General features: G+C 30.9%; 54 protein-coding genes, 2 tRNA genes and 1 pseudogene (2 of these 57 cut by a window edge). 35 read left to right on the forward strand and 22 right to left on the reverse strand.

Going from position 1 to position 57671, the window contains the following annotated elements:
* The 11 genes and pseudogenes from KAR88_RS00275 to KAR88_RS08985 form a co-directional block, all read left to right on the forward strand.
* Window positions 1-376: the final stretch of an ABC transporter substrate-binding protein gene (locus tag KAR88_RS00275; protein WP_002783301.1), read on the forward strand. It extends 740 nt beyond the left edge of the window; 376 of the gene's 1116 nt are visible here — the last part of the coding sequence; its start codon lies off the left edge, out of view; the stop codon is at window positions 374-376.
* A 9-nt stretch (window positions 377-385) separates the two neighbouring features.
* Window positions 386-1495, forward strand: a complete 1110-nt coding sequence (locus KAR88_RS00280; protein WP_002779043.1) for an ABC transporter substrate-binding protein — start codon at window positions 386-388, stop codon at window positions 1493-1495.
* Between the two features lie 7 nt (window positions 1496-1502).
* Window positions 1503-2462 carry a branched-chain amino acid ABC transporter permease gene (locus KAR88_RS00285; RefSeq protein WP_002779036.1) on the forward strand — a complete coding sequence of 320 codons (960 nt, stop codon included), beginning with the start codon at window positions 1503-1505 and terminating at the stop codon, window positions 2460-2462.
* A gap of 2 nt (window positions 2463-2464) precedes the next feature.
* Window positions 2465-3505, forward strand: coding sequence for a branched-chain amino acid ABC transporter permease (locus KAR88_RS00290; RefSeq protein ID WP_002782148.1), 1041 nt, complete (start codon window positions 2465-2467; stop codon window positions 3503-3505).
* A complete protein-coding gene (locus KAR88_RS00295; RefSeq protein WP_002790197.1) occupies window positions 3505-4275 on the forward strand; it encodes an ABC transporter ATP-binding protein in 771 nt (256 codons plus the stop codon). The genes KAR88_RS00290 and KAR88_RS00295 overlap by 1 nt, the downstream gene beginning before the upstream one ends.
* Window positions 4262-4957 (forward strand): ABC transporter ATP-binding protein, encoded by a 696-nt coding sequence (locus tag KAR88_RS00300; protein ID WP_002782151.1) that lies wholly within the window; start codon window positions 4262-4264, stop codon window positions 4955-4957. The genes KAR88_RS00295 and KAR88_RS00300 overlap by 14 nt, the downstream gene beginning before the upstream one ends.
* A 15-nt stretch (window positions 4958-4972) precedes the next feature.
* Window positions 4973-8233, forward strand: coding sequence for a c-type cytochrome biogenesis protein CcsB (gene ccsB / locus KAR88_RS00305; RefSeq protein ID WP_002834567.1), 3261 nt, complete (start codon window positions 4973-4975; stop codon window positions 8231-8233).
* Window positions 8233-8688 carry a hypothetical protein gene (locus KAR88_RS00310; protein ID WP_002827297.1) on the forward strand — a complete coding sequence of 152 codons (456 nt, stop codon included), beginning with the start codon at window positions 8233-8235 and terminating at the stop codon, window positions 8686-8688. The genes ccsB and KAR88_RS00310 overlap by 1 nt, the downstream gene beginning before the upstream one ends.
* Window positions 8689-8853: 165 nt before the next feature.
* On the forward strand, window positions 8854-8994 hold the full coding sequence (locus tag KAR88_RS00315) for a hypothetical protein (protein ID WP_002779018.1): 141 nt from the start codon (window positions 8854-8856) through the stop codon (window positions 8992-8994).
* 69 nt (window positions 8995-9063) lie between these two features.
* Window positions 9064-9207, forward strand: coding sequence for a hypothetical protein (locus tag KAR88_RS00320; RefSeq protein ID WP_002779017.1), 144 nt, complete (start codon window positions 9064-9066; stop codon window positions 9205-9207).
* Window positions 9208-9645: 438 nt separating this feature from the next.
* Window positions 9646-12336 (forward strand): annotated as a pseudogene (locus KAR88_RS08985) (autotransporter outer membrane beta-barrel domain-containing protein).
* Window positions 12337-12850: 514 nt separating this feature from the next.
* Here the strand turns inward: KAR88_RS08985 and KAR88_RS00335 are convergent.
* The 3 genes from KAR88_RS00335 to tgt all read right to left on the reverse strand — a co-directional run bounded on the left by KAR88_RS00335 (window position 12851) and on the right by tgt (window position 14872).
* Window positions 12851-12927: transfer RNA gene (locus KAR88_RS00335), tRNA-Arg, on the reverse strand.
* Between the two features lie 54 nt (window positions 12928-12981).
* Window positions 12982-13752, reverse strand: a complete 771-nt coding sequence (locus KAR88_RS00340) for a CorA family divalent cation transporter (protein ID WP_057037227.1) — start codon at window positions 13750-13752, stop codon at window positions 12982-12984.
* Window positions 13739-14872, reverse strand: a complete 1134-nt coding sequence (tgt, locus tag KAR88_RS00345; protein ID WP_192801220.1) for a tRNA guanosine(34) transglycosylase Tgt — start codon at window positions 14870-14872, stop codon at window positions 13739-13741. Before tgt ends, KAR88_RS00340 begins: the two co-directional genes overlap by 14 nt.
* 29 nt (window positions 14873-14901) lie before the next feature.
* Here tgt and KAR88_RS00350 point away from each other — a divergent pair, with 29 nt between their 5' ends.
* From KAR88_RS00350 to KAR88_RS00370, 5 genes are all read left to right on the forward strand, one after another.
* A complete protein-coding gene (locus KAR88_RS00350) occupies window positions 14902-16302 on the forward strand; it encodes a TrkA C-terminal domain-containing protein (protein WP_002779007.1) in 1401 nt (466 codons plus the stop codon).
* Between the two features lie 167 nt (window positions 16303-16469).
* Entirely contained in the window at window positions 16470-17525 is a 1056-nt protein-coding gene (gene aroB, locus KAR88_RS00355) for a 3-dehydroquinate synthase (RefSeq protein WP_002779005.1), read from the forward strand.
* A complete protein-coding gene (locus KAR88_RS00360; RefSeq protein WP_002779003.1) occupies window positions 17522-19093 on the forward strand; it encodes a mechanosensitive ion channel domain-containing protein in 1572 nt (523 codons plus the stop codon). Before aroB ends, KAR88_RS00360 begins: the two co-directional genes overlap by 4 nt.
* On the forward strand, window positions 19090-20346 hold the full coding sequence (gene mtaB, locus KAR88_RS00365; RefSeq protein ID WP_002779001.1) for a tRNA (N(6)-L-threonylcarbamoyladenosine(37)-C(2))-methylthiotransferase MtaB: 1257 nt from the start codon (window positions 19090-19092) through the stop codon (window positions 20344-20346). Before KAR88_RS00360 ends, mtaB begins: the two co-directional genes overlap by 4 nt.
* A complete protein-coding gene (locus KAR88_RS00370; RefSeq protein WP_002778998.1) occupies window positions 20343-21947 on the forward strand; it encodes an ATP-dependent metallopeptidase FtsH/Yme1/Tma family protein in 1605 nt (534 codons plus the stop codon). The genes mtaB and KAR88_RS00370 overlap by 4 nt, the downstream gene beginning before the upstream one ends.
* 54 nt (window positions 21948-22001) lie before the next feature.
* On the opposite strand, the gene KAR88_RS00375 is transcribed toward KAR88_RS00370, so the two are convergent.
* The gene (locus KAR88_RS00375; RefSeq protein WP_002778997.1) at window positions 22002-22418 is read right to left on the reverse strand and encodes a PepSY-like domain-containing protein; all 417 of its coding nucleotides are present in this window, start codon (window positions 22416-22418) and stop codon (window positions 22002-22004) included.
* Window positions 22419-22517: 99 nt separating this feature from the next.
* Here KAR88_RS00375 and KAR88_RS00380 point away from each other — a divergent pair, with 99 nt between their 5' ends.
* Both KAR88_RS00380 and KAR88_RS00385 read left to right on the forward strand, forming a co-directional pair.
* Window positions 22518-23036: a rhomboid family intramembrane serine protease gene (locus KAR88_RS00380; protein ID WP_002778996.1), complete on the forward strand. Its 519-nt coding sequence runs from the start codon at window positions 22518-22520 to the stop codon at window positions 23034-23036.
* Window positions 23033-23542 carry a histidine phosphatase family protein gene (locus tag KAR88_RS00385; RefSeq protein WP_002781790.1) on the forward strand — a complete coding sequence of 170 codons (510 nt, stop codon included), beginning with the start codon at window positions 23033-23035 and terminating at the stop codon, window positions 23540-23542. The genes KAR88_RS00380 and KAR88_RS00385 overlap by 4 nt, the downstream gene beginning before the upstream one ends.
* Here the strand turns inward: KAR88_RS00385 and rpoD are convergent, their stop codons facing one another.
* A complete protein-coding gene (rpoD, locus tag KAR88_RS00390; RefSeq protein WP_002778994.1) occupies window positions 23543-25408 on the reverse strand; it encodes an RNA polymerase sigma factor RpoD in 1866 nt (621 codons plus the stop codon).
* 74 nt (window positions 25409-25482) lie between these two features.
* Window positions 25483-26364, reverse strand: a complete 882-nt coding sequence (locus tag KAR88_RS00395; RefSeq protein ID WP_002778993.1) for a LysR substrate-binding domain-containing protein — start codon at window positions 26362-26364, stop codon at window positions 25483-25485.
* A 143-nt stretch (window positions 26365-26507) separates the two neighbouring features.
* Here KAR88_RS00395 and KAR88_RS00400 point away from each other — a divergent pair, with 143 nt between their 5' ends.
* Window positions 26508-27602 (forward strand): YeiH family protein, encoded by a 1095-nt coding sequence (locus tag KAR88_RS00400; RefSeq protein WP_002781930.1) that lies wholly within the window; start codon window positions 26508-26510, stop codon window positions 27600-27602.
* 91 nt (window positions 27603-27693) lie between these two features.
* Window positions 27694-28266: a hypothetical protein gene (locus KAR88_RS00405; protein WP_002830012.1), complete on the forward strand. Its 573-nt coding sequence runs from the start codon at window positions 27694-27696 to the stop codon at window positions 28264-28266.
* Here the strand turns inward: KAR88_RS00405 and rsmG are convergent, their stop codons facing one another.
* Window positions 28267-28866: a 16S rRNA (guanine(527)-N(7))-methyltransferase RsmG gene (rsmG, locus tag KAR88_RS00410; protein WP_002781929.1), complete on the reverse strand. Its 600-nt coding sequence runs from the start codon at window positions 28864-28866 to the stop codon at window positions 28267-28269.
* Entirely contained in the window at window positions 28863-29423 is a 561-nt protein-coding gene (gene ribA / locus KAR88_RS00415; RefSeq protein WP_002778984.1) for a GTP cyclohydrolase II, read from the reverse strand. The genes rsmG and ribA overlap by 4 nt, the downstream gene beginning before the upstream one ends.
* 56 nt (window positions 29424-29479) lie before the next feature.
* Between ribA and hemB the strand changes: the two genes are divergently transcribed.
* Genes hemB through KAR88_RS00445 form a run of 6 tightly spaced genes read left to right on the forward strand, consistent with a single transcriptional unit; the run spans window position 29480 to window position 35264 of the window.
* Window positions 29480-30463, forward strand: a complete 984-nt coding sequence (gene hemB, locus KAR88_RS00420; RefSeq protein WP_002778983.1) for a porphobilinogen synthase — start codon at window positions 29480-29482, stop codon at window positions 30461-30463.
* On the forward strand, window positions 30460-31398 hold the full coding sequence (gene argF, locus KAR88_RS00425) for an ornithine carbamoyltransferase (protein ID WP_002830010.1): 939 nt from the start codon (window positions 30460-30462) through the stop codon (window positions 31396-31398). Before hemB ends, argF begins: the two co-directional genes overlap by 4 nt.
* 15 nt (window positions 31399-31413) lie before the next feature.
* A complete protein-coding gene (locus KAR88_RS00430; protein WP_002778979.1) occupies window positions 31414-31905 on the forward strand; it encodes a DUF2603 domain-containing protein in 492 nt (163 codons plus the stop codon).
* Window positions 31892-33247 (forward strand): oxygen-independent coproporphyrinogen III oxidase, encoded by a 1356-nt coding sequence (gene hemN / locus KAR88_RS00435; protein ID WP_002778977.1) that lies wholly within the window; start codon window positions 31892-31894, stop codon window positions 33245-33247. The genes KAR88_RS00430 and hemN overlap by 14 nt, the downstream gene beginning before the upstream one ends.
* Window positions 33248-33257: 10 nt before the next feature.
* Window positions 33258-34523: a (Fe-S)-binding protein gene (locus tag KAR88_RS00440; protein ID WP_002778975.1), complete on the forward strand. Its 1266-nt coding sequence runs from the start codon at window positions 33258-33260 to the stop codon at window positions 34521-34523.
* Window positions 34524-35264 carry a DUF5416 family protein gene (locus KAR88_RS00445; protein WP_002778973.1) on the forward strand — a complete coding sequence of 247 codons (741 nt, stop codon included), beginning with the start codon at window positions 34524-34526 and terminating at the stop codon, window positions 35262-35264.
* Window positions 35265-35266: 2 nt separating this feature from the next.
* On the opposite strand, the gene KAR88_RS00450 is transcribed toward KAR88_RS00445, so the two are convergent.
* The 3 genes from KAR88_RS00450 to KAR88_RS00460 all read right to left on the reverse strand — a co-directional run bounded on the left by KAR88_RS00450 (window position 35267) and on the right by KAR88_RS00460 (window position 37622).
* Window positions 35267-35470 (reverse strand): hypothetical protein, encoded by a 204-nt coding sequence (locus KAR88_RS00450; protein WP_002778970.1) that lies wholly within the window; start codon window positions 35468-35470, stop codon window positions 35267-35269.
* Window positions 35471-35668: 198 nt separating this feature from the next.
* A complete protein-coding gene (gene yaaA, locus KAR88_RS00455) occupies window positions 35669-36409 on the reverse strand; it encodes a peroxide stress protein YaaA (RefSeq protein WP_002778968.1) in 741 nt (246 codons plus the stop codon).
* A gap of 109 nt (window positions 36410-36518) precedes the next feature.
* Complete coding sequence (locus KAR88_RS00460) at window positions 36519-37622, reverse strand: JlpA family lipoprotein adhesin (protein WP_002778967.1); 1104 nt, start codon at window positions 37620-37622, stop codon at window positions 36519-36521.
* 197 nt (window positions 37623-37819) lie between these two features.
* On the opposite strand from KAR88_RS00460, the gene KAR88_RS00465 reads away from it, so the two are divergent.
* Window positions 37820-38659 carry a cysteine ABC transporter substrate-binding protein gene (locus tag KAR88_RS00465; RefSeq protein ID WP_002790666.1) on the forward strand — a complete coding sequence of 280 codons (840 nt, stop codon included), beginning with the start codon at window positions 37820-37822 and terminating at the stop codon, window positions 38657-38659.
* Between the two features lie 41 nt (window positions 38660-38700).
* Window positions 38701-39948 carry an MFS transporter gene (locus KAR88_RS00470; RefSeq protein ID WP_002806349.1) on the forward strand — a complete coding sequence of 416 codons (1248 nt, stop codon included), beginning with the start codon at window positions 38701-38703 and terminating at the stop codon, window positions 39946-39948.
* Here KAR88_RS00470 and KAR88_RS00475 read toward each other — a convergent pair.
* The gene (locus KAR88_RS00475; RefSeq protein WP_002834537.1) at window positions 39931-41199 is read right to left on the reverse strand and encodes a M20/M25/M40 family metallo-hydrolase; all 1269 of its coding nucleotides are present in this window, start codon (window positions 41197-41199) and stop codon (window positions 39931-39933) included. The two genes, KAR88_RS00470 and KAR88_RS00475, sit on opposite strands and share 18 nt — an antisense overlap.
* A 55-nt stretch (window positions 41200-41254) precedes the next feature.
* On the opposite strand from KAR88_RS00475, the gene KAR88_RS00480 reads away from it, so the two are divergent.
* Window positions 41255-41782 carry a thermonuclease family protein gene (locus KAR88_RS00480; RefSeq protein WP_002778962.1) on the forward strand — a complete coding sequence of 176 codons (528 nt, stop codon included), beginning with the start codon at window positions 41255-41257 and terminating at the stop codon, window positions 41780-41782.
* Window positions 41783-41791: 9 nt separating this feature from the next.
* On the forward strand, window positions 41792-41965 hold the full coding sequence (locus tag KAR88_RS00485) for a hypothetical protein (protein WP_002778960.1): 174 nt from the start codon (window positions 41792-41794) through the stop codon (window positions 41963-41965).
* A 4-nt stretch (window positions 41966-41969) separates the two neighbouring features.
* Here KAR88_RS00485 and KAR88_RS00490 read toward each other — a convergent pair whose 3' ends face one another.
* The 6 genes from KAR88_RS00490 to KAR88_RS00515 form a co-directional block, all read right to left on the reverse strand.
* Window positions 41970-42545 (reverse strand): PaaI family thioesterase, encoded by a 576-nt coding sequence (locus tag KAR88_RS00490; RefSeq protein ID WP_002778957.1) that lies wholly within the window; start codon window positions 42543-42545, stop codon window positions 41970-41972.
* Between the two features lie 76 nt (window positions 42546-42621).
* Window positions 42622-43497: a tRNA 5-methoxyuridine(34)/uridine 5-oxyacetic acid(34) synthase CmoB gene (gene cmoB, locus KAR88_RS00495; RefSeq protein WP_002790667.1), complete on the reverse strand. Its 876-nt coding sequence runs from the start codon at window positions 43495-43497 to the stop codon at window positions 42622-42624.
* Window positions 43498-44110: 613 nt separating this feature from the next.
* Complete coding sequence (locus KAR88_RS00500) at window positions 44111-45010, reverse strand: P-loop NTPase fold protein (RefSeq protein WP_002805646.1); 900 nt, start codon at window positions 45008-45010, stop codon at window positions 44111-44113.
* Between the two features lie 247 nt (window positions 45011-45257).
* Entirely contained in the window at window positions 45258-45461 is a 204-nt protein-coding gene (locus KAR88_RS00505) for a P-loop NTPase fold protein (protein ID WP_192801219.1), read from the reverse strand.
* Window positions 45462-45887: 426 nt separating this feature from the next.
* Window positions 45888-45973 (reverse strand) — tRNA-Leu (locus KAR88_RS00510).
* A gap of 56 nt (window positions 45974-46029) precedes the next feature.
* Complete coding sequence (locus KAR88_RS00515) at window positions 46030-46368, reverse strand: F0F1 ATP synthase subunit C (RefSeq protein ID WP_002785015.1); 339 nt, start codon at window positions 46366-46368, stop codon at window positions 46030-46032.
* Between the two features lie 244 nt (window positions 46369-46612).
* Between KAR88_RS00515 and KAR88_RS00520 the strand changes: the two genes are divergently transcribed.
* The 5 genes from KAR88_RS00520 to argH are packed head-to-tail and all read left to right on the forward strand — an operon-like array spanning window position 46613 to window position 54104.
* Window positions 46613-47947, forward strand: a complete 1335-nt coding sequence (locus KAR88_RS00520; RefSeq protein ID WP_002803686.1) for a sodium-dependent transporter — start codon at window positions 46613-46615, stop codon at window positions 47945-47947.
* 13 nt (window positions 47948-47960) lie between these two features.
* Window positions 47961-49310 carry a sodium-dependent transporter gene (locus KAR88_RS00525; protein ID WP_057034214.1) on the forward strand — a complete coding sequence of 450 codons (1350 nt, stop codon included), beginning with the start codon at window positions 47961-47963 and terminating at the stop codon, window positions 49308-49310.
* A 22-nt stretch (window positions 49311-49332) separates the two neighbouring features.
* Entirely contained in the window at window positions 49333-51126 is a 1794-nt protein-coding gene (locus KAR88_RS00530) for a biotin/lipoyl-containing protein (RefSeq protein WP_002781704.1), read from the forward strand.
* A gap of 8 nt (window positions 51127-51134) precedes the next feature.
* Window positions 51135-52709: a phosphoenolpyruvate carboxykinase (ATP) gene (gene pckA / locus KAR88_RS00535; RefSeq protein ID WP_002779616.1), complete on the forward strand. Its 1575-nt coding sequence runs from the start codon at window positions 51135-51137 to the stop codon at window positions 52707-52709.
* Window positions 52710-52718: 9 nt separating this feature from the next.
* Window positions 52719-54104 carry an argininosuccinate lyase gene (argH, locus tag KAR88_RS00540; protein ID WP_002779615.1) on the forward strand — a complete coding sequence of 462 codons (1386 nt, stop codon included), beginning with the start codon at window positions 52719-52721 and terminating at the stop codon, window positions 54102-54104.
* A 6-nt stretch (window positions 54105-54110) separates the two neighbouring features.
* On the opposite strand, the gene ychF is transcribed toward argH, so the two are convergent.
* The 4 genes from ychF to apt form a co-directional block, all read right to left on the reverse strand.
* Window positions 54111-55214, reverse strand: a complete 1104-nt coding sequence (ychF, locus tag KAR88_RS00545; RefSeq protein WP_002779614.1) for a redox-regulated ATPase YchF — start codon at window positions 55212-55214, stop codon at window positions 54111-54113.
* Window positions 55211-56662, reverse strand: a complete 1452-nt coding sequence (locus KAR88_RS00550) for a leucyl aminopeptidase (protein ID WP_002786435.1) — start codon at window positions 56660-56662, stop codon at window positions 55211-55213. Before KAR88_RS00550 ends, ychF begins: the two co-directional genes overlap by 4 nt.
* On the reverse strand, window positions 56652-57257 hold the full coding sequence (locus KAR88_RS00555) for a DedA family protein (RefSeq protein ID WP_002781708.1): 606 nt from the start codon (window positions 57255-57257) through the stop codon (window positions 56652-56654). The genes KAR88_RS00550 and KAR88_RS00555 overlap by 11 nt, the downstream gene beginning before the upstream one ends.
* A 99-nt stretch (window positions 57258-57356) precedes the next feature.
* Window positions 57357-57671 carry the 3' portion of an adenine phosphoribosyltransferase gene (gene apt / locus KAR88_RS00560; RefSeq protein WP_002779611.1) on the reverse strand. The gene runs 234 nt beyond the window's last position, so the window shows 315 of its 549 coding nt (coding positions 235-549); the start codon falls outside the window, past its right edge; the stop codon is at window positions 57357-57359.

Below are 57671 nucleotides of genomic sequence, written 5' to 3' on the forward strand. Positions count from 1 at the left end.
TAATCAAACTTTTATAGATTTGGGCTCAACTGCTGTAAATGGAGTGGTTTTTACAGATAGTTTTGACTCAAGTAACCCTTCTACTGCTCGTGGTAAAACTTTTATCAATGAATATGAAAAAATAAAAGGCAATGCAAATCTTCCAGCTTTTTCAGCTATGGGTGCGGATGCTTATTATGTAATGCTAAATGCTATGAATGCTTGCCAAAATACACTTACTAGCGAGTGTATCAATGAAAAAATCCATCAAACAAGCAATTATGAAGGTGTGGGTGGAATTATTAGCATTGATGCAAGCGGTAATGCAATTCGTCCTGTTGTTATAAAAGAAATACAAGATGGCAAGCAAGTTTATAAAACTTTAATCAATCCATAAGGAAAAGTAATGAAAAAGAAAATAATTTTAGCAGCAGCTTTGGCTTTAAGTTTACAAGCAAAAGAAGTAAATTTAGGAGTTGTTTTACCTTTAAGCGGGGCAACGGCAGCTTATGGACAAAGTGCTTTAGAGGGTATAAAATTAGCTAATGAAATGCAAAGTACTTTAGCTAACGGAGATAAAATCAATCTTGTTGTTTTGGATACTAAGGGAGATAAGATCGAATCCGCAAGTGCTGCTACCCGCCTTGTAAATCAAGATAAGGTATTAGGACTTATCGGTGAAATGGTTACTGCAAATACTTTACAAGTAATGCGCATAGCTGAAGAAAATAAAGTTCCTCTTATCGCTCCTGCTGCAACAGGAGATAAGCTTTTAGAAAACAAATTATATTCAAGTAGAGTTTGCTTTATGGATAGTTTTCAAGGCTCATCTTTGGCAAAATACGCTTTTGAAAAATTAAACCACAAAAAAGCTGTAATTGTGGTTGATCAAAGTACGGATTATTCTTTAGGACTTGCTAAGGCTTTTGAAAAAGAATTTAAGGCTAAGGGTGGTGAAATTTTAAAAACTCTTAGAGTAAATTCAGGCGATAAAGATTTTAAAGCTATTGCAACTCAAATTAAAATTTTAAATCCTGATTTTATTTTCCTTCCGCTTTATTATAGTGAAGCTTCTTTGTTTGTTAGACAAGCAAAGCTCATAGGTTTAAATACCCCAATGGGTTCAGCTGATGGGGTTGCAGATGCTACTTTTATTAAATTAGCAGGCAATGCAAGCGAAGGATATATTTTTACAGATAGCTTTGATGCAAACAATCCTACAACCCAGCTAAGTAAAGATTTTATAGCTAAATACGCAAAGGAAAATCAAAGTAAAGAGGTTCCAAATTTTACAGCTATGGGAGCGGATGCTTATTTTGTAATGTTTAATGCTATGAATGCTTGCCAAAATACACTTACAAGTGAGTGTATTAATGAAAAAATTCACCAAACAAACAATTATGAAGGAGTTTCCGGGGTTATTAGTATCGATAAAAGCGGAAATGCAACTCGTTCTGTGGTAGTGAAAGAAATTAAAAATCAAAAACAAACTTATAAAGATACTATAAATCCTTAGGAAAAATATGGACTCTACTTTATTTTTACAACAACTTGTTAATGGTCTTAGTCTAGGCAGCATGTACGCACTTATTGCCGTGGGCTATACCATGGTATATGGTGTATTAAGGCTGATCAATTTTGCACACGGTGATATTATGATGGTGGGTGCTTATATAGCCCTTTTGTTGATAAATTTTTTTTCTCCAATTATCAATCATTTAAATCAAACTTTTTTTGGTAGCGATGAGCTTGGAAAATATCTTGTTGTTATTTTTGCAGCTGCACTTGTGGCTTCTATGATCTTTTCTTCTATTGTGGGAATATTGATAGATAAAATTGCCTATAAGCCTTTAAGAAAAGCTCCTAGAATTTCATTATTGATAACTGCAATCGGTATTAGCTTTTTTTTACAAAATCTTTTTAATGTGATTTTTACTTCAACCGAACAGCAATTTCCAGCACCACCAATATTTGAAACTTTGGTTAGCATAGGCGGTGTTAGTACAACTTTAGGTTCGTTGCTTGTACCTTTAGTAACTCTAGTAGTAATGCTTGGAGTCCTTTTTATCCTTTATAAAAGTAAATACGGCATAGCCATTCGTGCTTTGGCTTTTGATATACAAACTGTAAATTTAATGGGAATTAATGCAAATAGAATTATTGCCATTGTTTTTGCTTTAGGATCTGCTTTAGCTGCTCTAGCAGGGATTTTTTGGTCGAGTAATTACTATTCTGCTTATCCTACTATGGGGACTTTAGTTGGACTTAAGGCCTTTGCAGCAGCAGTTTTAGGAGGGATTGGCTCTGTAGTAGGAGCGGTTCTAGGAGGACTCATCATAGGATTGACTGAAGTTATGGCCGTGGCTTTCTTTCCAGAGCTTTCGGGTTTTAAGGATGCTTTTGCTTTTATTTTTCTTGTGTTTATCTTACTTTTTAGACCAACGGGAATTTTGGGCATAAATTTTGAAAAGAGTAGGTTTTAAAAATGGTAAAAATTAAAATTTCAGCTTTAGTTTATATTGTTTTAGCTATTGCTTTTATTATGCTTGCTCCACAATTTTTTGATGGCTATGGTATTGGTATATTAAATCAAATTGCTATTTATATTACTTTAGCAGTAAGTTATAATTTAATCAATGGTGTCACAGGTCAGTTTTCTTTAGAGCCAAATGGTTTTATAGCAGTAGGTGCTTATGCTGCGGCTCTAGTGCTTTTAAGCTCGGAACAAAAATTAGATTTATTCAGTTTAGAAGACCCAAATCCTATCATTTTAGCTTTGCATACAAATTCTTTCATCTTAGCACTTTTAGTCGCTGGCTTTAGCGCTTGTGTTTTATCTTTAATCCTTGCTTTTGCTGTTTTTCGTGTAAGAGGGGATTATCTAGCTATTGTAACTTTAGGTTTTGGTATTATTATCCAAAAATTAGCGATTAATTTTCCAAGTTGGACAAATGGATCTATGGGCTTAAATGGTATTCCTTTGCTTTCAAATCTTTATTGGACAGGTGGAGTGGCGATTATATCTGTTATTTTGATTTTAAATTTGGTTTATTCTAAATTTGGCAGGGCAATGCAAGCAATTAGGGATGATGAAGACGCTGCAAGCGCTATGGGAGTAAATACTTTTTGGACTAAAACTCTTGCTTTTGGAACTTCTGCTTTTTTAGAGGGTGTAGGTGGAGGACTTTTGGTTTGTCTTCTTGCCTCTGTTTCTCCAGAGCAATTTGGTTTTGAATTTACTTTTATGTTGCTTATAATTATAGTTTTAGGCGGCTTAGGTTCTACTACGGGAGCTATTTTGGGAGCTATTTTGATCATAGGTGGAAGAGAGTGGTTAAGATTTTTAGATGAAATGCAGATTAAAATCGATTTTCTAGGTATCGATATGGGTTCTATGCCAGGACTTAGAATGGTGGTTTTTTCTTTAATTCTTATTTTAGTTATGCTTTTTGCACGACGCGGAATTTTTGGCGATAGAGAGCTTAATTCCTTCTTTAAAAGACCTTCTAAAAAAGGACTTAAATAATGATTTTGGAGCTTAAGAATATTACTAAAAAATTTGGGGAAGTGAGAGCTATTAATGAAACTTCTTTTCATATTAAAGAGGGTGAAATTTTTGCTCTAATTGGTCCTAATGGTGCGGGCAAAACAACACTTTTTAATATTATTACAGGCAATTATAAACCAACAAGCGGAGAAGTATTTTTTCAAAATAAGAAAATTAATGATTTAAAGCCTCATAAAATTGTGCATTTAGGCATAGCAAGAACCTTTCAAAACATTAGATTATTTTCAAGTATGAGTGTGCTTGAAAATGTTATGATAGGTTTTGATAAACAAATGAAATATAGCGTTTTGGAAGCTTTTTTGCATTTAGGTCGTTTCCATAGGGTTGAGCAAGAATTTAAAAATAAAGCTTATAAGCTTTTAGAAGAACTCGGTATTAGTGAATTTGCAGATGAGAAAGCTACGAGTTTAAGTTATGGTCAGCAAAGAAAAGTTGAAATTGCAAGAGCTATGGCTACAAACCCAAAACTTCTTTTACTTGATGAACCTGCTGCAGGTATGAATTCTAGCGAAAGCGATGAATTAGCAGAGCTTATTTTAAAGCTTAGAAAAGACTATAAGATCAGCGTTTTGCTTATAGAGCACGATATGAAATTTGTTAATAAGCTTTGTGATAAAGTTTTGGTGCTTGATTACGGTAAGACTATTTTTGAAGGAAAAATAAGTGATGCTGTAAATCATAAAGAGGTAATTGCTGCTTATTTGGGAGATTTTGATGCTAGTAGTTAAAAATTTGCATGTTTATTATGGCTTGATTGAAGCAGTTAAGGGCATAGATTTTAAAGTAGAAACAGGTCATATAGTTTCTCTTATTGGCTCTAATGGAGCAGGAAAGACTTCTACTCTCAATGCGCTTTTAAATGCAGTAAAACGAACTGGAGAAATAAATTTTTTAGGTTATGATACAAAAAGGCATCTAACTCATACTTTGGTGCAAAAAGGTATAGCTTTAGTGCCTGAAGGAAGGCGCGTTTTTATCAATCTTAGTGTCGAAGAAAATTTAAAAATAGGTGCTTATAATAATAGTGAAAACTATGAGCACTTAAGAGAGCAAATGTATAAGTTATTTCCAAGACTTGCGAGCAAAAAACATGCTATGGCAGGAAATTTAAGTGGAGGGGAAGCTCAAATGCTTGCTATTTCAAGAGCTTTGATGAGCGAACCTAAGCTTTTAATGCTTGATGAGCCCTCGCTTGGACTTGCTCCTAAGATAGTTGGAGAGGTTTTTGATATCATAGTGCGTTTAAAGGAAGAGGGCATTACTATACTTTTAGTGGAACAAAATGCTTACTCTGCGTTAAAGATAAGTGATTATGCTTATGTTTTAGAAAATGGACTTATTGCAATGCAAGGTGAGGCTAAAAAACTCATAGGCGATGACAATATTAGAAAAAAATATTTAGGATTATGATACAGAGGTTAGGATATGAAAAATATTATTAAAAGTGTGGGTGATTTAAGAATTTCTATAGTTTTATTTTTGCTTTTTGCTTTATCTTGTGGCTTGGCAACCTTTATAGAGAGTGCTTATGGTACACCTACTGCATGGGCAATGGTATATGATAGTTTTTGGTTTGAGTATATACAGCTTTTGTTAGGCATAAATTTATTATTTGGAATGTTTCGTTATAAGATGTTTGCTCTAAAAAAAATGCCTTTGATGATTTTTCATTTTTCTTTTCTTTTTATCTTGCTTGGCTCTGCTATGACTCGTTATGGTGGTTTTGAAGGTTTATTAGCGATTCGAGAGCACACTCAAAATGCTTTAGTTGAAAGCTCTAAAACCTCTTTAAGAATTTCTACTATTAAAGATGGCGAGCGTTATACTTCCGTAAATGATCGTTACATAGGAAATTTACCTTTTGCAAATTCTTTTAAATTAAATTTAAATATGGGAGATGAAAAAGCTGTTTTAAAATATGAAAATTTAATTTTAGATGCAGATTATACTTATAAAGAAGATAATGTTTCTTCACCCTTGCTTGTTTTGACTATTTCTGAAAAAAATTCCCAAGGTGCGAATTTGGAATTTAGATCAGGAGAGGTACAAAATATCAACGGAATTAATTTTGCCTTTATGAATGATGATGTGGCTAAACCTTATATCAAAATAGATAAAAATTTAAAATTAAGCTCAAGTGAAAATTTAAGCGTTTTTAACATGAAAAAAGGCGAGAATTCAACTCTTAAAATTGGCGAAAAGGCAGATGCTAAAGATCTTAGATTATATAGTTTGGATAATTTAAATTTTGTAGTGAAATTTGCTTCTTTGCATGGAGCTCAAGAAATTCAAGGTGTTAACAGGCCGCAAGATGAAAGCTTTTGGCTATGGTTTAAATCAGCTTGGTTAGAATTTGCAAGAACTATAATGATATCAAGCTTTGGGGAGCCACAAAACTGGAAAGCTTCATGGCTTACGAATTTTAAAGATTTTGCTATGAGTAAGGATTATCAAGCTTTGGAATTAAAAGGAGTACATGCGCTAAAACTTCAATTAGATTATAAGAATGAAAGTAAAGAATTTTATGTATTTGAATACAATAAACCTACCGTAGTAGAACTTGCTGGGCAAAAATTCTTTATTTCTTGGGCGCTTGCATATGAGCAATTGCCTTTTGAAATTTATTTAAGAGATTTTGTTATAGATCGTTATCCTGGATCTATGTCTCCTGCTTCTTATGCAAGTGAAATTACGGTTAAAAATAATGAAGATAATTTCGATTATAGGATTTTCATGAATAATGTGTTAGATTATAAGGGTTATAGATTTTATCAAAGTTCTTACGATCAGGATGAAAAAGGGACGATATTATCAGTCAATAAAGACCCGGGTAAAATTCCTACATATATAGGTTATTTCTTGCTTTGTTTAGGTATGTTTTTAAATTTCTTAAACCCACATTCAAGATTTAGAACTCTAGCAAGACTTATCAACAAAGACGCTCTGAAGCATACTGCTAGTGTTTTGGCTTTATTTGTAGCTTTATTTGGAGCAGATAAAATGCTTGCTCAAGATTTAAATATAAGCTTAGAGCAAAATATACCTATAGTGGATAAAGCACATGTTAAAGAGCTTAAAGCCCTTATCGTGCAAAAATCTGTAGATGGTAGAATGATACCTTTTGATACTTTAGCTAGAGAAATTTTGGAAAAAATTCATAAGAGTGCAGACTATAAAGGACAAGAAGCAAGCGCTATAATGCTTTCAATGCTTATCAATGTAGATTTATGGCAAAATGAAGCCTTTATTTTAATGCCAAGCAATAAAAATGTTCGTGAGGCTATCGCTGAAATTTTAGAAATTTCTCCAGAATTAAAATATGTCAAATATAAGGATTTCTTTGATGCTAATAATCGTTACAAACTTCAAAAATATGTGGAAAATGCTAACCGCAAAAACCCAAATGCTAGAGGGGTATTTGATAAAGAAATCATTTATTTAGATGAAAGAGCAAATGTTGTAAATTTGGTTTTTAGTGGAGAACTTTTTAAATTTATTCCTATACAAAATCATGACAATAATGCATGGTTGGCTCCTTTTTCTGCTATTACAACACTTAAGGATGAAGAGGGTCAGTTTGTTTTTACACTTATAAAAAATTATTTTTCTTCTGTGGACTCAGCTTTTCATGATGGAAATTGGACAAGAGCTAATGAAGCTTTAGGTTTTATCAAACAATATCAAGAGAAAATAGGGCATGAGGTTATGCCTAATAAAACAAAAGTAGAGATGGAAATTTTTTCAAATAAAGCTGAAATTTTTGTCAAACTTGCTCCTGTATATTTAATCGCGGGATTTTTATTGTTGATTGTTCTTTTGATTAAAATGGTTGCGCCAAAACTTAAAATTTCTCTTATATTTAAAGTCATTTATATTTTAAATATTTTAGCCTTTATAGTCCATACTGTAGGACTTGGATTGCGTGCTTACTTAGCAGATCATGCTCCTTGGAGTAATGGATATGAGAGTATGGTTTATATAGCTTGGGCTTTATCTCTTTCAGGAATTTTCTTTTCCAGAAAAAGTCCGATTGCTTTATCTTTGACTTCTATACTTGCGGGTATTGTTTTAGCTGTGGCTCACTTAAGTGAGATGAATCCACAAATTACAAATCTTATGCCAGTGCTTAATTCGTATTGGCTTAGTATCCATGTGTCAGTTATTACTGCTAGCTATGGATTTTTAGGACTTTGTTCTTTGCTTGGAATTTTTACTTTATTGTTAATGTGTTTTTTAAAAGAAAACAATCAATACAATCAAAGTATTTTAAGAAATATCACAGAAGCAACTCGAATTAATGAAATGTCAATGATTTTTGGACTTTGTTTGCTTACTGTTGGAAATTTCTTAGGTGCAATTTGGGCCAATGAGAGTTGGGGTAGATATTGGAGTTGGGATCCAAAAGAAACTTGGGCTTTGGTAAGTATTTTGGTTTATGCGGCTATTTTGCATATTAGAATGATTCCAAAATATTCTAATCAATTTACCTTTGCATTATGGAGTATGTTTGCTTATTGGGTTGTTATTATGACTTATTTTGGAGTAAATTATTTCTTAGTAGGTTTGCACTCTTATGCTGCAGGAGAAGCTGCTCAAATTCCTAGTTATGTTTATTGGGGAGTTGTGATTATGATTGTTTTAGCATTACTTGCAAGAAGAAAGCGTGAGTTTGTAGGCAAACTTTAATGAGCCATATTTTTTGGGTGATTATTTGCACCTCTGGAGCTTTGCTCCTCTTTTTGAGTTTGATAGCTTATTTGATTCTCAGTGATAATAAAAAGAAAAATAAAAAACAAAAAAATACTGAGAATACAGCTAAAGCCCGCAAATTTGATAATGATTTAAATAAGATGATAGCAGCGGCGAGTGATTTAAAATATAGCGATCGTGATTTAAGGGAGTTGGTAAAGCTCTTTGTTCAAACACATAAGCTAGGCTCTAAAACTTCTAAAGAATTAGATGAAAAAACAAAAAATAAATTAGAATTTGTATCCGCTTTAGCTGCTAACCCAAAAGCTAGCCCTCAAACTGTAAGTTTTTTAAATCAAGAGCTTAAAAAAATTTCTGCTTCTTACAAAAAAGAAATCGATGCCTATGAGCAGATGGGTTTAGCAAAAAGAAAAATCAAAGAAGAGAAATAAAACCGGATTTAAATTTTTTAAGCGTATGTGTTTTTAAAGAAATTACAAGCAATTATGGTGGAGTTTATATTTTGATAAAGAGATAAGAGAAGAGATATTACAGAGAGAAAGCATATTTTAAAGGCGCTAAAGGACGAGAGTTTGGGTGATGATATTTGAGATTGGTTGCAAGATGCAAGCAGAAAATATCTTGTTGTTTTACATACCATGATAAATTATAGTGTAGAAAGCTATGGATTATTTGGAGATGAAAGAGAGGTGGGTAGCTTTACAAGCGTAGGACACAAAGGTGTTGATGGTGGATAAGTTAAAGCAAAATTTTATTATCACATCTAATAATTACGCGGACAAAAATATGCCTATCAAGGAGTAAGTATGCGTTTTTATAAAATGCTTCTGGCTTTAATCTTAAGTACAAATTTAGCCAATGCTTATGATACTACTATTATTTATAATGAAGATAAACCTATTTTTAAACTTGATTTTTACAATAAAGGAGAAAATACGGTTTTTTGGTGAAACTGTTGCCTCTTCCTATACTTTAAATGAGATCCAAAGAAATGAAATCATTTGTGCGACTCAATTTTGGGCTAATATTATAGGAGCTAGTGCAATCAATTCTTCCCCCATTCCTATCAGTGTAAGTACCTTTGATATTCCAAATGCCAATGCATTATCTTATGATTTCTTTTCTAATCCTATATTAATAGGGTATTGCAAGGAGAAAGTATAGATACTATTAGACAAGAACTTATAGGTGTATCAGAAGATTTTTTTACTAAAGCAAGTGTAGAATACTTAGGGCATATTAATATGGGAAAGCTTGATTGGTATATAGCTTCTCATCCTACTACCCTACCTAAAAATGGGAATCAGTTTGATACTTTTTCTACCTTCACCCATGAGCTTTTTCATGCTTTAGGCGTGTTATCTTTAGCTGGTAGTTGTGGAGGAAATTTGGGACAATGTTTTAACGGTTTTTTAAACAGTTTTAGTGATCATTTATATGATCTTAATGGAGTAAAAGCTCAAATAGGAATGAGAATAGTTAAAACCCAAGCAGAGGTAGAAGAAGCTAAGTTAAAAGGAGAGACGGTTTTCTTAGTTAAGGACGATGGTGTTTATATTAATGGCAGTTTTAGCAATGCTTCGGGCAATGTTTATTTTAAAGGAGAAAATGTCGCAGAAGTTATTAAAAATGCTAAACTGGGTTATGATGGGGTTAATGGTATTTCTATCAATGCTTGGGAAGGGATTATATTAGATATGTCTCATATTGAGCTTGATAATTCTTTAATGAGTCATCAAAGTTGGCGTAATTATAACTTCTATATGGAAGCAGAATTAGCCTTGCTTCAGGATATAGGTTATAATTTTGATAGAAAACTTTATTATGGAGATTCTATTTACGAAAGCAATCTTTTAAACTGGCAAAGCGATCATGGTTATTATGCTAGAAAAGATGGCAAATGGCTTATAGGAGAATACAATCCTACAGAATACGGAGTGGGTTTGCATATCTATGGTAAAAATAATATAGCTACTCAAAGCCATGATATTTTATCAAGTGGCGTAGCTGCAAGTGGTATTCGTATAGATGGATCGAATAACCAATTGATTATAGCCAATGATACTAAGGTTCATACCTTAGGGGATTATTCTAATGCTTTATTAATCGCTTATGGAAAAGATCATGTTATTGAACATAATGGAGAATTAAAAGCTACAGGTAAAGAGGATATAGCCATCAATATAGATTTTGGGGATAACACTCTAGGCAATGCTGAAGAATACCGTGGCTCTTATATACATCAAATGTCTGGTAATAATCAAGACGATCTTGCGGAGTATAACCTAGATGGAGCCTTGGTTAAAAGCTTAAATCTTAATGCTGCTAGCTCTACTATAGGTTCTTTAGCTTCCATTTATATAGCTGATAATGCTTATGTAAACACTATCAACATAGCACAATGGGCTAAGGTAGAAGGAGATATTATTTGTAATTGGGATCCTAATAATGAAAAATTAGCAAATCAATACAAAGATAGCTTTTATATAGATCTTAATTTTGGTTCTGACTCTAGCTTATCAAGAGCTGCTTTCAATGCTTTAGATAATACTTGGAGTGTTAAAGCTAATGTATTAGTTATGATAATTTTAAAATGAATGTTAATGAGAATCTTAATCTACAAGGTAGTGCTTTTGTTTATGATTTAAACAATAAAGCCCATTTTAGCCTACTCGGTGCAGATGGCATCAACCCTTCTTTATTATATATTAAAAACAATTTCACTCAGGATTCAAATACTATCCTAACTGCAGGTATTAATGCTAATGGACAAAGTCTAGTATATGTAGGAGGTAATGCTAATTTAGCAGGAGCTTTTAATTTTTACATGTTAAAAGACTTTTATAAAGATAAAGTAGTGTTAGATCCTGATTTAATTAGCGCAAATCAAATTCAAGGTGCTTTTAATTCTATTGTTTATGATAGTAGTCTTGATTTTTCTCCTACTTTAAATTTTATCTATGATGCAAATACAAAAGAATTAGGAGTTGTTCGTGATTATACTCCTTATATTAAAAATTCAAGCGATATTTCTTTAGCTTATGCTTTAAATTCTTTAGCTCAGAATGGAAAATATGAAGATATTGCTTTGCTTTTTAAAGAATTGGACTTTGCTACAGATGCACAAACCATAGCTCAGGGTTTAAACGAGCTTAATGCTAAAGCTTATTTAGACAGTGCTAAAATTTCTTTAGATTTCCAAGAGGAGCTCAATAAAGAAGCCCTAAGCGATGTAAGAAAAGGATATGCCAATGAATGGCAAAGCTTCGTAACCCCATTTGGAACTTATCAAAGCTCAAGAGCTAATGGAGATTTTGATGCTTATAAAGGCTATGGAGGTGGAGTAAAGGCTAAAGCTATTAAGGGATTTGATAGTTTCAATTTAGGATTTAATTTGGTGTTAAATACTAATAATATAGATATAGATGATACCTTAGCTAATACAAAAACCACAGGGGCATATGCAGGCATTTTTTCTAAATATGATTTAGAAGATTTTTATCTTTTAGGAAGTTTTAGAATGGGTTATGAGCACACCAAGCTTAATAGAAATGTAAACATAGGAGCTTTTAGTGCAAATTATAATTCTAAGTTTAATTCTTATCTTACTTAGTGAAATGGTAGGTATAGGTAAAAGCTTTAATCACTATGGGGTAAGCTATGGACCTTTAGCTTATATAGAACACAGCTTCTTACATCACTTCGCTATCAATGAAGAAAATCAGAACTCTACAGCTTTAAATATTGATTCTAAAAATTTCCATGCTTTAAATTCTTTTATGGGATTTAATGTAAATTATGAAAAAGGTATGAGTGACAAAGCTATTGTGAATTTTTATTTCTTGGGTGGATGGAATCATTATTTCTTAGACTCTTTAAAAAACAATGCCAGCTTTAAAGATGCAAGTTTAAATAAATTCTATACCAAAAGCAAACTAAGCAATCAAGATTCTTTATACCTACAAGGAGAAATTGATTTTACTCATAATCAATCTTTCTTTACAAGATTAATGCTTTCAAGTGATATTAAAGATAATATAGACTTTAGCACCAAACTTGAAGTAGGAGCTAAGTTTTAGTAAAACACAAAAAAATAAAGCCTTGTGATTATGATATTATTAGGCTTTATTTTATACTTTTAAACTTAAATTGTTTTTTGTTGATCTTTGTTTTATATTTATCCTTTTTAAATTTTCAAGTAATCTTTGCTAATGTTTAAAGAGTTTTAGTTTTTGCAAATTGCTATATATAAAAGTAAGGATTTTAAAGCAATAAAAGCAATAAAAGCTATAAAAGCTACTTAAAGATTATATTTATAATACAAGAAAAGATAAAATCATTTATTTAGACTTGCAAAGTGATGTAGAAAAGTATAAAAGAGAATGAAAATTTTTTAAATACAGCTTAATTTTTAATTGTTTATCGTTGATAATCTTTCATCTTTTTATAAGCATATAAAATATATGTAAATTCTTAGAAGAAATTTTTTGCACATATTTTTGAATTGATCAAAAGATATTAATTACCATTCTTACAAAGTTTTGATTTATTGGCTTTTATTTGTTAAGTGAGATAAATTGATATAAGAAGTAATGGTGCGCTCAAGAGGATTCGAACCTCTGACCTTTTGAACCGCAATCAAATGCTCTATCCAGCTGAGCTATGAGCGCATCTTTTTGTATTTTTAAAGATGTAATTGTATAAAAAATTTTCTTAAAATTAGGTTATTTGTTTAAGATTTTATCTTCAAATTCTAATTCTTTCTTTCTTTTTTTGCGATAAACGATTAAGCCACTTAATAAAATAAAACATATAAGAGCAAAAACATACCAAGTTGCATGTTTAACATTGCTTAAAAACAAATCATTAGTATTCATACCAAAAAAACCTACTATCAGATTAAGAGGTAAAAATATTGCAGATAATATGCTTAAAAAATATAAGCTTTGATTCATTTTTTCATTTTTAATTGCACTCATTAATAAATGAAGCTCGTTTAATCTAGTGATAATTTCTTTGTTGTTTTTTAATGTAACCCCGACAGCAAAGATAATAGGCTTTAAAGCTTTTTTATGCGGGCTTGTCCCTGCTAATAAATTCAATGCCTCATCAAGCAAGGAAAGGTTTTTTAAATTTTTATTGATTTTTTGTTTTAGGATAAAACTTTTTTTAAAGAAATTTTTGATCAAATTGCCTTTTAAAAGTATATTTTCTTTGCGTTCTAAAATGCGTTCAAAGTAAGCATTTTCATTTTTACAATCCTCTAAAATAGCCCGAATGGTGCTTAAAAAATCATTTAAAGAAAAAGGTTTAAATTGAGCATTTTCAAGTTTGAAAATTATATCATCCTCAAATCCAAAAACACTGAAATTCGCCTTTTTTGTTTTTGAGCTGTAAGAATTTAAAATCAAAATTTTTTGCCCTAAAAAATCCATATATAAAGTATTTAAATTTTTATTTGCAAGAAATTTGCTTAAATTCTCATCGCATACCATTGGTTAGCCTTTTGGCGTAAAATTTGTATTTGAATTTTTTAAATTCAGACTTTTTTATCGCCTCTCGTGCTTGCGCTACTAAGGTTAAATAATAATGTAAATTATGCAAACTAGCCAAGCGAAAAAAGGTTAATTCTTTAGCTTTAAAAAGATGGTTTAAATATCCGCGTGAGAAATTACGACAGGTATAGCATGAGCATTCATTATCAATGCTTTCATGATCGTTGATAAATTCAGCTCTTTTGATATTAAATTTGCCAAAATTGGTGAAAAAAGTTCCATTTCTAGCATTTCTAGTAGGCATAACACAATCAAACATATCCACCCCTCGCTCTATGTTTTCAACCAAATCCTCAGGAGTTCCAACCCCCATAAGGTAGCGGGGGCGATTTTCATCTAAAAAAGGGTTTAAATTTTCCACAGTTTCATACATAAGAGCATTTTCTTCACCTACGCTAAGTCCTCCTATAGCAAGTCCATCAAAATCCATTTCATTAAGGGCTAAAGCACAGCGTTTGCGTTCTTCATAATCGGTTCCCCCTTGTATGATTCCAAAAATATTTTGTTTTAGACCTAGTCCTTGAATTTGCATTTGTTTGTGATAATCAATCGCTTCTTTTGCCCATTTTATAGTTCTATCTACTGAAACTCTAATGCGTTCTTTTGTAGCAGGAAGGGCGATAAGATCATCTAGTATCATCATGATATCACTATTTAAATCATATTGAGTATCTAATACGCTTTTAGGAGTAAATAAATGCTTAGAACCATCTATATGGCTTTTAAATTCTATACCCTCTTGAAAATGTTTAGAATTAGCAGAAAGTGAAAAAGCTTGAAAGCCACCACTATCAGTAAGAAAACTTCTATCAAATTTTGTAAAGCCGTGCAAACCACCAAAATGTTTTACGATTTTAGAACCAGGCCTTAAATACATATGATAAGTGTTTGCTAGGATGATTTTTGCATTAAGTTGTTCTTTAAGATCAATTGCATCAAGGCTTTTTACAGCACCTACTGTGCCTACTGGCATAAAAATAGGGGTTTCAAAAGTGCTATGAGCTGTTGTTATCTCACATACTCTAGCTAGGTTGTCTTTATGCTTTAATTTAAATTCCATTTGTTATAATTTCCTTTTTGGAGTGCAAAATGAATCATATTTTAATAATAATTGATGGTATTTTAGCAAAGCATTTCTTAGAAAGGCTTTGTTTTGAAAAAGGCTTGGGATATTTTTTTACCATAGTTTGCCAAAATGAAGAAAATATAAATTTAGGTGCAAATAGCGAATATATTGAATTTCATCATTTTGATCCCACTAGCACAGCCCGCCTTGAAACTCTTATGAATAAATCTTTCAAACAAGCTTTTATCTATATGCAAGATGAATTTGAAACTAAAAAAACCTACGAAGCTTTGCGTTCTTTAGATGCAAATTTAGAGATTGAGATCATGGATTTTTGGGGTTTGAATATTAATGATGTTCATACAAATTTAGCCGATGCTAGAATGACTTTGAGCCGAAGATTTATGGATTTTTTGCCTGATATTGCTTTAACGGCTTATTGTGTTGGATTGGGTGTTGGGGAGGTTATGGAAGTTAAAATTCCTGCAGGGTCGATTTTTGCATACAGGCATATTAGCTCCATACAGCAAAAAAGATGGCGTATAGTACTCATTTATAGAAATTCTAAAATTTATTTTGTTAAGCCATCTTTTGTTTTACAGCCTAACGACAGCATTTTAATCGTAGGCGATCCCGCTGTTCTTCAAAGTATTTTTCACAATATCAGAGGTAAAGCAGGACAATTTCCACTTCCTTTTGGGAGCAATATCTTCACTCTTATTGATATGAAAAAAATGAGTGAAGATACACAAGAAAGATTACTAGATACCACTTTGCAATTGGTTAAAAAAAGCAATGCTAAGAAATTTTTTATAAGGGTGCTTAATCCTAAATTGGGTGCTTTATATGATAAAATGAAGCAACTTTCAGATGAGCAAGAAAGTATATTTTTTGATTTTTTTAATACAGATTTTGCAAATTTAAATTCTTTCTTGGAAAATAATGATATAGGTATTATTCTTACAGATTTTAAACATTTTGAGCAAGAGAAAAAAACTTTTTTTGAATTGAAAATTCCTATTTTGAAAATAGGTGAGGGTAAATTCGAAAATATTCAAAATGCTGTTATTTTAAGTACTAATGAAACCGAACTTGAAAATAATGCAAATGTGATCACAGATCTTAGTAAGCAACTTGATTTTGATATTACTTTGTATTATTATAATCCTAATTTGCAAAATACTACAGATATGGAGGAGTATTTTGGAAGTTTATCTAAGCTTTACGATAAGAATATCCAAATTATAAGCAAAAATGATGAAAATCCTATTTTATCTTTATCTTACCGTGCAGATTTGTTGCAATTTGTGAGTTTTGAAAAAGAGCTTTTGGAGGGAGAATTTAGCAAAAGTTTAAGCACTAATCTCAATAGACATTATTCTAAAATGAGGCAAAATTATCAACTTTTCATACCTGTAGAATGAGAATCATTTAAGGCTTATGATAAAGTATTATTTTTTTAGGAGCTTGTTTTTTAGTGTTTCAAAAAAGATTTTTATTTTAAATTTTCTTAGCTTTATGGCTTAGAACTAAGAAAATGATTAGCCCTAATTTGCTAGAATAGATTTAATTTCAAAATAAAAGTAGAACAATGCAAATAAATGTAGATTTAAAAGAAAACGCTTACAAGGTTTATATAGACGAGTTGGATAATTTAGAATTAGATACTAAGGTTTTTATACTTTCAAATCCTAAAATTTCAGGACTCCATTTAAAAACACTATTGTCTAAAATTAAGGCTAAAGAGCTTTTTATAGCGACGATAGAAGATGGTGAAGAATACAAAAATTTACTCACTTTGGAAAAAATTTTAAATCAAATGTTTAATTCCAAACTTAACCGAAAAAGTATATTGATAAGCTTTGGAGGTGGAGTAATTAGCGATATGGGTGGATTTGCGGCAAGTATTTATCAAAGGGGGATTGATTTTATCAATATCCCTACTACGCTTTTAGCTTGTGTGGATGCTGCAGTAGGTGGCAAAACAGGAGTTAATAATGCTTTTGGAAAAAATTTAATAGGCACTTTTTATCAGCCTAAAGCTGTGTATTGCGAAAGTGAATTTTTAAGAACCTTAGGTAGAAGAGAATTGGCCGCAGGGATGGCTGAATTTATCAAAATGGCAGCAATGTTTGATAGGGATTTGCTTGAATTTATAGAAGCGATTGATAAGGAAAGTTTTTTAAATGCGACTTGCGAAAACGAAATTTTTACTCAAATTATTTCTAAAAGCGTAGAGCTTAAGGCAAGAGTTGTGGAGTGTGATGAGAAGGAATCAGGCTTAAGAATGCTTTTAAATTATGGTCATACCTTTGCTCATGTGATAGAAAATTTTACAGATTATAAACAATATTTACATGGTGAAGCAGTGGCTATAGGGATGAATATGGCAAATCGCTTGGCTTTAAAATTAGGATTATTAAGTAAAGAAGAATGCGAGAGAATAGAAAAAATTTTACTTCAATTTAATTTGCCAACGCATTATAAAATCGAAAACATCAACGAGTTTTATGAGGCTTTTTTCATGGATAAAAAAAGTGCTAATCAAAAATTAAATTTCATTCTTGCAAATTCTTTGGGCAAGGGACTCATAAAAGGTGATATTGCCAAAGAAATGATATTGGAAACCTTGGAAGAATTTCAATGAGAAAAATCCTTCTTTTACTTTGCTTTAGTCTTTTTGCTTTTGGCGATATAAATCGCACTATTATTAATAATATCAATGAAAAAATAAGCAATTTAGACACTGTCATTGGAGCTAGTATTTGGGATGTACGCTATGAAAATTTTATCAAATATCAAGATATAAATGATGAACTTATTATCTTAAATTTAGAATTAAAAAAAATAGAAGATGTGCATTTACAAGATGAATTAAAACGAAAAATAGCAACTTTAGAAGAACAGCTTAATGTCCTTAAAGAGTATAAAGAATTAAACTTTGCCCATAGTCTTAGTGCACCTGAAGATATAGAAACTTTATCTAAGCTCACCAATCCTTTTGCGATTATTGGGGCTTTTTCTCATATTAAAAAATTAAGAGGAGAAAAAGAAGAATATGCCTTTAAATTTAATGATTTTAAGAATTTGGTAGAAAAAATCAGAGAAAAGAATTTAGAACTCAAAGAATTAGTCAATCTAGAATCAAATATCGAAAATATAGAAGCATTAAAAGCATCAGATAAAAAACTTGAAGAATTTGATCAAGCCTTAAAATTTGCTAGTGTTTCTTATTCTGTTTATGAAAAAAAGATTGATGATGAAATTGCAAGAGTAAGTGCTGAAATCAAAGCGCAGGGTTTAAGAGCGATTAATATAGTCATAGCTATTGTTATTGTTGTAGCTATTGCTTTTATGTTAAAACTTGTTGCTAAAAAATACATAAAGGATAATGAAAGATACTACACAGCAACAAAGATTATCAATTTTATTAACCTTAATATCATTTTTCTTATTTTGCTTTTTGCTTATATAGAAAATATAACCTATCTTGTTACTATACTTGGTTTTGCATCAGCAGGCTTAGCTATTGCTATGAAAGATATGTTTATGTCTATGCTTGGATGGTGTGTGATCGTTTTTGGTGGAAGCTTTAGAGTAGGGGATCGTGTAAAAGTTTTTCAAAATGATACTACTTATGTGGGGGATATTATAGATATTTCTTTTTTGCGTATCACTTTATATGAAGATATTACACTTGAAACTTATAGTAAAAATCGTAGAGCAGGGCGTATTGTTTTCATACCCAATAATTATGTTTTTACAAATCTTATTTCTAATTATACTCATCATGGAATGAAAACGATTTTAGATGGTATAGATATTAGCGTTACTTTTGATTCTAACATAGAAAAAGCTCAAGCTATAGTTGAAGAAGTTGTCAACCGCCTAGCAAAGGGCTATACAGAACTAGCCAAAAAAACAATGAAAAGACTGCAAAATGAATACAGCATAAGAAATCCCAAAGTAGAGCCTAGATTTTTTGTCTTTTTTGAACATTGGGGGATGAGAATATCTGCTTGGTATATGACAAATTCATACGCAGCATTGATACTTCGAAGCGCTATCAGTAAAGAGATTATTAAAGAATTTAACAAGCATGAGGATATTAAAATAGCTTATCCATCTCAAAATTTATATTTAGGAAATTTAAATCAAGCTCCTTTTGAGACTCATTATAATTCTATGCATTTTCATACAAAGGATAACAATTGAAAGAAAAAGTTTTTTTTAAAACCTTTGGATGTCGCACCAATATATACGATACAGAGCTTTTGAAAAGCTATGTAAAAGATTATGAAATCGTAAATGATGAAGAAAAAGCACAGATTATCGTAGTTAATTCTTGCACTGTTACCAATGGTGCAGACAGCGGAATAAAGTCTTATATTAATTCCATGCAAAAAAAGGGTGTTAGAGTTATACTTACGGGTTGCGGTGCAGTGAGTAAAGGCAAAGAACTTTTGGATAAAAAACAAGTTTTTGGGGTGCTTGGAGCATCAAATAAAGATAAAATCAATGAATTTTTGGGTTTAAAAACAAGTTTTTACGAGCTTGGAAATTTAAATTTTATTGATAAAGATATAGTTTGTGAGTACGAAAATCACACCAAAGCCTTTGTTAAAATTCAAGAAGGTTGCGATTTTGCTTGTTCTTATTGCATTATCCCTAGCGTGCGTGGGAAATCAAGAAGTGTTGATGAGCAGGCTTTGTTAAGGCAGGTTGAAATTTTAGGAGCAAATGGCTATAGCGAAGTGGTTTTAACAGGTACAAACATAGGTTCTTACGGACTTAAAAATGGAACAACACTAGGTAAGCTTTTGCAAAAAATGGGTCAAATTTCAGGTATAAAACGCATAAGACTTGGTAGTTTAGAGCCTGCTCAAATTGATGAAAGTTTTTTAGAAATTTTAGATGAAAGATGGATGGAGCGACATTTACATATCGCTTTGCAACATACAAGTGAAAAAATGCTTCGCATCATGAGAAGAAGATCGCATACAGATAATGACTTGAAGCTTTTTAATACCATAGCCAGTAAAGGATATGCTTTGGGGACTGATTTTATCGTAGGGCATCCAGGGGAAACCGAGGAGCTTTGGCATGAGGCTTTAAAGCATTTTCAAGAATTTCCACTTACTCATATCCATGCTTTTATTTTTAGCCCTAGAAACAACACGCATTCAGCCACCATGAAAGATACTATAAATGGTGCTGTGGCTAAAGAAAGATTAAATACTTTAAAAGTTATTATAGAAAATAATAACTATGAATTTAGAAAAAGAGTTAAAACTCCACTTGAAATTTTAGTTGAAAATCAAAAAGATGGTTTTTTTGAAGGTTATGATCAGTTTTTTAATAAAATAAAAATCAAAAGCAGTAAAGATATAGCAAAAGAATGGCTAAAATTAGAGCGATATGAAGTGCAAGAAAAGCATAATTTCGCAGACTTAGAGGGTAAAAAATGAAAAACAAAAAAATTATATTGATATCTTTTCTTATCTTGTGTTTGCTTTTTGGAATTTTGTATTTTAAAAATGAACCTAAATACATAGATGAAAATCTTTACCAAAGTTTATTAAGTCAAAATTTAATCGAAAAAGCAGTGATTGATAAGGATGAAATTTGGCTTAAAGCTAAGGGTGAGAGCTATGTGATCGTAAAAGATGGTGTAGATATTAAAACCCTTTTATCAAAAGTTCCTGTGGAAATCAAAAAAGACAGTACTTTGTGGGTATTTTTTGTTATATTTGTATTTCTTATCGCGCTTTTATTAAGTTTTGTTTATTTTGCACGAAAAAAAGAATTAGCTAAGTATCCTATATCTAGTAAAACTCAAACCCAAACTTCTACCACAAATTTAGAAAGTTCCAATATAAAACCTGTGATTTCTAATATCACCTTTAATGATGTAGCAGGCGTGAGTGAAGTAAAAATGGAGCTTAGTGAACTTGTGGATTTTTTGCAAAATCCTAAAAAATACAAAGAATTTGGTGTAAAAATGCCAAAGGGTGTTTTAATGGTAGGTCCTCCAGGGGTAGGGAAAACTTTGATTGCTAAGGCGGTTGCAGGCGAAGCAGGGGTACCTTTTTTTTATCAAAGCGGATCAAGTTTTGTTGAAATTTATGTAGGAATGGGAGCTAAAAGAGTAAGGGAGCTTTTTTCTAGAGCTAAAATGATGGCTCCAAGTATTATTTTTATTGATGAAATTGATGCGGTGGGTAAAGCAAGGGGTGAAATGTCTAATGTCGAAAGAGATAGCACCTTAAATCAACTCTTAACCCAAATGGATGGTTTTGAAGATAATAGTGGTGTTATCGTAATCGCCGCGACTAATAAAATCGAGCTAATGGATCCTGCTTTACTTCGTTCAGGGCGTTTTGATAGACGCATTTTCTTATCTTTGCCAGATTTTAAAGATAGGCTTAAAATTTTAGAAATTTACATGAAGGGTAAAAATAACAATATTGATTTAAATAAAATTGCAAAAGCAAGTGTAGGTTTTAGCGGTGCTGGACTTGAAACCTTAGTTAATGAAGCGGCTATCAATGCTTTAAGAAGAAATAGTTCTTTGGTGGAAGAAAGCGATTTTTATGCTGTACTAAATAAGGTGCTTTTAGGAAAGAAAAAAATTCTAAGTTTTAATGATGAAGAAAAGGGTATACAAGCGACTTATCAGGCCGCAAAAGCTTTGAGTGCGTATTATTTTGATATAGGATTTGAGAAAATTACTCTTATTGAAGATCGTTTTAAGGAATACGAGCATGCCATTCGCTCAAAATCAGAACTTATCAATCGCATTAAGGTTTATTTAGCAGGCTCTAGAGCTATGAGTTTGATTTATAATGAAAGCTATACAAACTCACAGAATGATTTTTTAAAAGTTAAAGAATTGCTTGATTATATGATAAGCTTTGGTATGCTTGAAGAACCAAATTTAAACGAAATTAAAAGGGAGCTAGATGAGTTTTTATTCCCTTTAAAAGAAAAAATTTCAACGCTTGCTAAAATTTTACTTGAAAAAGAAAAGATAGAGTATAACGATGTTAAAGAAGTAGTTCAGGTTTAAAGTATCTATATGGCTTTAGATTTTGTCATCTATCTTAGACTTTAATAAATTGTTTTAGTCGTCATATTCTGTATATAAAATCGTACCATTAAAATCAATATGTACTTCTATATTGTTAGTAAGCTTGATTTTGTAATAATTGATTTTTCTTTCGATTTCTCTAGCTTTTGTGTTGGGAAATTTGTTTTGAATGATATTTGTTAAATTTGGAGGTAAAAAATTTAAATCAAAAGGAAAGACCTTACTTTCTATCTCTTTCCATGAACCATCGCTTTCAAATTCTAATTCTGTCCCATCGCTCAAATAAACCTCATAAGCGTGCTTATCTCTTTGTACTATACCTATGGGAGCTTGAAAATTATTTTTTAAAAATTCTTTAGAAATACTTGGAAGCTCATCGGGAGATATTATAATATCAGCGTTTAAAAAAGTGGATAAGATAGCTATAATGCCGTAAAATTTTATTTTCAAAAGTTTTTCCTATTTATTATTTTGCACTAAATTTTAGTGAATTTATGTGAATTTTATGTGAATTTCAAGACAATAACATAAATATTTTAAAGGTTGTTTTTGGTTGTAATTTTACTGATTCTCTTAAATATCTTATTCTATTTTACAATTCCTTATGGGTATTATAATTTGCTTGGGTTAAATATTTTGTTTTTCAAAGGAGCTTATTGGCAAATTTTAAGTTCAATGTTTATGCATGGAAATTTAACTCATCTCATCCTTAATATGATAGTTTTATTTCAATTTGGTCGTATTTTAGAGTCTTATTTAGGTGCTTTGCGTTTCTTTTTATTGTATATAATTGGCGGATTGATGTGTTCGCTTTTGAGTGCTTTTTATGTATATTTTTCTTTTTATTATTTTGGTGGGATGATAAATCTTGTAGGAGCAAGTGGAGCAATTTGTGTTTTGATGGGGTATTATGCTTTTCTTGATAAAAGTAGTACAAAGGGTCTTATAGTCGCTATTTTACTAATGAGTTTTGCTCCATTGCTTATGGGTGTAAATGTCGCATGGTATGGGCATATTTTTGGTTTTATTTGTGGATATTTTTTAGGGAAGTTAAGGAGAAAAATTTGAAAAAAATATATATATTAAGACATGCAAAGGCTGTTAAGGATGAGGAAGTGCAAGATTTTGATAGGAAGTTAAATAAAAGAGGTAAAGAAGACTTAGAAAAGCTTTTTTATAATTTAAAAACCCATGAGATAAAATTTGATTTTATACTTTCAAGTCCATCTAAACGCACTGCTAAGACAGCTAAAAAAATAGCCGAATTTTATAATTTTGACAAGGAAAAAATTCAATTTATAGATGAGCTTTATCTTGCTAATTTGTCTAAAATATATCAAATTTTACAAACTATCGATAAAAAATATAATGAAGTTTTATTAGTAGGGCATAATCCTACTTTAATGGAACTTGGAGAATTTTTAGGCTCTTTATGTTTGACTTCTTTTCCTACTTCATCTATGCTTTGCTTAGAATTTGACATAGAAGACTTTAAGGATTTAAAAGCGCATAGCGGAAAAGTGATATTTTTTGAACATGTGAGAAAATTAAAAGAGGAAAAGGAGTTGGATTAATTACTTCCAACCCTCGATATAGTTTTTGAGTTTTCTACCCACTTTTGGATGTTTGAGTTTTTTAATTGCAGAGCTTTCTATTTGTCTTACTCTTTCGCGTGTAACATTTAATTCTTTACCTATTTCTTCTAAAGTTCTATCGCTTTCATCGTCCATTAGACCAAAACGCATACGAATAACTGCTTTTTCTCTATCGTTTAGTTGATCAAGAACTTCATCAATTTGCTCTTTTAAATCATCTTTTAAAATGTGATCCATAGGCGAGAGTGAATTTCTATCTTCTACAAAATCCCCAAATTTGCCATCATCTTCACTGCCAATAGGCGCCTCAAGTGAAATAGGCTCTTTTGTGATTTTAATCACTTGCTTAACCTTATCCACACTAAGTCCTACTTCTTTGGCTATAACACTTACATCAGGCTCTTTTCCGTCTTTTTGCAAATGCTCGCGTATAATTTTATTGATTTGATTGATGGTTTCTATCATATGAATAGGTATTCTTATAGTTCTAGCTTGGTCTGCGATCGCTCTTGAAATAGCTTGTCTTATCCACCAAGTTGCATAGGTTGAAAATTTATATCCTCTTTTGTACTCAAATTTATCCACTGCTTTCATAAGACCTATATTGCCTTCTTGGATAAGATCTAAAAAAGGTAAACCACGGTTTGTATAACGCTTAGCAATACTTACAACAAGACGCAAATTTGATTTAGCCATTCTAGTTTTAGCTTCATCAGAAATTTTTTTACCTCGTTTGATTTGCTCTAAAATTTCTTTCAAGCGCTCTTTTTCTAAGTCAAAGCTTTTCTCGCTCGCTTCTTTAGTTTGAAAAAGTTTTTTTATCTCCATGTAAGTGCTTACCATAGTCGTTTCAAGCGCTCTTTCGGTAATTTCTTCCTTGCTTAATTTTGTAATATCTTTTAAGATATTAGCATGACGATTTTTTAATTCTTCAGAAAACATTGGCAAACGGTATTCTAGGCGTTTTAATTCTTTATCGAATTCTTCATCGCTTTTTAAGGCAGTTTCCATTGATTTTACAATTTCACTGATGAGTTTAGAAGTTGGACCTAGATCCATCAGCTTTTCTTTTAGAATATTTTTCTTAAAAGCAATTCCAAGTTTGTCTAAAATTTCATCTCCACTTTCTTTATCTTTAGAAACTTTTAGCCAATCTTTTTTTGCCTTCTCTAAAGCTTTAAATTTTTCTATGACTTTTAAAGTTCTTTCATCTTCTTTTTTGCTTGTTTTTTTAGGAGTTTCTTCTTCATTTTCTAATTCTTCATCGTTTTCTTCATCCTCGTCCTCTAGTTCATCAAGCTTATCATCATTTTTTTCTTCATCATCAAAGCTTTTGAAAAGTTCTTTTACTCTTCTTTCTCTATTGATCAGTGGTTCACGATAATCTAAAATAAAGTCAATCAAATAAGGCACGGAACAAAAAGCATCTATGATAATATCTTCACCAAGTTCAATTTTTTTGGAAATTTCGATTTCTTCATCTTTATTTAAAAGTGCAATTTGCCCCATTTCTCTTAGATACATACGCACAGGAGAATCCGATCTGCTCCATTCTAGCAAATCATTTTCATTGGCTAAATCAAATTCATTCTCAAGACTAGTATCTTGCAATTTTTGTTTTTCTTCTTGCAATCTTTTTGCATCTTCTATATTTTTCATTTGTGCAATTTCAGCAGCCGAAAATAACTGTACTTTATACTTTTTCATTAAAGTTTGGACTTTTTTGGCAGTGGCTGAATTAGGTTGCTTGCTGAAGTATTTTACTAATTTTTCGTAAGTGATATAATCTTTTTCGTTTTCTTTAAAGAGCTCTTCAAGTTCCATATCTTGGGTTTTGGCATTCATTGAACTTCCTTAACTTTTATATAAGCCTTGGATTTTATCTAAATTTTGCTTAATATTTGTATAAAATTTAGTTCTTATTGTTTAAATATTTTTTCAAATTTTTCCAAAGCCCTGTTAAAATTATAATTTTTTCTTTTTAAGATATAAAAATTACGCCAAAGATTAATATTTTTTAATTTTACCTCATATAAAATTGAATTTTTTAATTCTTTTTCTATACTTTTTTTAGAAAAAATAGAAATAGCATTTTTTTGGATAACGAGTTCTTTAATAGCAGACATTCTATCGAGCTCTAAAAAGAATTTAAGTTTTTTGGAAACATCGCCTATTTCGTTTAGAAATTTATCTCTAAGCCCTGAGCCTGTTTCACGCAAAATCCATTTTTGTTTAAGTAATTCATCGATATAAAATTCTTTTTGGCTTAAATTTTTATTACTACTAGCAACTACAAGTTCATCTTTTTGCCAAAATTCCATTTTTAACCCTTCGTGATCGATTAAAGTAGGATTAAGTTCTGCTTCAACAATGGCAAATTCTATATCTCCATTTTTTAATAAATTTAAACATTCTTTTGAATTTTGAGTTTGAAAATGTATTTTAACATTGCTAAATTTAGATTTAAAATCAAATAAAATAGGAGCAAGAAAGTGTTCAGCTATGCTTTGAGTAGCAGCGATCTTGATTTCTCCTAAGAGGGTATTTTCATCATTAAGTTCTTCTAAGCTTTTGTAATAATCTTGCACAAGTTTTAGCCAAATTTTACCCAAATATAAAGCTTTTGGAGTAGGTAAAAGCTTTTTTCCTAGTCTTTCAAACAATGCTCCGCCTAAGTCCTGCTCTAAATTTTTAATAATGATGGAAACATTAGGTTGTGTGATGGAAAAATTATTGGCGGTATTTGTAGGACTTTGAGTATTTAAAAGATCTAAAAAAATTTCCATATCTTTGATTTTCATTGAAGTTCTTTCTATCTTTTTTGATTAAAAAAATTTATTATAAAAATTAAAATAATATATTTTTATTATAATATAAAAATGACTATAATGGCAAGAAAATATTTAATTGTAATTTTATAATTGCAAATTAAAGGAGAAAACATATGATAAAAAAAATAGAGCATTATAAAAATATACTGATTTCAAATTTTAAAGGTTTGATTTTTACAGCCTCTATAGTGTTTTTTGCAATGTATCTTTCAAGTGTTCAAAGTATTAAAGATACAACCCATTTAGCAGCAGCTGCTTTTGCTATTATTATAGGAGCATTGCTTTCACCTTGGTTTTTTAAATACCAACATCATTTACAAGCAGGAGTGCACTTTAGTGCTAAAAAACTTTTAAGATTGGGTATTATCTTATATGGTTTTAATATTACTCTAACCGAACTTTTAAGTGTGGGATTAAAAGGCTTTATACTTTCTATGATAGTTATATTTTTTATTTTTATTTTAGCTTTGATTGTGGGTGTAAAGGTTTTTAAACTAGATAAAGAAACTTCCATGCTAGTAGGTGCTGGAAGTGCTATTTGTGGAGCAGCAGCTGTTTTAGCCTTAGAATCAAGCTTAAAAAGTGATCCCTTTAAAGGAATTCTAGCCGTTGGTACAGTGGTGATTTTTGGGCTTGTTTTTATGTTTTTATATCCCATAGTTTTTTCTTTAGATCTTTTTCCTTATTTTAATCAACATGCTATGGGTATATTTATGGGTGCAACTTTACATGAGGTAGCCAATGTTGTAGGAGCTGCTGAAATGGCGAAAGATATGGCAAATTTTGATCAAAGTGCTTCAAATATTGCCATTATTATAAAGATGATGAGAGTGATTTTGCTTGTGCCATTTTTATTGATTATAACTTATTTTTTTGCTAAAAATCAGCATTCAAGTAAGGAAAAAACAGAAAAAAATATAAGTATTCCTTATTTTGCATTTATTTTTTTAGGAGTGATTGTTATAAATACTTATTTGGCAAGTAGGGAAAATTTTCTTGGAATTTCTACAAGTGATATTATATCTTTTGGAAAATTACTTTGTACTCTTTGTATTGTTTTTGCTATGGCTGCTTTAGGACTTCAAATCGACTTTAAAAAATTCTTAAAAAGTGGCTCAAGAGTTTTTGGTTTAGCTTTTGTTTTGGGATTGGTTTTGGTTTTTGGAGGATATTTTCTGACCCTATTTTTTCGAGGTATACTTTGGTAATAAAAATTACTATTTAGAAAAAATTATTTTTTTATAAAAATATGCTATAATTCTCACGCAAATCAAAATTTTATTAAAAAAGGATAAAAAAATGAAAAAAATGTTTTATGGCATCGCAGTCTCTTTGATACTTGCAACAAGTTTGAGTGCTGTTTCTTTCAATCAAGATAGCTTGAAAGTTAGTTTTGAAGGATATAAGACCGAAGATATGGTAGGAGTGGGTGGAGAATTTAAAAATGTTAAATATAAATTTTCTAAAAATACTAGTACTTTGGCAAGCTATTTAAAAGGTGCTAGAGCAGTGGTAAATCCAAGCAGCGTTTTTATGGGTGAGGGCAATGAAATCATTACAGATAATCTTGCTAAAGTATTTTTCCCTAGTTTGCTTGGAAATTCAGATATTAAAGTGGTTTTTAAAGATGTAGTTACAGGTGAGAATAAAGGCGTGATCTCAGCTAGAGTAACTATAGATAAAAAGAGCACGCTTGTGCCTTTAAGCTATACTATAGAAAACAATAAATTTGTAGCCAAAGGACAGCTTGATTTACATGCTTTTAAAAATAGCTCTCAAGCTCTAAAAGCTTTGAGTGATGTTGCACCAGGACATGGCGGAATTTCATGGCCTTTAGTAGATATCGTTTTTAGCGCTGATGTAGTACAATAATTACAAAGTGGTATTCATACCACTTTGAGTATTTTTTAAAACGCAATACCTTCTTAAGCCATTTTCAAAAATATCATAATCTTTCAACCCTTCTACTTCATCAAAAATTTCACTTCCTTTCCAAAGTATAAAAATTGTTTTTTGATCACTTATATTTAAACAAAGTTTTATTAAGGGTTTTACATCCATAAGAGCTCTTGAAGTGATAATATCGGCTTTAAATGAGCTTTTATAATTTTCAACTTTTTCTTTGTATACGGTTAAATTTGTTAAGTTACATTCTATTTTGATACTTCTTAAAAATGCAGCTTTTTTTGGATTGGGTTCAAAAAGATGAAAATTGCTTGGTAAAATAAAGGCTAAAAAAATAGCAGGAAAGCCAGCACCGCTACCGATATCGACTATATTTTTTGCCTTTGAAAAATCAAAATATTTAAGAATTTCAATGCTATCTAAAATATTTTCATCTATATTTTTTAATTGAGTGAGATTATGAATGCGGTTAAATTTATTTAGAATTTCTTTATAGATTTTAAGCTTAGCCCTAAAATCTTCTTCATTAAAATCAGATAAAATTAAATTTAAAAAATCCAAATTCAAAGTAAATGCCCCATTTGATTTTGTTTTACCTCTAAATAATTTGCATTGAAGCGGTTAGGATTTATAAGTATAGGAACGCGCGCCATGATTTTATCTTGTATAGAGTGAATTTTTTGTGGATTGTTAGTAAGTAAATTAACCTTAGAAATTTTATAATGTTTTAGTATAAATTCTACTATTTCATAAGTTCTCTCATCAGCCTTAAAGCCTAGTTGGTGATTAGCTTTTATGGTATCAAAACCCTTATCTTGCAAAGCATAAGCATTGACTTTATTAAAAAGTCCAATTCCACGTCCTTCTTGCCTTAGGTAAATCACCATTCCACCATGTTTTTCTATATATTTTAATGAAAATTCAAGTTGTTCTCCGCAATCGCATTTTAAGCTTCCTAAGGCATCCCCTGTTAAACATTCTGAATGAATTCTTAAATTTAGGATATCTTGTGGAGTGTTTTTAAATATACATAAATGTTCTTTTTCTCCTTCTTTGAAGCTTTGAATTTGAAAACTACCCCATTTGCTAGGTAGATTTGCAATTTCTGAAATTTTTATATCCATTTGCTACTCTTTATAATCAAAATTATGATAACATTGTAGCAAAAAAAGGACAAAAAATGTTTAAAAGATTCCGCAGACTTAGACTTAATGAGAGTTTAAGGGCTATGGTAAGAGAACACACTCTTAGTATTAATGATTTTATTTATCCTCTTTTTGTTGTAAATGGTAAAGGAATTAAAAAAGAAATTTCATCTATGCCTGATGTATTTCAAATGAGTTTAGATGAAATTTTAAAAGAATGTAAAATCATAAGCGAGCTGGGTATAAAAGCGATTATTCTTTTTGGTGTTCTTGAAAATGATAAAAAAGATAGCTGCGGAAGTGATGCGATGGACGATGAGGGACTTATTGCAAGAAGTATAAGAGAGATAAAAAAAGAATTTCCAAATCTTTTTGTTATCAGCGATCTTTGCTTTTGTGAATATACTGATCATGGGCATTGTGGGATAATTGATCCTAAAACCAAAAGTGTAGATAATGACGCAACTTTAGAAATTTCAGCCAAGCAAGCCTTAGTCCATGCAAGAGCGGGGGTTGATATGATAGCACCTAGCGGGATGATGGATGGTATTATAGAAACTTTACGCAAAGCCTTAGATGAGGAAGGTTTTGAAAATTTGCCTATAATGGCATATTCTACTAAATTTGCTTCAAGTTATTATGGGCCGTTTCGTGATGTAGCGGATTCAACGCCAAGTTATGGAGATAGAAAAAGCTATCAAATGGATTTTGCAAATGGAAAAGAAGCCTTAGAAGAAAGCTTGGAAGATGAAGCACAAGGAGCGGATATTTTAATGGTAAAACCCGCTTTAGCTTATCTTGATGTAGTGAAAGAAATTTCACTTCATTCTAATTTGCCTTTGTGTGTTTATAATGTAAGTGGTGAGTATGCCATGCTAAAAGCAGCGGGTCGTGCAGGAGTGATTAATTATGAAAAAGTTTTATATGAGACAATGATAGCTTTTAAAAGAGCGGGTGCAAAGCTAATTATCACTTATCACGCTAAAGAATTAGCTAAAATGTTAAAAGGAGAAAAATGAGACATTTTTTAACACTAAGAGACTTTTCTAAATATGAAATTTTAAGTCTTGTAGAGCATGCAAGCGAGCTTAAAAAAAATCCCAAAAAGCTTTTGCAAGATAAAACTTTAGCAATGATTTTTGAAAAAAACTCCACAAGAACTAGAATGGCTTTTGAGCTTGCTATCACAGAGCTTGGTGGAAAGGCTTTATTTTTAAGCAGTAATGATTTGCAATTAAGCCGAGGTGAGTCTATAAAAGACACAGCTAGAGTTATTGGGGCGATGGTTGATTTTGTAATGATGAGGGTAAACAAGCATGAAAGTTTAGTAGAATTTGCAAAATATTCTAAAGCACCAGTTATCAATGCTCTAAGCGAGCTTTATCATCCAACGCAAGTTTTAGGGGATTTACTCACTATAAAAGAATGTGGCAAAATGAAAGATGATATAGCTAAGGTAGCCTTTGTGGGCGATAGCAATAATATGTGTAATTCTTGGCTTATTGCAGCTGCGATTTTGGGATTTGATTTTAGTGTTGCATTGCCAAAAAATTATGAAATCAATAGTGAAATTTTAGAATTTGCCAAAGAAAAAGCAAAAATTTCGGGAGCAAAAATCTTTTTGACTCATGATAAATTTGAGGCCATAAAAGGTAAAGATGTAGTCATTACCGATACTTGGGTTTCTATGGGTGAAGAGAGTGAAAAAGAAAAGAAAATTAAAGATTTTGACGGCTTTATTATTGATGAAGAGGCTATGAATGCGGCAAATCAAGATGCGATTTTATTGCACTGCTTACCTGCTTATAGGGGTTATGAAGTAAGCGAAGAGAGCTTTGAAAAGCATTCAAAAGTGATTTTTGAAGAAGCAAAAAATCGCCTTTATGTGGTAAAAGCCTTGCTTTGCTTTTTAAATAATAAGATTTTATATAATTTCATAAGTTGGAGAAGATAGGATAAGGAGTTTTTAGTGAAAGAACTTGAAAAATATAGCAATTGCTTAAAACGCATTGATGAATTTAGCCAAAATTTAGGCATGAAAAAAGAGGATAGAGCTATATTTGAAATGAAGCAAAGTGAGAATGAAAACGAAAAATGCTTGATACTTAAAAATGGTAGTTTTGATTCTCCTGAACCTTGGTTTATAATGGATGAAAATGATCAAATTCATACACTTATTTCTTTAAATAGTCTTAAAAATATTTTAGAAAATTTAAAACAAACTCAAAAAGAGAATTTTGAACTTCGCCTTGAAAAAGCGATTTATCAGCAAATTCCTATTGATTTTAGTGATGTGTGGATAGTGGCAATGGATGAGATAAAACGCAAGGCGCAAGAGGGTGTTATGGAGATCAGTATTGATCTTGAAAAATTGCTTGCAGATATTAAAAAAGAACATCCAAATTTATTTGTAGATATGCAAGCTATGGTAGAAAGGGTAAAAAATAATGAGAGATTATAAGGCTTTTGTGAAATATTCTAAGGCAGGACCGCGTTATACTTCTTATCCTACTGCAGTGGAATTTAACACAAATTTCAAATATGAAGAATATATAGAAATTTTAAAAAAGCAAAACAAAGCTTTATCGCTTTATTTTCATTTGCCTTTTTGCAGAAGTGCTTGTTATTTCTGTGGCTGTAATGTTATTTATACCGCCAAAGAAGAAAGTAAGGAGAGATATTTAAAATATCTTTTTCAAGAACTTGATATTTTAAGCACTATTATAGATACTAAAAGAGAAGTGGTGCAAATGCACTTTGGTGGTGGGACGCCTACTTTTTTTAGTGCTAAACAGCTAGAAAGTTTAATTTTAAAAATTAAATCTGTTTTTGGAAATTTTACCAAAGATGCTGAAATTAGCTGTGAAATTGATCCGCGTTTTTTAAATGAAGAGCAAGCTGATGTTTTAACCAAAAATGGTTTTAATCGCATCAGTTTTGGCGTGCAAGATTTTGATGAAAGAGTGCAAAAAGAAATTCATAGAATTCAACCCTTTGAGCTAACGCAAAATGCTTTAAAATTGGTAAGAGATAGGGGGATAAAATCTGTCAATATGGATTTGATTTATGGTTTGCCTTTTCAAAGTTTGCAAAGCTTTGCTAAAACCTTGGAAAAAGCTATGCTTTTAAATCCGGATCGTTTGGCTATTTTTAATTACGCTCATGTACCTTGGCTTAAGAAAAATATGAGAAAATTTGATGAAAATACTTTGCCAAGCCCTGATGTTAAGCTTGAAATTTTGGAATTTTGTGAGAAATTTTTGACTCAAAATGGTTATAAAATGATAGGTATGGATCATTTTGCCAAAGAAGAAGACGAGCTTTTTAAAGCTTTGGAAAATGGGACTTTACATAGGAATTTCCAAGGCTATACTACTAAGGACGGCGCAGATTTGATCGGTATAGGACTTACTAGTATAGGAGAAGGACAAAGTCATTATGCACAAAATTTTAAAGATATGCCAAGCTATGAAGCTGCGATTAGCGAGGGAAGATTGCCTTTTGAAAGAGGGATTAAGCTAAGCTATGATGATGAGCTTAGAAAAGCTGTGATTATGGATTTGATGGCAAATTTTAGACTAGATATTAAAGCTATAGAGAAAGAATTTAAAATCAATTTTAAAGAGTATTTTAAAGAAGATTTAAAAGCTTTGGAGGAATATAAAGAATTTATTGATTTGAGTGAAAATTTTATTTTAGTAAATGAAACAGGCGTTTTGTTGATACGAAATATAGCTATGTGTTTTGATGCTTATATGAAAAATATAAGTGAAGATAAAAAAGTCTTTTCTAAAACGGTTTGATGGGATGGTGATGAATTTTAGTCAAATAAGTGATGCTTGCGTTAAATGTGGAAAATGTATTCCGGTTTGTACTATTCATGAAGTAAATCGCGATGAAACTACAAGCCCTAGGGGTTTTTTAGATCTTTTAGCAGCTTATAAGGAAGAAAAATTAGAGCTAGATAAAGAGGCTAAAAAGATTTTTGAATCCTGTTTTTTGTGTACAAATTGCGTCGAGGTTTGTCCGAGTAAATTAAGAGTAGATAATGCCATCGAAGAAGTGCGCTATGATATAGCTAAAAAATTTGGTATAGCATGGTATAAAAAAATTATCTTTTTTTTCTTAAGAAGGCGTAAAATTTTAGATTTGGTCGCGAAATTAGGCTATGTGTTTCAAAGCTGTGCTTTTAAAATTCAAAGTCAGGATCAAAATGTAGGTATGAAGGCTAAATTTTCCATGCCTTTTGTTAAAAAAGGAAGATTGCTTACGAGTTTTAATAAAAAAAGTTTTTTAAATTCAAACCCTGATTTTATCGACAATGGAGGAGAAAAAACTGTAGGTTTTTTTGTGGGTTGTTTGGCAAATTATTTTTACATAGACACAGCTAATGCTGTACTTAAAATCGCCAAAGAAGTAAAAATCAATGTGGATTTAATGAAAGAGCAAGTTTGTTGTGGTGCACCGCAATTTTTTACAGGTGATTTTAAAAGTGTTGAAATTTTGGCTAAGAAAAATATAGAATATTTTGAAAAAAAATTAGAAAAGCTTGATGCTATTATCATTCCTGAGGCAACTTGCTCGGCAATGTTGAAAATAGATTTAGAACATTTTTTTAATATGCAAAATGAGCCAGAGTGGGCCAAAAGAGCTCAAAAGATTTCCTCTCGCATCTATATGGCTAGTGAGTATTTTTATAAATTTACAAATTTAAAAGAGCTTTTAGAAAGTAAGAAAAAGCTTAATTATAGCATTACTTATCATGATCCTTGTCATGCGAGAAAGATGCAAGGGGTTTTTAAAGAGCCTAGAGAGCTTTTAAAAGCAAATTATCATTTCGTTGAAATGAGTAATCCTAATGCATGCTGTGGTTTTGGTGGGGTAAGTATGCAAACGGATTATTATGATAGGGCTTTGAGCGTAGGACTTAAAAAAGCAAGTATGATTGATGAAAGCAAAGCTTGTGTAGTTAGTGCCGAATGTTCGGCATGTAGAATGCAAATTTCAAATGCTTTGGAGCAAAATTCTAGTAAAGCAATTTTTGCAAGTCCTTTGGAACTTATAGCGAAAGCCTTATAGATGAAAATAACTTTTCAAGGTAAAAGTGATGAATATGAGATAGAAAAATCATATTTTTACAATAGGGCATTTATAGTTAAGGATAAAATTCCCAATAGAGATAAGATCGACTTTATAACTGATAGTGTAAGGCTTTTGGAATTTAGTGATCATAGCTTTGAATTTGATGAAATTTTAAAATGCTTGTATGATGAAAATGAAGAAAATACCATCATAGTAGAGGAAATTTTTATAACAAGTCAAATAAAACAAGATGAAGAGCCACGCAATCCACCTTTAGAAATAAAGATTGATGAAGCTCCTAAAAATAATACAAGATTTACTCCTTTTAATACTTTTTCAAGAATCTTTAACAAGGATTGCTTTATTTTTACATCCGATAATTGTGAGCAAAAAGAAAGTGTGAAGGTAGAAAAAAATCAAAAATTGAATATTTTTGAATCATTGAAAATTGAAGATTTAGATGCTAGTTTTGTAAAGATTGAAATTTTAGATTATGATGCTAGTAATGACAGTGTGAATTTTGACCTTGATGCCTTTCCTAGCGGAGCAAGTTATAAGTATGGAATTTCTCAAAACACCATGTATATAATTTTACAAGGAAAAATGCCAAGCCTTTTACTTCTTGATTTTTTAAAAAGTTTTGTTTATAAAAACAAAAAAGAGCTAGCTTGTGAGAAAACATTTGTTTTAATGTTAAATCACAAGTTAGTTTATGAGCTTAAGGCTTTTTTTACTTGAAATTATTTGTTGATACTTTCAATATCAGAGCGATTTTTTTCAATCAAAGAGCGATTGTTTTGAGTAGTGTTTTTAAGTTCATTCACTTCTTCTTTTATATTTTGTATGCTTTGATTTAAAAGCTCAAGTTTTTTCTCATAGCGCATGATGAGCATAAATACAATAAATAAAAATATAATAATTAAAAATACAAAAAAATACTGCACTTGTTCTCCTTTATTCTCACCTATAATACTATAAATAATTTTCTTAAAAAGAGATGATTTTAGGTATTAATTTTTAATTTCATAAAATTAAACAAAATAAAACAAATATTTTTTAAAATTATATCTATATTGAAACAATATTTTTAAAATTGATTATTAAATAAGAGGGTATGGCGAGAGATAAATTGTGTTTGGAAATTAATCTAAAATTTCAAGCACAATTTCTTCTTTTAAACCCTTGTTTTGAATTTCTTTAAGACTTAAATTAGATGGAAGATGATTTAAAATCTCAGCATTGTTTTTAGCTTTAATCCTTGCGCAAAGAGCAAGTAAAATCCCCCTATAAGCTTTAGCAAAATGGCTAACTACCTTACCCTTTTTTATAAATTTATAAGTACTAAATTTACGCTTTGGGGTGTAAAATTTATCATAAAAACCCGCTCTTAAATCAAGCAGTTCTTCATTTTTTAAATATTCATCTAAAGCTTTACTAAAATGTTCTTTGTAAAATTTTTCTAAAGCAAAATTATTTATTTTCGCGCCTTGTTTGAATTTATAAAAAGGCAAATGATCGCTTGCTTTAACTACCCCGAAAAGATTTGAAAAAATAAGAGTGTTTTCAAGGATGTATTTTTGACTTTCTTTATCTAAAATATCAAAATTTAAATACTCATAACTCACCCCGCTATAAAGCGTTATAGCTTGTTGGGTAGGAGAATTTTTTAAATCTCTTTGAAAATTAGAAATTTCATTTTCATTTTTTATACCAAAAAGTTCTTGCAAGGCTTTCAAATCAGCGTTATTGATATATTCTTCATATTTTTTTACAGCTTGCATTCTAAAATCAAATAAATTTTCAAATATAAAAGAGCTTTTATCTATAGGTTTTTCTTTGCAAGTATCGTTTTTGCTTTCGCTAGGAGAGAATAAAATTTTCAATTTTGTCCTTTTTAAATCTTTAAAATTAAAGACTAAAAAGTATCGAAAAATATATAAAACTAGGCTTAAAAAAGGTAAAAGAGTATATGGAGATTTCTCTCCATATTACTTAAAAGCCTGTTGCACCTCCAAGCATTATAGGTATCATCATAAAGCCAAAAAGTATTCTAAGTGTTTCTGTAAAGTCTTGATTGTTAACAGTTAGCTTTTCTACTGCGTTAATACCTTCTTTAGGATAATCACTTAATGCAATAGGTTTAAATTTAGCTTCTAAATCAAGTTTATAGACTTCATCTTTTGTGATTTCATTTAGAGCCAACAAAGCTTTATCTATAAGCAAGGTTTGTTCTTCATTTTGACTTTGAATTTTAAGAGCTTCTAGGCCACCTTTAGCGATTGTTATATAATTTTCAAAAACACCCTGGGTATCTAAAGAAGAGTTAATTTTAAAATTATTTAAGATAACGCTTTCTTGTATAGGTTGAGCAAATCCTTGCTGATCTAGAAGTTCTTCTACGGCTTTTTCATCTATTGCATAGGTTTGTGTATTGTATTTAATTCCTGCTTTTTCGAAGAAATCAAGCAAGCTTTGTTTGTAGTCAAAATTTAAATTCATATCGAAATTTAAGTCTTGATTGTTTATTTTCATGTTGAAATTGTTATTATAATCGCTATTTTTTACAAAAAGTGAATTTTCAAATGAAAGTGTAAAGACACCTGAACTAAGTTTAGCGAGATAATCTTGAATCTTTGGATCGCTTTGAGATAAGCTTGCATTGATATCGCTGATTACTTTTTCTCCAAGTTTAAATCCTTCTAGGGTAAAACTTGTTTTTAAATTTTTATTTTTACTCAATAGATTATCGTAATAATCTTTTAAAGAGATTAAGCCTTGCTCCTCTCCTGTGTAAATTTCATTAGAATAAATTTCTAAATTTTTTGCTTCGATGAGTTTTTGCTCTGTTTGGGTATTGTCTTTTGCAAAAACATTAAAATTAGGGCTTGAACATCTAAGAAACATTCCATCGCCTTTACAAGAAAAATTAGAAATTTCTATTCTTACACCCATATCTTGTTGAAAATCCTTAAGGGTTTCATTTATTTGAGTGTTAAGACGCTCCTCATATTTTGCAACTGTTGTTTTATCAAGCGAGTTGCTGCACGCTGAAAAGAAAAATATAGTACCTAGGGTTAGAGCAATACTTTTTTTCATAAAATCTTCTCCTTAATATAGTTTTATAAATTATAACAATCTTATACTTAAATTTTTATGCTTTGATATTGATATTACTTTTTTACACAAGAAGAAATAATTTTATCTTAAAAAATTGAAATATGCTTTTTTTTAAAGTATAATGCTTTTGCATTTTTTGCAAAATAAATTAGGGTTTATACCAAGAAAGGAAAAGTATGAAAAAAATGCTCTTAAGTATTTTTACAACCTTTGTTGCAGTATTTTTGGCTGCTTGTGGAGGAAATTCAGATTCTGGTGCTTCAAATTCTCTTGAAAGAATCAAGCAAGATGGAGTAGTAAGAATAGGAGTTTTTGGAGATAAACCGCCTTTTGGTTATGTAGATGAAAAAGGCGTAAATCAAGGTTATGATATAGTCTTGGCGAAACGTATAGCAAAAGAACTCTTAGGAGATGAAAATAAGGTGCAGTTTGTATTAGTTGAAGCTGCAAATAGGGTGGAATTTTTAAAATCAAATAAAGTTGATATTATTTTAGCTAATTTTACTCAAACACCTGAAAGAGCAGAGCAAGTGGATTTTTGCTTACCTTATATGAAGGTAGCTTTAGGTGTGGCTGTGCCTCAAGATAGCAATATCAGTAGCATAGAAGATTTAAAAGATAAAACTTTACTTTTAAACAAAGGAACTACTGCTGATGCGTATTTTACAAAAGAATATCCTGATATTAAAACATTAAAATACGATCAAAATACCGAAACTTTTGCCGCTTTAATAGATCAAAGAGGTGATGCTTTAAGTCATGACAATACTTTGCTTTTTGCGTGGGTAAAAGAACATCCTGAATTTAAAATGGCCATTAAAGAATTGGGCAATAAAGATGTAATTGCTCCTGCTGTTAAAAAAGGTGATAAAGAGCTTAAAGAATTTATTGATAATCTAATCACAAAATTAGGAGAAGAACAATTCTTCCATAAAGCTTATGATGAAACTTTAAAAAGTCATTTTGGAGATGATGTAAAAGCCGATGATGTAGTTATTGAAGGCGGTAAAATTTAACAAAAAAGGGCTTTTGCCCTTTAGTTGATTTAGGATAAAATATGCAAAAAAAATACAAAAATATAATTTATGCTTCTTTGGGCGGAATTTTAGAATTTTATGATTTTGTGCTCTTTGCCTTTTTTTTGGATATTTTTGCTAAGGTTTTCTTTCCTCAAAATGATACTTTTTGGATGCAAATAAATGCTTATATAGCCTTTGGTGCTGCTTATTTGGCGCGTCCTTTTGGATCTATTGTTATGGCGCATTTTGGCGATAGATACGGGCGTAAAAATATTTTTTACATATCTATGCTTTTTATGGTTTTGCCTAGTTTTGCTTTGGTGTTTTTGCCAAGCTATGAGAGTATAGGTATACTTGCTACATTGATTTTATTTTTAATTCGCATTTTACAAGGCTTAGCTGTAGGGACAGAAGTAAGTGGAGCTTGGGTATATGTAAGTGAATTTGTTAAAGGGCGTCAAGTTCCTTTAGCTTTAGGTTTTATTTCAGCAACTTTGACTATAGGTTTATTGCTAGGAAATCTTGCCACTTTAGGGATAAGATCTTATTTTAGCGCGCAAGAGGTTGAAGAGTATGCTTGGAGAATTCCTTTTATTGTAGGAGGATTTTTTGGATTTTTTGCCTTATTTTTAAGAACAAAACTTAGCGAAACTCCTGAATTTGAAAGAATAAAAAAAGAAAATAGACTTTTAAATTTTCCTTTAAAGGACGCACTTAAAACTTATAAAACAAGCATGTTAGTATGCTTTTTAATGACCGTTGTTTTAACCAGCGGTGTAGCAACTTTGATGATACTTCCAAAATATCTTGAAGAGTTATTGTCTATAAATAAAACCTCGGCTTTATGGATACAAAATTTCGCTATTTTGGCTGTTATTTTAGGGGCATTGATTCAAGGAATTTTGGCTAGCAAGTGGGGAAGTTATAGAATTTGTTCTATTTTTAGCATAACTTTTATGTTTTTTGGCATGCTTTTTAGTTTTTATGATGCAAATTTCTTATTTTATTTTTTACTTGCTTGTTTTGCTCAAGGAATTATTACTTTTGCTCCTGTTTTTATGACTCAAATTTTCAAAAGTGAACTTAAATTCAGTGGACTTAGCTTTGCTTATAATATTTCTTATGCACTTTTAGGCTTTTTAACCCCTTTTATAGTCAATGCTTTTTATAAAGAATATATGGGTGTCTATCTTATGGTGGTAGGATGCTGCTCCTTATTTAGCGTATTTTTACTTAAGCGTATTTTTGCAAGGAGCGAGGCAAAAGAACTAAGCATTGTCTTTTAAAACTTCAAAAACAACTCTAGATATTTTTTCTACCGAAGTGATTTCGCAGTGCTCATCAGTTGAGTGGGGATTGTGGATATTTGGCCCTATAGAAGCACATAAAAGTTCTTGTTTTTTTTCTATGATGCCGCATTCTAATCCTGCATGGATAGCCGAAACTCTAGCTTTGGGCGATACTTTTTTAAGAGCTTTTAGTACTTTATCGCTCAGTGCATTAGCTTTGCCTTCCCAAGGGGGATAAAAATTAAAACTTCTTACTTTATAGCCAAAAGCTTTAAAAAATTCCATGGTTTCAAATTCTATCTGTTTTAAACCATCTAATATATTAGATCTTGCAAAAAGTGTAAATTTGATTTGTTGATTTTCCATTTTTAAAGTGGCTAGGTTGATGCTAGTTTGCACTATGCTCAAATGTTCATCATAAGCTCTAACTCCATGTGCGAAAGCATTGATGGTATTTAAAAGCTTTTCATTTTGATCGCAAATTTCAAATTCACCTTCTTCTTTAAATTCGCATTTTATCCACCCATTGCCTTTTACTTCATTTTCAAAATGCACCAAGGCTTTAGCATGCTTAGGGATAGAATTTATCCTTTCTCCACCTTCAAAAGAGATGATTTTTCCTTTATTTTCTTTGATAAATTGAGCCATTTCCTTGATAGAACTTTTTTCATTGCGCACGATATTGATCCCTGAATGCCCCCCTTTAAAATTTTGTGCTTGAAGTTCATAAATTTTACCTCTTGCTTTAAGAGTGCTAAAGCTTAGCTCAGCTTCTATATCTACTCCACCTGCACAACCTATCATGATCTCATCATCGCTTTCATGGTCTAAATTTAAAAGCATTTTGGAACTTAAAGTGTGCTCGAGTGAATTTACTCCCATGAGTCCGACTTCCTCATCATTTGTAAAAAGGCATTCTAGATTTTCAAATTCAGCCATAGCGTTCATCATAATGGCTATTCCTATGCCATTATCCGCTCCAAGACTTGAATTTTTAGCTCTTAAAAAGCCATTTTCTTCATATACTTCTACTTTTGGAGCTTCTCCCATGCAAACCATATCATAATGACTTTGGAGGCAAATTTTAGGATTTCCTTTAATAGCGTGAATATTTCCTGCTTTATCTATGCTTACTTTAAAGCCTTTATCTTTAGCATAGGAGCTTAAAAATTCTTTCATTTGTTCTGTTTGATAGCTACAATGTGGAATCTTGCACAAATTTTTAAAATTTTCTATAACATTTTGCATTCCATCTCCTTTTTTTGTTAAAATTATGGCATATTTTTAAAAATTTAAGGAAATAATGAGAATAAATTATAAAAAATTATTCAATTTAAGAAAAATTGCAAGCGATCCTAAGAAACTTTTAGCATTTTTGATTTTTGCTTTAATGATCGCTTTTGTACAAAATTATATAGTACAAAATCCTAGTTTTAAAGCTCAAGTGATTAGGGTGATTGATGGTGATACCATAGAAATTAGTACCAACAATAAAACCAGTAAAATACGATTTTTTGGCATAGATGCGCCTGAGTTAAAGCAAAATTTTGGCAAAAAATCAAAAGCAGCACTTGAGAAAATTTTAAAAGATAAGGAAGTTTATATTTTTTCTAAAAACAAAGATAATTATGGTAGAATTGTCGCTATTGTAAAGCTTAAAGATGTGGATATTAATCAGTTTTTAGTGAGTCAAGGATATGCTTGGGCGGATACATATTACACCAATGCTTATATTAAAGAGCAAGAAAAAGCTCAAAAAAATAAACTGGGTCTTTGGAAAGATGATAATCCAATAGAGCCTTATAAATGGCGCAAACAAAATAGATTTTAAAGGCAGGTAATGAAAAAATATATTTTAATGCTAGCTTTGCTTTTTGGAATATCAGGATGTTTTGTAAATGAAAGAGGCATTTCAAATCGGTTTTATGATGATTGCCATGAATATTATGATGCAAGTGGAACTTATCATAAGGACTGCCCTAAAAATTGGGTAGATATTAAAATGACTCCTTGATGATTTATTTGCGTAAAGATGCTGATAATGCTGATCCTATCGCTTCAGGATTTACTGTGCTTGTTGGGGAATCAGGATTTTCTGCTGCTTTGGCTGTATTAAGAGGAGGTCGCTTGAGTTTAAATATATGCTCATCTATACTAACAACTTGTATGGTTGCTTCAAACATTTTAATCTCTTTTACATGTCCTACAACTTTTACATCTCGCTTTTTAGAAGTTTCATCAAATAAAGCATGAGCTTCAAGTTCTAAAACATCGCCTAATTTAAGTGGAGCATAAAAGAAACATTTTGAACCGATAACAACAGAGAATTCTTTATTGATTGAAGCTTGTGCGACATAGTTTGCAGCAGCAAAAATAAAAGCATCAAAAACTAACCCTTGTTCATCTACAACCATATCGCTTGTAGTGATGAGTATCGACTTTGCAAAATTTTTATCAAGCTCGATAATAGTTCCTGCTAAGGAGGTATTGAGTTCTGGACAAGTTAAAAGTTCAGCTCTTACACGAGAGATATCCTCAGCGGATGCATATTCTTCAAGTTGTGCATATTCTTCAAAAATATCTTTTTTTGCCATTTTTGCGCCTTTGGTGTTCTATATTATCTACTTCAAAACATTTCTTGATGCTATATCGGCTTAGTAATTAAAAAATTTATACCTTTATGCGAACATAGACTCTTTTAGGTGCCTCATAGCCCTCAATAGTGAGGTTTTTATCGTTTGGATCTAAAAAATTTTCCAAAGAAAAAGAATCAATCCATTCTGTTTTTCTTTGTTCATTTTCATCTGTTGTTTTTGTAGCTAGGACTTCAAAATATTTAAATCCTGCTCTTTCACACCAATTTTTTAAAGCGCTAATGCTAGGAACAAAATAAATATTAGGGATTTTAGAATAGGTTTTATTAGGAACTAGGGCAATTTCTCTTGGATCTTCTATATACATGGTATCTAAAAATACAGTTCCATTTTTATTTAATCCCGCCTTTAAATCTTTTAGCATTTTTATGGGATCGCTTCTGTGGTAAATCACTCCAAGACAGAAAATCACATCAAATTTCAACCCATATTTTGGCAAATCTTCTACGCCTAAAAGCTCATATTTTATAGGAGTTTTAGCAAGAGTATTTATGAGTTCAAATTGTAAGCGATATTTGATTGAAGGATCAAAGCCTATAAGTTTTTTTGGATTAAATTCAAGCATTTTAAACATATAATAGCCATTATTGCAACCAATATCAGCAACACATTTTTGAGAAATTTCACTCATAAAGGGTTTTAAGATATTGAATTTAATAAAGCTTTGCCATTCCGTATCGATAAAAAGTTCATCTATTTTAAAAGGACCTTTTCTCCATGGTTTTAATTCTTTTGTGAGTTCTAAAATTTCTTTTTTTGCTTGAGAGTTTGTTTTTAGGGTAACACTATCTTCTAAATAAAGCTTAGAATCCAGTTCGACTTCTTTCAAATTCTGAATTTTAGAAAATAGGGGATGATTTAAAAATTGTTTTTCAAGTGGATTTTCTTGCATATTTTTCCTTGATAATCTAATTTTAGAATAATAACAAAAACAATTTGATTATAGGTTAAAATATGTAAAATTATACATATAATATGTTTTTATCAGTAAAATCATTGAAGAATAGATTTTTTATGTGATAAAATATTTTATAAAAATTTACAACTAGTTAAAAAGCATAGTTTAGTTGCTTATAATTGATAAATTTTATTTTTCGTAATTTAAACTTGGTTTTACTATTGTGTAGATAGATTTATCTTTATAATAAATTCTATACTCTTTTCACAGCAAGCGATAAATTTTAAAATAATCGATCGAGTTATTTATCTCTACTTTTACTTAAGTAGAATTTATAGATAGGTAATTCATGAGGTTAAAAGTATCAGGATTGATACCTAATTCTTTGCCTATAACTTTTTAACTTTTCAATTATTTCTTGCATTTGCATGTTAAATCCTTTGATTTTAATTTTAAGAAATTTAAATATAAAAATATAAAAAGTAATGAAAAGCTTTTAATTTGAAAGGTAAAATATGGATATAAAATTTGTACTACAAATCAAAGTCAAAAAATGAAACTTCGATTTGCAAAGCTACTTTATAAAATTTTTCTATTTTAAAAATATTTATTTAGGAAAATTTAATAAAAAATAATATTTAAAAGATGAAGGATAAGTTATTCTTTTCTTTTGGTTGTCTGTATTGTTTTGAATTAGCTGACTATAATCTTGCGGTTGGTTATTTATTTTTGGAAAAATAGACCCAATTAGATTAAAAGCAAAATCCTTATTTGATTTAGTAATTTTTTTTATTTCTTGTTCAATGTTTTCAGGGATTTTTATTTCACTACTTATGTGATCATAAGGATTATATTGTTCAATAAATAACATTCTATTGTCATATATATAATCATAAAGTCTAGGTTTAAATATTTTTAATAATGTGATCACAGCAAAATCATATAAATATAATTCTTGATTTATAGCATTGACTTCAATTTTAAAAGCATTTAAAAACCTCTCCATATCTCTAATACTTTTAAAAGCATCTGCAAAATTATTTTCTTTTATTTTTTTAATAAACTCATCTTTATCCAATGCTTCATGTTTTATATGAATTGTTTTTAGTTTTTTTATAAATATATCTTTTAAGTTTTCTTGACTAACTTTAGACAATTTAATAGGAACTTGAACTATTTTTTCTATATATTTACCACCTTTATCTTTTTGAATTTTATCTAAAGCTTTAGAAACAATCTCTTCATCATAAGAAAGAATATATATGGTATTTTTAAAATCAGCTATAGATCTTACAAGTTGAAAAATTTCTTGTATATCTGTATCGGCCAATCTATCAAGATCATCAATGACTACGATTATTTTTATGTCTATATTTAATAAAGCGGTGTTAATTTCATTTTTGATTTCATCTAAACCCTTTTTCTCTGCACTTAATAGTTTGTTAAAATTATTAATAATACTTGAAGCTCGAGACATTGCCACTGAAGCAACTGGATCTGCAATCATATAAGATGACATTTTAAATAACAATGATAAATCTTCTAGTTTATTAGGTACTTCAGATAAAAATTTAAATTTTGCATGAGAATATATTTTTTTAAATTTTTAATTTTAAATTTTGGAAATGAAGCTTTACGAATTTCTTTGGCAAGCGTTGTAAAAAAATCGCTGATAAGTTTTTTTCTAGTAGAGATATTCCAAGGATTAAATTTCACTATAATGAAATTTTCATCATCTTTAAAATCCTCCAAAGTCATATAACGAAAGAGGTCTTTCCACTACCCCAATCACCTATAATTCCAAAAGTAATACTATCTTCTTCTTTATAATTTTTAATAATTGTATTTAGTTGTTCTGCTACTGAATTTCTACTGAACAAATCCTCCTCTTTTTTCTCTATAGGTTTGTCTATATTAACGCTTTCTAATTTTTCTTGTTTGTTTTGATTATTTTCCATAAAATAAGCTCCTTTTGGTTTTTGAGATTATATATAATTTTAACTATGTTTTATGATAAAAAGAACCAAAGGTATTCTAATCACTCTTGAGAGGGTAAAAAATATTTTTGGTTTTTTGCTTTAAATAAGGAAAGATAAAAAGCTATCTATAATTTTTTAAGATCTATTGTTTAGGTTTTTACTAAAATCATCTAGAGATAGTTGGATGTTTTTTGAAAAATATCATTTGTAGTTTAAAATAGGTTCTTTGTATCGATTTTTCCTAACTTTTTGGAATAAAAAATAAAAAGTTAGGAGAAAAGTTAGGAAAAAAGTTTCAAAATGGATTTTAATGGAAAAAACTTTAATTTAGGCTTTATATAGCTACAAATGCCTATTTTATCTATATTTTATAAGTCTGATATTTATAGTAGCTTATGGTACAAATGGTGCGGTTAGCGAGATTTGAACTCGCACACGCGGAGCGCACCACCCCCTCAAGATGGCGTGTCTACCAATTCCACCATAACCGCAAATTTTAGAATTCAAAGAAATAAAAAGCCCTACTTAAAATAGAGCTTTTTTAAGATTAAGCAAAAACTATAAAAGGATTTGCATAAAGTGCTATAAGAGCAATTACAAGAGCGTAAATAACTTGCGCTTCTATCATTGCCAATGCAATAAACATTGTTGTCATTAATTTTGGCCCAAGTCCCGGGTTTCTAGCTGTTCCTGCTATAGTAGCCGCTGCAGTATTACCCATACCGATAGCACCACCTAGTGCAGCAACGCCAAGTCCTAAACCTGCCGCTAAAACAGAAAACGCTTTGATCCATACATTGATAGCTTCTTGTTCAACAGGTGCATTAGCTTCAGCTGCGAAAGCAGTTGCTGCAAGAGCTAAAAATAGAAAAAAGATTTTTTTCATTTTTGTAACCTTTCTTTAAAATTTATAGAGAGTTTTAATGTTTTAATTTTAAATCAGTTCGGCTTGCGTATCCCTACTTAAGATTTAAAACTAAGTTGAAAATATATCAAAAATTATCTTTAATTTTATTGAAATTTACTAAATTTCACATTTTTAAAGTATTTTTATTACTTTCATTAAAGATTAAAACTTTTTTTGCTTTAATAATACTTTAAAATAATTTTTTAATACAAGGTTGTAAATTTTGAACTCTAAATTTTCGAAAATAGGTTTTATTTTAGCAGTTGCCGGTTCAGCTGTGGGCTTAGGAAATGCTTGGAAATTTCCTACTTTGGTAGGACAAAGCGGCGGTTCTGCTTTTATATTGCTTTATATTATTTTAACTTTGGGTGTAGGTTTTGTTATTTTTCTAGCCGAGCTTAGCATAGGAAAGATTAGTGAAAAAGATCCTGTTAATGCTTATGAAAAACTTGCTCCTTCAAATAAAAAAGCTTGGTCTTATGCAGGTTTTACTATGATAGGAGCAATTTTAATCGTTTCTTTTTATACTTTAGTAATTGGCTGGATACTTAAATATGCATATTTAAGTATTAGCGGAAATTTATATCCTGAACTTAATACAAGTTCTGCTGAATTTGGAAAATTAATTTCAAGTGATTTTGTAAGCCAATTTGTATGTTTTACCTTGATTTTTTTAATTGTTTTTTACACAGTATCTAAGGGTGTAAAAAATGGCATTGAAAAACTAAATGTTTGGATGATGCCAGCTTTATTTATCTTACTTGTTTTGATGCTTATTTATGCAATGACTAAAGATGGTTTTATGATGGCGGTTGAATTTCTTTTCGTGCCTGATTTTTCTAAGATTAGTACTTCTAATGTGCTTGAGGCTTTAGGACTTGCTTTTTTTAGTTTATCTTTGGGGGTAGGGACTATTATCACTTATTCGGCAAGTTTACCTGAGCGTACAAATTTTATTACCAGCACTCTAAATATCATTTTTATCAATCTTTTAATCGGACTTTTAATGGGTTTAGTCGTTTTTACCTTTATCTTTGAGTTTGGTTTTGATGCAAGCAAAGAGGGTCCAGGTCTGATTTTCGTTTCTTTAGCGACTTTATTTCAAAAACTTGGAGCTATAGGACATATTTTAGGAGCAGCTTTTTTTATATCTTTGATTTTTGCAGGTATTACTTCAGCAGTTTCAATGATAGAGCCTTTTGCTTTTTACTTAATTAATAGCTTTGGAATGAGCCGTAAAAAAGCTTTAATTTTGATAGGAATTATAGTTTATACTTTAGGAATTTTGTGTATTTTGTCTTCTTTGGATTCAACTGCATTTAAAATTTTTGGTCTTAGTGTTTTTGATCTTTTAGACACTTTATCAAGTAAAATTATTATGCCTTTGGGTGGAATTTTAGCTGCTATTTTTGTGGGTTTTGTGATCAAAAAAGAAGCTTTGCAAATTTTATTTGGTCCTTATATGAAGGGTATATTTTTTGAACTTTGGTATATCTTTTTAAGATTTATTTCGCCTTTGGCGGTTATTGTTGTTATGATTAGTGCTTTTTTAAAGTAAAATCGGATTAAAAATGAGAACATATTTTTCAAAAATAGGTTTCATTTTAGCTGTTGCAGGCGGGGCTGTAGGTTTGGGAAATGCTTGGAAATTTCCAACCCTAAGCGCTGAAAATGGCGGTTTTGTTTTTGTTCTTTTGTATTTATTTTTTACTCTTAGTATAGGGTTTAGTATCTTTTTAGCTGAAGTATCAATGGGGCGTTTAAGTAGAAGTGATTTAGCAAATGCTTACTATACTCTTGCAAAAAGTCATGCCAGAAGATGGCGTTATGGTGGAATTTTCACCTTAGGTGGAATTTTTGTTCTTTCTTTTTATTTGGTAATTATGGGTTGGGTTTTAAAATATGCCTTGACTAGTCTTTATTATTTACCTAAAAATTTAGAGCAAGCAGGAAGTGATTTTTCTACTTTAATCAGTGCTGATTTAAGCAATTCTATTTTATTTTTTTCTTTATCTTTTTTTCTTACTTTATTGATTGTGTCTAAGGGTTTAATAAAAGGCATTGAAAGACTGAATGTGGTTATAATGCCAAGTCTTTTTATCATGCTTATTTTTATGCTACTTTATTGTATGAGTTTTCAAAATGGTTTTAAGCAAGCTTTTTCTTATCTTTTTTATCCTGATTTTTCAAATTTTAAATTAAGTTCTATTGCTGAAGCTTTAGGGCTTGCTTTTTTTACATTATGTTTAGGAATAGGCTGTATAGTGACTTATTCTGCGGCTTTAAGCAAAAAAATAAATTTTATCAAAAGTTCTATTTTTATAGTTTTGATTAATCTTCTTATCTCATTTATCATGGGGCTTATAGTTTTTACTTTTATATTTGAATTTGAGGCAAATCCAAATATAAAAGGTCCAGGAATAGTATTTGTATCTTTGATGAGTTTATTTAATGAGCTTGGAATTTTAGGTTATGTTTTAGCCTTTTGTTTTTTCTTGGCACTTTTTTTCGCAGGTATTACTTCTGCGGTTTCAATGATAGAGCCTCTGACTTTCTATGTGGTTAATAATTATAAAATTTCTCGTATTAAAGCTTTATCATTTATAGGTTTTATCGTTTTTGTATTGGGAATTTGTTGTATTTTATCTTTAAATACTCATTTTTCTAGTTTATTTAGTATTTTTGGAAAAGATTTTTTTACTCTTTTAGATAAGGTGACTTCTAATATATTACTTCCCCTAGGGGCGATTGTAAGTTCTATATTTGTAGGTTTTTTTGTGGATAAAAAGCGAATTTATAAAATATTTTCCAAATTTGTAAATCGTCAAATATTTACAATTTGGCTATTTTTTATTCGTTTTATATCACCTATAGCAATTATTTGCATAATGTGTTATCAAATTTTTGTTAAAATTTCTTAATTATTTCATATAAGGAAAATAAATGGCTAAAAAATTTATAGATGTTATGGATACAAGTTTTAGAGATGGTTTTCAATCTGTTTACGGGGCTAGAGTCTTAATGCAAGATTTTTTTCCAGCAGTAGAAGCAGCCAAAGAAGCAGGGATAACTCATTTTGAATTTGGAGGTGGAGCAAGGTTTCAAAGCCTTTATTTTTACCTTAATGAAGATGCTTTTGAAATGATGGATAAATTCCGTTCGATTGTTGGAAAAGATGCGAATTTGCAAACTTTAGCAAGAGGTGTAAATACTGTTACTTTGGATACAGGAAGTAAAGAGCTTATTGATTTACATGCCAAACTTTTTGCTAAGCATGGCACTACAACAATTAGAAATTTCGATGCTTTAAACGATGTAAATAATCTTAAATTCAGTGGAGAATGTATTAAAAAATACGGCTTAAAACATGAAATCACAATTACTTTAATGGATTTACCACCAAATTGTCAAGGTGCCCACGATGTACCATTTTATGAAAGAATATTAAAAGAAATTTTAGCTGCTGAAATTCCTTTTGATAGTATTTGTTTTAAGGATGCTAGCGGAACTTCAAATCCAAATAAAATTTATGAAACCATTAAAATGGCTAGAAAAAATTTACCACAAGATGTGCATATAAGACTTCATACGCATGAAACTGCAGGAGTGAGTATAGCTTGTTATTTAGCAGCATTGGAAGCTGGGGTTGATGGTATAGATTTAGCAGCAGCTCCTGTGAGTGGGGGTACTTCACAGCCTGATATTTTAACTATGATGCATGCTTTAAAAGGTAAAAATTATGATTTGGGTGGATTAGAAGAAGAAAAGATTTTAAAATACGAAGCAGTTTTAAAAGATTCTTTAAAAGAGTATTTTTTACCGCCTGAAGCTACAATGGTAAGTCCTTTAATCCCATTCTCTCCTATGCCAGGAGGAGCTTTAACTGCCAATACTCAAATGATGAGGGATAATAATATACTCGATAAATTCCCAGAAGTTATTCATGCTATGCGTGAAGTTGTGGAAAAAGGTGGTTTTGGAACTTCTGTAACTCCTGTTTCTCAATTTTATTTTCAACAAGCTTTTAACAATGTCATGTTTGGACCTTGGGAAAAAATTGCTGAAGGTTATGGAAAAATGGTATTGGGATATTTTGGTAAAACTCCTGTCGAGCCTGATGCTGAAGTTAAAAAACTTGCAGCTAAACAGCTAAATTTAGAGCCCACTACAGAACTTGCTATCGATATAGCGGATAAGGATGAAACCAAAAGTATAGCCTATGTTAAGAGTTTACTTGAAAAAGAGGGCATAGCGGTAAGCGAGGAAAATATTTTCATTGCAGCAGCTTGTAAAGAAAAAGGTATAGCGTATTTAAAAGGTGAAGCTAAAGTTAATGTGCGCAAGAATGTGTCTGCGCCAAAACAAAATTCTACTGGTATTGATGAGAATAAATTTACAGTTTCAGTTAATGGAAACAAATATCATGTAGAAATAAGTGCAGGCTTTGATAAAGATGTAAATATTAAAAGTATTCACAAAGCAGATACTCAAGAAGATATAATGCAAGATGCGGATTCAAGCGAAGGTATACAAGCTGGAATTTCGGGTAATGTATTTAAAATTTATATTAATGAAGGTGAAGAGGTAAAATCGGGTCAAGTTGTTATGATTTTAGAAGCTATGAAAATGGAGATAGAGGTTAGTGCACCAAAAGATGGCATAATAGAAAAAATTTGTGTCAAGACGGGTGATAGTGTTAGCGAAAATAATTTAGTCGCAATATATAAAAATAATTGAGGTTTTAAATGAAGAAATTTGAAAATTTAGGTTTGGAAAATATAAAAAAAGTTTATCATAATTTAAGTTTTGATGAACTCTATGAACATGAGAAAAAGAATGAAGAGGGGCAATGCACGGATAATGGAACTTTTACTGTAGATACGGGAATTTTTACAGGAAGAAGTCCAAAGGATAAATATTTTGTAAAACAAGACCCTTCTAGCAAGTATATAGCTTGGGGTAAAGTCAATCAAGCAATCACTAAAGAACTTTTTGATGAGCTTTTAATGAAGGCTAGAAAAGAATTAAGCAATAAAGAAATTTATGTGCAAGATGTTTTTTGCGGCGCTTCTTTGAAAAGTCGTAAGGCTATAAGATTTGTAACTGAAATTGCATGGCAAGCACATTTTGTAAAAAATATGTTCATTCGTCCTAATGATAAAGAGCTTGATGAATTTAAAGCCGATTTTATCGTTTATAATGCATGCAAATGTGTCAATAAAGACTATGAAAAGAATGGTTTAAATTCTGAAGTTTTTGTGATTTTTAACATAGAAGAAAATATTGCAGTTATTGGCGGAACTTGGTATGGCGGCGAGATGAAAAAAGGAATTTTTTCCATGATGAATTATTGGCTACCTCTTGAAAATAAGCTTTCTATGCATTGTAGTGCAAATGTTGGTGAAAAAGGCGATGTTGCACTTTTCTTTGGCCTGAGTGGCACTGGAAAAACAACTCTTTCTACCGATCCAAAAAGAAAGCTTATAGGCGATGACGAGCATGGATGGGATGATGAAGGAGTGTTTAACTTCGAGGGTGGATGTTATGCAAAAACTATCAATCTTGATCCTGAGAGTGAACCTGAAATTTATGGAGCGATTAAGAGAAATGCACTTTTGGAAAATGTGGTTTTAAGAAGTGATAAGAGCGTAGATTATAGCGATGCTTCAAAGACTGAAAATACTAGAGTTTCTTATCCTATAGAACATATAGAAAATCATGAACCAAGCTTAAAAGCAGGTCATCCAAAAAATATTATTTTTCTAAGTGCAGATGCTTTTGGAATTTTACCTCCTGTAAGCAAACTTAGCAAAGAGCAGGCTATGTATTATTTTTTAAGTGGTTATACAGCAAAAGTAGCTGGAACAGAAAGAGGGATTACAGAGCCTCAAGCTACTTTTTCAGCTTGCTTTGGCGAGCCTTTTATGCCTTTGCATCCAACAGTTTATGCAAGATTGCTTGGAGAAAAAATTGACAAACATGAAGTAAATGTTTATCTTGTTAATACAGGCTGGAGCGGTGGAAGCTATGGCGTGGGCAAAAGAATGAGTATAAAGGCTACTAGAGCTTGCATTAATGCTATTTTAGATGGAAGTATTACACAGTGTGAATTTGAAAATTTTGATGTATTTAATTTAGCTATTCCTAAAACTTTAGCTGGTGTGGAAAGCTCTCTTTTAAATCCTATCAATACTTGGAAAGATAAGGATGAATTTATCGCCACTAGAAATAAATTAGCAAAAATGTTCAGCGATAATTTCAAACGCTATGAAGATGTCAAAGAGGGTGTAGAATACAGTCAGTTTGGACCTAAAATTTAAGGCGCATTGATGAAAAATGAGATGTGGTCAGGACGCTTTAGCGAAGCAAGTAACGAACTCTTAAAAGAATTTAATGCAAGTTTAAATATAGATAGAGCTTTGTATGTGGAAGACATACAGGGTTCTATTGCTCATGCTACTATGCTTGAAAATTGCGGAATCTTAAAAAAAGATGAGCTAGAGGCTATTGTAAAAGGTTTAGAGCAGGTTAGAGTCGAGATAGAGCAAAATCGCTTTGTTTTCAATATAGAAGATGAAGACATTCATATGGCTATAGAAAAGCGTTTAAGTGAGCTTATAGGAAGTGAAATAGGCGGAAGACTTCACACAGCTCGCAGTCGCAATGATCAGGTTGCAACTGATTTTAAATTATTTACCAAAAAGTCCCATTTAGAACTTATAATGCTTTTAAAAGAACTTATCCAAACTCTACTTTCTCATGCTAGAGCGCATAAAAGAACTATTATGCCAAGCTTTACGCATTTGCAACATGCACAACCTATAAGTTTTTCTTTTTATATCTTAAGCTATGCTTTTATGTTTATGCGTGATATCAAGCGTTTGCAAAATAGTTTAGAGCTTGCGGATTTTTCCCCGCTAGGTTCTTGTGCTTGTGCGGGAACTAGCTATGCAACAAATCGCAATCTTAGCGCTCAAATTTTAGGCTTTAAAGACATTATGCCAAATGCCATGGATGGAGTGAGTGATAGGGATTTTGCGCTTGATTTACTTTATGATATAGCAGTGATTTTTACACACACTTCAAGACTTTGCGAAGAGATGATTTTATTTTCTGCTTCAGAATTTGGATTTTTAACCATAAGCGATAGTTTTTCAACAGGAAGTTCTATCATGCCACAGAAAAAAAATCCCGATGTTTGCGAACTTATACGCGGAAAAACAGGGCGTGTTTATGGAAATTTGATTTCTCTTTTAACGATTATGAAGGCACTTCCTTTAGCTTACAATAAAGACATGCAAGAAGATAAAGAAGGACTTTTTGATAGTGTTAAAACAGCAAAAGATAGTTTGATTATTTTAAATGCTATGTTAAAAGAAGTAAAAATCAATGAAGAAAATATGTTAAAATCTTGTAAAAAAGGGCATTTGTTGGCTACAGATTTGGCAGATTATTTAGTGCGAGAAAAAAATATTCCTTTTAGAAAAGCGCATTTTATAGTCGGTAATGTGGTCGCACAAGCTGAAAAACAAGGGATTGATATAAGTGATATCGAAGATCTTTCAAAAATAGATCCTATCTTTGATGAAAAAGCGATGAAATTGCTTGATTTTGAAAATTCTTTAAATTCTAAACAAAGTGAAGGTTCAAGCTCAGTTGCTAGTGTAGAAAAACAAATTCAAATTTTAGAAAAATTTCTTGAATGTTTAGGCTAATTTTGCCTAAACATTAAATCTAAAGTGCATCACATCGCCATCTAAGACGATATAATCTTTTCCTTCAAGACGCAATTTTCCCGCCTCTTTAGCGCCATTTTCTCCTTTGTAGGTGATAAAATCTTCATAAGAAATCACTTCTGCTTTGATAAAACCTTTTTCAAAATCATTATGAATCACGCTAGCAGCTTTTGGAGCTTTCCAGCCTTTTTTAATAGTCCAAGAACGCACTTCTAAAACTCCTGCTGTAAAATAGCTTATGAGTCCAAGTTTAGAAAAAGCAGTGCGTATGATTTGATCAAGCCCACTTTCATTTACACCTAAAGAGCTTAGAAATTCAGCACTTTCCTCATTACTTAAGCCAACTAATTCTTCTTCTATCTTAGCACAAAGCTTGATAACTTCGTGATTGTTCTTATTAGCATAGTCTTTTAAAATTTTTACATACTCGTTATCTTCGCTAATACCATTTTCATCAACATTTGCCCCATAAATCACTTCTTTGGCAGAAAGAAGTCTTAGCTCTTTATTTAAAGCTTGAAAAATCTCATCTTCTTTTTGCAAATAGGTGCTAGCTGGAAGACCTTTATTTAAATGTTCAAGCAAAGAATTTGCCATTTCTAGACTTTCTTTTGCACCTTTGGTATTTGCTCTAGCTTCTTTATTGAGTTTTTCTATTTTTTTACCAAGCTGTTCTATATCTGCTAAAATAAGCTCTGTATTAATGATCTCAACATCCCTTAAAGGATCAACGCCTCCTTCAACATGGGTGATGTTTTCTTCATCAAAACATCGCACAATGTGTAAAATTACTTCTGTTTCACGTATATTGGAGAGAAACTTATTTCCCAATCCCTCGCCCTTGCTCGCACCTTTTACAAGCCCTGCAATATCTACAAATTCTATCAATGAATGCATAATTCTTTCAGGTTTTACAATTTTGGCAAGTTCATTTAATCTTAGATCAGGAACTTCAACCATAGCCTTATTAGGTTCTATGGTACAAAAGGGATAATTTGCACTTTGTGCATTTTGTGCCTTGGTTAAGGCATTAAAAGTAGTTGATTTTCCAACATTTGGAAGACCTACTATACCGACGCTTAAACTCATTTATTTTTCCTTAAAAGATGAATTAAAAAATTAACACACATTCTAACTCCTGTTCCACCCGCACCAAAGCTATTATAGCCCCAAGATTTTTCTATGTAAGCAGGTCCTGCTATGTCAAGGTGGAGCCATTTATCTTTATATTCTTTGCGTATGAATTTATCTAAAAATAACCCAGCTGTAATTGCACCACCATAACGACTAGAAGCAGAATTACTAACATCAGCAATATTTGACTTTATAAGTTCTTTTAAATGCGGGTTAAAGTGTAGTATGGTTGTATATTCTCCACTTTTTTTAGAGCTTAAATAAAATTCATTTTGCAATTCTTCATTATTTCCCATAATACCACTTGTAAATTCCCCAAGCCCCACAACGCAAGCTCCTGTAAGAGTCGCCATATCAATGAGTAAATCAGGTTTTAAATCCTGAGCATAAGATAAACAATCAGCTAAAACCAAACGCCCTTCAGCATCGGTATTTCTTACTTCTATACTCACGCCTTCGCGCGAAATTAAAACATCATCTGGTTTATAAGCGTTTCCACCTATCATATTTTCAGTTGCACCTAAGATGCAATGTACTTCTAATTCTAAAGCGAGCTCGGCAACCGCTTTAATAATTCCCATCGCAGCTGCAGCTCCGCTTTTATCCGCTTTCATAGTAAGCATATAATCAGCAGGTTTTAGGCTCAAGCCACCACTATCGTAAGTTAAGCCTTTGCCTACAAATACTATACGCTTTTTAGCATTTTTAGCTTTATAGCTAAGGTGGATCAGACGCGGCGGATGGGCAGAAGCACGATTGACAGCTAAGAATGCATTCATTTTTTCTTTAGCAAGAAATTTTTCATCGCAAATTTTGCATGTGATATTTTTATTTTTTTTAGCTAAATTTTGAGCATCTTCCGCCATTTTTAAAGGAGTATAAATTTCAGGAATTTCATTAACTATATCTTTGGCAAAATTTGTCGCATTGGCTAGAATTTCACCGCGTAAAAGACCTATTTTTGCTTCATCGAGATTAAATTTTTTAGCATTTAGTTCTTCGGCAGAAATTATAAATTTTTCTAAAGTGCTTTCTTTTTTTTCGCTTTTGTATTTATCAAATTTATAAGCTCCAAAAAGCACACCCTCAACCAAAGAAGTAAAACTTCTCACAACGCAATCACCTAATATGCTAGGAAGTTTTACGCTTTTAATGTTTAATTTTTCTAAATTTTTATAAGCAGTGTAAAGTGCTAATCTTATATCCTCATAATTTAAACTTTTAAGTTCTATAAATAATCTTTTATTGTTTAAATCGAGTAAAATTCCCTCGCCTGTATAGTTATTTAATTTAAAAAAATCTTTTTCATTTGTGAATGGTTTTAGATTTTTATCTTGTATAAAAACAAGTTCAAAATCTGCTTTTATACCATGAATTTTTTTATCACTTAATTCAAATATCATTTTTTTTCCTTTTTTCTTTAAGTATAGCTTTTTCAATTTGTTTAAAGGTGAAAACAAGTAAAGATAAAAAACATATTATCATAATAGCAGCTAAATACCAATGATTTTTAGCCCAGGTTAAAAAATTCTGGATTAAATTACCAAAATGCCAAGCTAAAAGTATGGTAATAGCAGCCCAAACCCAAGCGCTAAGAAGATTGATAATGGCAAATTTTTTAGCACTATAACGCGTAATACCTATGCTCATAGGGATTACAGTTCTAAAACCATACATATAGCGTTGTATAAAAATAATAGGCCAACCAAAACGCTGTAAAAGTAAGTGCGCTACGGCGAATTTACGCCTTTGCGAACGGAGTTTCTTTTGAATATAGCGTTTGTTATATCTTCCTATATAAAAATAAATTTGATCCCCAACAAAGCCACCCAAGCCAGCTATAAATATAGCTAATACTACATGCATTTTTCCATCATGGGCTGCAAGTCCAGCAAAAATAAGTCCAAGCTCACCCTCTAAAATACTCCAGCAAAAAAGTATCAAGTAGCCCCAAGTTTCAACATGTTCATTCCAAATTCTTATAATAAATTCTTCCAAGGAGAAATCATTTTTAACCAAACCATGAATCACATAAATTATTAGAGCAATTAAAACGATAAAGATAAAAAATTTAAACCATTTTCTCATCGCACCCTCCTAAAATTCTAAAACACTATATACAGAACAATGCTTTTGTAATTTTTCTTCACCGCCTAAGTTTTTCAAATTCATTAAAAAACAAGCCTCGATACATTCTCCTCCTGCTTTTTTAATAAGTTCAAAAGAGGCAAGTGCTGTCCCACCTGTAGCTATAAGATCATCTACAAGCAAAATTTTTGCATTTTTTATATTTCTAAATGCATCTTGATGAATTTCTACTCTATCTGTCCCATACTCAAGTTCATACTCGCAAGAATAGGTATTTGATGGAAGTTTATTGGGTTTGCGTATAGGAACAAAAGGTAAATTTAG

It is taken from the genome of Campylobacter sp. JH23 (genome assembly GCF_017846595.1).
Taxonomy (GTDB): Bacteria; Campylobacterota; Campylobacteria; order Campylobacterales; family Campylobacteraceae; genus Campylobacter_D; species Campylobacter_D coli.

What these genes read in the sequence shown, in the direction of transcription:
- KAR88_RS00280 (WP_002779043.1), top strand. Translation starts at nt 386, where the DNA reads ATGAAAAAGAAAATAATTTTAGCAGCAGCTTTGGCTTTAAGTTTACAA.
- KAR88_RS00285 (WP_002779036.1), top strand. Translation starts at nt 1,503, where the DNA reads ATGGACTCTACTTTATTTTTACAACAACTTGTTAATGGTCTTAGTCTA.
- KAR88_RS00290 (WP_002782148.1), top strand. Translation starts at nt 2,465, where the DNA reads ATGGTAAAAATTAAAATTTCAGCTTTAGTTTATATTGTTTTAGCTATT.
- KAR88_RS00295 (WP_002790197.1), top strand. Translation starts at nt 3,505, where the DNA reads ATGATTTTGGAGCTTAAGAATATTACTAAAAAATTTGGGGAAGTGAGA.
- KAR88_RS00300 (WP_002782151.1), top strand. Translation starts at nt 4,262, where the DNA reads ATGCTAGTAGTTAAAAATTTGCATGTTTATTATGGCTTGATTGAAGCA.
- ccsB (WP_002834567.1), top strand. Translation starts at nt 4,973, where the DNA reads ATGAAAAATATTATTAAAAGTGTGGGTGATTTAAGAATTTCTATAGTT.
- KAR88_RS00310 (WP_002827297.1), top strand. Translation starts at nt 8,233, where the DNA reads ATGAGCCATATTTTTTGGGTGATTATTTGCACCTCTGGAGCTTTGCTC.
- KAR88_RS00320 (WP_002779017.1), top strand. Translation starts at nt 9,064, where the DNA reads ATGCGTTTTTATAAAATGCTTCTGGCTTTAATCTTAAGTACAAATTTA.
- KAR88_RS00340 (WP_057037227.1), bottom strand. Translation starts at nt 13,752, where the DNA reads ATGGTATGCGATGAGAATTTAAGCAAATTTCTTGCAAATAAAAATTTA.
- tgt (WP_192801220.1), bottom strand. Translation starts at nt 14,872, where the DNA reads ATGGAATTTAAATTAAAGCATAAAGACAACCTAGCTAGAGTATGTGAG.
- KAR88_RS00350 (WP_002779007.1), top strand. Translation starts at nt 14,902, where the DNA reads ATGAATCATATTTTAATAATAATTGATGGTATTTTAGCAAAGCATTTC.
- aroB (WP_002779005.1), top strand. Translation starts at nt 16,470, where the DNA reads ATGCAAATAAATGTAGATTTAAAAGAAAACGCTTACAAGGTTTATATA.
- KAR88_RS00360 (WP_002779003.1), top strand. Translation starts at nt 17,522, where the DNA reads ATGAGAAAAATCCTTCTTTTACTTTGCTTTAGTCTTTTTGCTTTTGGC.
- KAR88_RS00370 (WP_002778998.1), top strand. Translation starts at nt 20,343, where the DNA reads ATGAAAAACAAAAAAATTATATTGATATCTTTTCTTATCTTGTGTTTG.
- rpoD (WP_002778994.1), bottom strand. Translation starts at nt 25,408, where the DNA reads ATGAATGCCAAAACCCAAGATATGGAACTTGAAGAGCTCTTTAAAGAA.
- KAR88_RS00395 (WP_002778993.1), bottom strand. Translation starts at nt 26,364, where the DNA reads ATGAAAATCAAAGATATGGAAATTTTTTTAGATCTTTTAAATACTCAA.
- KAR88_RS00400 (WP_002781930.1), top strand. Translation starts at nt 26,508, where the DNA reads ATGATAAAAAAAATAGAGCATTATAAAAATATACTGATTTCAAATTTT.
- KAR88_RS00405 (WP_002830012.1), top strand. Translation starts at nt 27,694, where the DNA reads ATGAAAAAAATGTTTTATGGCATCGCAGTCTCTTTGATACTTGCAACA.
- ribA (WP_002778984.1), bottom strand. Translation starts at nt 29,423, where the DNA reads ATGGATATAAAAATTTCAGAAATTGCAAATCTACCTAGCAAATGGGGT.
- hemB (WP_002778983.1), top strand. Translation starts at nt 29,480, where the DNA reads ATGTTTAAAAGATTCCGCAGACTTAGACTTAATGAGAGTTTAAGGGCT.
- argF (WP_002830010.1), top strand. Translation starts at nt 30,460, where the DNA reads ATGAGACATTTTTTAACACTAAGAGACTTTTCTAAATATGAAATTTTA.
- hemN (WP_002778977.1), top strand. Translation starts at nt 31,892, where the DNA reads ATGAGAGATTATAAGGCTTTTGTGAAATATTCTAAGGCAGGACCGCGT.
- KAR88_RS00440 (WP_002778975.1), top strand. Translation starts at nt 33,258, where the DNA reads ATGAATTTTAGTCAAATAAGTGATGCTTGCGTTAAATGTGGAAAATGT.
- KAR88_RS00445 (WP_002778973.1), top strand. Translation starts at nt 34,524, where the DNA reads ATGAAAATAACTTTTCAAGGTAAAAGTGATGAATATGAGATAGAAAAA.
- KAR88_RS00460 (WP_002778967.1), bottom strand. Translation starts at nt 37,622, where the DNA reads ATGAAAAAAAGTATTGCTCTAACCCTAGGTACTATATTTTTCTTTTCA.
- KAR88_RS00465 (WP_002790666.1), top strand. Translation starts at nt 37,820, where the DNA reads ATGAAAAAAATGCTCTTAAGTATTTTTACAACCTTTGTTGCAGTATTT.
- KAR88_RS00470 (WP_002806349.1), top strand. Translation starts at nt 38,701, where the DNA reads ATGCAAAAAAAATACAAAAATATAATTTATGCTTCTTTGGGCGGAATT.
- KAR88_RS00475 (WP_002834537.1), bottom strand. Translation starts at nt 41,199, where the DNA reads ATGCAAAATGTTATAGAAAATTTTAAAAATTTGTGCAAGATTCCACAT.
- KAR88_RS00480 (WP_002778962.1), top strand. Translation starts at nt 41,255, where the DNA reads ATGAGAATAAATTATAAAAAATTATTCAATTTAAGAAAAATTGCAAGC.
- KAR88_RS00485 (WP_002778960.1), top strand. Translation starts at nt 41,792, where the DNA reads ATGAAAAAATATATTTTAATGCTAGCTTTGCTTTTTGGAATATCAGGA.
- KAR88_RS00490 (WP_002778957.1), bottom strand. Translation starts at nt 42,545, where the DNA reads ATGGCAAAAAAAGATATTTTTGAAGAATATGCACAACTTGAAGAATAT.
- cmoB (WP_002790667.1), bottom strand. Translation starts at nt 43,497, where the DNA reads ATGCAAGAAAATCCACTTGAAAAACAATTTTTAAATCATCCCCTATTT.
- KAR88_RS00500 (WP_002805646.1), bottom strand. Translation starts at nt 45,010, where the DNA reads ATGATTGCAGATCCAGTTGCTTCAGTGGCAATGTCTCGAGCTTCAAGT.
- KAR88_RS00505 (WP_192801219.1), bottom strand. Translation starts at nt 45,461, where the DNA reads ATGGAAAATAATCAAAACAAACAAGAAAAATTAGAAAGCGTTAATATA.
- KAR88_RS00515 (WP_002785015.1), bottom strand. Translation starts at nt 46,368, where the DNA reads ATGAAAAAAATCTTTTTTCTATTTTTAGCTCTTGCAGCAACTGCTTTC.
- KAR88_RS00525 (WP_057034214.1), top strand. Translation starts at nt 47,961, where the DNA reads ATGAGAACATATTTTTCAAAAATAGGTTTCATTTTAGCTGTTGCAGGC.
- KAR88_RS00530 (WP_002781704.1), top strand. Translation starts at nt 49,333, where the DNA reads ATGGCTAAAAAATTTATAGATGTTATGGATACAAGTTTTAGAGATGGT.
- pckA (WP_002779616.1), top strand. Translation starts at nt 51,135, where the DNA reads ATGAAGAAATTTGAAAATTTAGGTTTGGAAAATATAAAAAAAGTTTAT.
- argH (WP_002779615.1), top strand. Translation starts at nt 52,719, where the DNA reads ATGAAAAATGAGATGTGGTCAGGACGCTTTAGCGAAGCAAGTAACGAA.
- ychF (WP_002779614.1), bottom strand. Translation starts at nt 55,214, where the DNA reads ATGAGTTTAAGCGTCGGTATAGTAGGTCTTCCAAATGTTGGAAAATCA.
- KAR88_RS00550 (WP_002786435.1), bottom strand. Translation starts at nt 56,662, where the DNA reads ATGATATTTGAATTAAGTGATAAAAAAATTCATGGTATAAAAGCAGAT.